Source organism: uncultured Paraglaciecola sp. (genome assembly GCF_913020055.1).
Taxonomy (GTDB): domain Bacteria; phylum Pseudomonadota; class Gammaproteobacteria; order Enterobacterales; family Alteromonadaceae; genus Paraglaciecola.
The window spans coordinates 1-52,563 of the sequence record NZ_CAJWCF010000018.1; the positions used below are offsets into that span (position 1 = coordinate 1).

Genomic DNA, 52,563 nt, shown 5'->3' on the forward strand with positions numbered 1-52,563 from the left:
CACACTAGCCCAATGCGGGGATGCTCAGGTGTTCACGTTCAGACCGGAATGGGTGTTCACAATCACCGGAATACGCAGCAACTATTACCAAGCTAATCCAATTTGAAAAAAGCCAAGCAGAACCTATTCAATTGGTCGTTGAGGAACAACTCTCTGCAGTCTAAGCATTAACAATTGGAAAAGATAAGTTAAAGGTGGTTCCAAATCCAATTTCAGAATCCACTGTTACCTGTGCATCGTGGGCTTCAAGAATGGCATAGGAAACTGACAATCCTAAACCGGTACCCACGCCTACAGGTTTAGTGGTAAAGAATGGAGTGAATAGTTTTTCTACGGTTTCTTTGTCCATGCCGGTGCCTGTGTCTTTAACATGAATAATCAGCCTATGATTGTCTTCAGTTTGAAATAGACTGAGCTTCCCTCCTCCTTCCATGGCATAGGCTGCATTGACAAATAAGTTAACGAAAACCTGCTGTAATTGCCCCAAACTTCCAAGGATTAAAGAGCTAGAGTTAGTCACCTGATTGTCGACTTGGTGCTCATATTTAAATACATTTCCAGCAATTTTAAGTGCCGTTTCAACACAATCGTTTATAGATATTTGAACCTGCTTAACATCTCCAGAATGAGAAAAACTTTTTAAATTTTCTACAATCTCTCTAACTCTATTTAGTCCTTCAATATTGGAATTTAGCAAATCTGTTGAATCCTCTTCGATATACGCAAGATGTACTTTTTCACATAATGAAGTAAAGGATTCCGTATCTAAACTTTTATTAACTGCTAATTCACTTCTAATTTCATCATGTAGTTTCTTATAGTCCTCTAAATATTCTTGGAGTACTTGCATGTTGGAACGGATAAAAGCGATAGGATTGTTAATTTCATGGGCAACACCAGCAGCCAATTGGCCCAGCGCCGCCATTTTACCTGACTGTATGAGTTGGCGTTTAGCACTTTCTAGTTTGTTCACTGAGTCTTGAAGCTGTACATTACGTTTTAATATACGCACGTCGGTCAATCGTCTTCGAATACCGCTAGTTAGATTATCTCTAGCAGTTGCTAAAATTGGAAATATTTCCTCTTCAACCAATTCCATGTCACTCAAAAAAGCCAACCAACCGATTTTACCTCTGGATAAGGAAAAGTTCATATACAGTACCCAGCCAAACTCTTTTTCGTGCTGATTTTTGTCATCAGTAACGGGAGAAATAAACCAAGACTCCAACACCTTAGTTTCAGTTAATGGCAAATTTTCAATAACCAATTACTGAAGCTCACTTTCACTTCGCCATCCGTGTTCATCACTCCAAGCATCGTTAAGCTTGCCGTCAATTGCCGCCCCACCCTTAGAAACAAAATAAAAACCATATTCTGCAGAACAATACTGACATGTGAGCTCAACCATATTTTTTATCATATCGTCTAACGGCAGCTCTGAAGAAACTCCCAAAGACGCTCTGCCAAGATATTCGAGTTCGGATTGTTTTTTTGTAGAAAAAGCCAGTGCACTTTTCAAAGATTGATTGGTTTGATAAATCTCTAACGAAAAGCGTTCCAATTGATTTTCAGCAAGGTTGCGTGCTTTTTTCTCTCTAATAGCTTTACGTTCAAAAACAGCAATGCGTTTCTCCAATTCATTAACTGATTGGTCAGCGCTATCATTAGACTCTGGCTCTGCAGATTGTGTCACACCTTTTCTACCTCTATCACACAACGTTGATCGCCTTCATGCTCACATTCGGATTGGGATACCTTAACTTCTTGTCCTGTGTGCTCTGCAAGCCCGTGTACAATACCTTCACAGAAATAACATAACTTACGCGGAGATTGGTAGTGAAAAGAGAGTTGATTAGGTGTTTCAGATAAAAACTCAAATTCGGGCAGTAATGCATCTGGATTCAGCTTTTTCACCTCAACGTGAATAAAGTATTGAACCGCACGCAAAAATTCAAACACATCTTTAAAATCGTGGGCGCCAGGTGGAGCCAAGTTATAGAGTTCTTTAAACACCCATTTACCAAAAGCAAACTGTGCGTCTTTTGCTGATATATTTTTTTTATCAACAACCAAGCCAATTAATGTAAATAATTCTTGGTCATCATAAGTGCCGACAGTGGTGTAGATACCTTCACTGGGTAACTCAGCTTCATCAAGTAACTCATCCCAGAATTCATCCCCCCAAAGCTCTTCAATAAAATCATTAAACTTTACAAAAACAATACCTTTCATAAAACACACCTAATGCAAATTTAGAATGTCAGTATTGGCTAATTGGTTTCAATTAGCCAGTTGTTAACACTATATAATAGAGATACTTATAAACCTAAAATAGAATACATTTTAAAAACTAGAGTCTATTTTTTGTAAAAAACAGCCGGTCGAATTCATTATTATTTTTTCAAATATTTGAGGGGAACCATACCTCCAAAAAATGTATCTCTCAGCCTGAGTTTAAAGCCATTAAGGTAAAGCTGATATGGGTGGACGCACTAAATGGAAAAGAAGGGTTCTAGGACAAAAACAACCAATGTTCCCCCGAATGAATACGCAAATTTTAAGATGTTATAGGGATATAACAGGCCAAAGAATGGCCTGTACTTATGATTTGTTAGGTGAACAATCTCCAAAACCAGCCTTTAGATAGCTCATCTTCACAGGTTTTTAATTGGGTCGCATATCTTAAGGAGCGAGCGTTAACAGTTTTAGCGACGTCTTTAAGCCACGATTTCTTATTATAACTGCCTCGGCGATATCCACCCCAGCCCTCGTGATAATTAAGATACTGCAACTCTGCATCCCATTTTGATACGCCGTTCATTTCATTACTTTTACTAATAAACCAGCCCATAAAGTCCATTGCATCATCAAAATCTGTACGGTCGGCCCAGGAATTGTCGGTTTCTCGCTTGTAGTCATCCCAAGTTGGTGTCTTGGCTTGAGAGTAACCATAGGCACTGCTAACGCGTCCCCAAGGGATCAGGCCGAAGAAGAAATAGTCTTTGGGTGGACGAGCTTTAGCTTTAAATGAGCTTTCTTGATACATCATGGCCATAGGCACATGAATAGGCACTCCCCACTTCTCTCGCATATCGATTGCAGTTTCAAACCAATCGCGCTTTTCAGTGAAAATATCGCAAATATTACTAATATTTTGCGGTGGCGTGGTGGTGCAAGCCGCTAAAAATAAGGTGCTAGATATGCTGATTAAAATAATTTTTAAAAAATAATATTTTTTTGTGAACTTTTGATCCATAACCTACTCTTAATTAACGTGTTCTAGTTATTGTGTGTTTTCCCTGGTAGTAGCTTTGAAGCCTGATATATATCAGGCTTTTTTTTTGCCTTAAATTAATTGGTTGTGGCAACCGAAAAATAACTACTTAAAAAATCATCGAAAGAAACATTATCCTGCTGCTCAATAACACGCTGTTTCTCAATGGATAAACTCGCGTGTTCAGCCAATTCTTCAGCATTCATAAAGGCATAATCAGAATCTAATAATTGCTGTTTGTAGTCTTCTGCTAATGCCAAGCCTAATGAACCATTATCACATTGTTGGCTAATCAATCGCTGTAAAATTTTTGCTGAGGGCGTCAAGCTAGGATCAAGTATTTTTTGTTTTTCCTGCTGCAATGCAGATGAATAATGCGTTGTATTATTCGCTTGGTCCAGCACCAATGCCACTTCTTGCATTTCAGCAAACAGCTGCAATGCCCATGTTGATAAACCAATTTTTTGCTGCGCATTTGAGAGTAAAAGTTCTGGGTCTCGTCCATGATCAACAACGGCACTTAAATTAATTTCAGTCTCTTGATACTGCTCGGCATCCATCACTGCACTTGTCTTCGTGACACAATACAACAAAAACACATCAAGAAAATAAAATTGATTTTCCTCAATGCCGATTGCACTAAATGGATTAACATCTAACGCTCGCACCTCTATATAACTAACGCCTCTTTTATCGAGTGCCTCAGACGGTTTTTCTAATGGCTTAGTGGGTTGTTTGGGTCTAATAGGTGAATACAGTTCATTTTCAATCTGCAATACGTTGGCATTTAACTGTTGATACGCCCCCTCTTTTTTACCCGCATACTTTTGGTAAGCAGAAGATGGCTGGTTAATAGCTGCTCGTAAAGAAGCAATATAGCTATCTACTTGGTTATAACAAATATTTAAACCAGATTGTGCACTATTGGTATAGCCCAAGTCACTCATTCTTAGTGATGTGGCAAAAGGTAGATAATAGGTACCACGCCCCAGTTTTTTAAAAGGTAAATTAGTTTCCTTACCTTTGATAAACGAACCACAAATAGCGGGAGACGCGCCATACAAATAAGGTATTAACCAACAAAAACGACGGTAGTTTCTAATCAATGCAAAATACGCTGCAGAAACCGCATCTTTGTCAGCAGTTTCTCCAGATGTTTTATCTAACCATTGTTGCCAGAACTCATCAGGCAGAGAAAAATTAAAATGCACGCCAGAGATTGCTTGCATCATACTTCCGTAACGGTTTTTTAAACCTACTCGATATAAGGTTTTCATCTTGCCAATGTTTGAAGAGCCATAATTGGCGATAGGGATAGCATCTTCATTTTCAATAAAACAAGGCATACTCATAGGCCAAAGACGTTCATCACCCATATTTGAGACAGCAAATTTATGTACATCATTTAACTGGGAGATTGTTTTTTGTACAGACACTTCTGGCGGAGTAATAAATTCTAATAATGACTCAGAAAAATCAGTGGTAATAAACTCATGGGTTAATGCCGAGCCTAATGCTGTTTGATGTGGGCTCTGAGCTAAACCACCATCAGGATTAATACGTAAAGTTTCACGCTCAATCCCATGGCGTATTCCATTTAAAGTTTGTACAACTGCATGATCTTGTAATACCTTTAAACGCTCTGCAAAAGGAGTCTGATTTGCTTGCAAAATACCATCCAATTAAAAATAAAAAGAACTAACATATGAGTTCTAGTCTACCTGCAGTTTATAAATAAAGTAACTAGGTATATCAGTAATTTACATCGAGTAACAAATACGCAGTATTGTTTGCTAGAATATGAAAAACAAAATCCAAATAACCTTTTAATACCTAATAACATTTGAGGAAACGCTATTTTGTCTGGCTCTGATCTAAATATTTTCGACGCACAATTTGCTACCAATCAATTTAGCGGTAACCAATTGTTATTGGTACAAATTTTAAAGAAATTCATCCGACAATATGCACACTTTGATACTTTACTCGAAGAGCACTTACTACAGCAAAATATTGATGCTGCGAAACAAGATGTGCACACCATAAAAGGTGTGAGTGGAAATCTAGGTATGAAAACCTTACATCAAGCATGCAAAGACCTTGAAGTAGATTTGGCTAATCCAATAACCGATTACACCTTAGAAGCGTTTTCGAAGATTTTTAAGCAAACTATTACCGTAGTAGAAAACTACTCTGTAGAAAATGAAGTTGAAGAAAGTCCTACAGAAGACATCCAACAAGATGAGAAGGCTGAGTTAATAGCGGCTTTGAAGCGTAATGAATTTATTTCTGATAGTAAAATGCAAGACTACTCTCAATCCTTAGGTTTTCCTTCGGAAAAACTAAATAAATTAAAAAAGGCTATTGATAATTTAGATTACGCCAGCGCTATTGAACTGTTGGAATAGCAAAACGTTTTGCAAGATTTAATCAAAGTGTTATTTGATCATCCTGATTTTATGGTGGTTCACAAACCTTGTAATGTCGCAGTGCAAAATGAGGCCAATCAATCAGGTATCTTACCTCTACTTTGCCAGCAACTTAATATTGAGAAATTATGGTTGGTGCACAGGTTAGACAAAGTCACTTCCGGTATTTTAATTCTGGCTAAACATGCAAAAGCAGCGGCAGTATTTGGTCAGCTATTTGAACATAAACAAATAGAAAAATACTATTTGGCTATATCATCGAAAAAACCCAAAAAGAAACAAGGTACAGTCAAAGGGGGAATGAAAAAAGTCAGAGATGGTAAATGGATGTTGGACAGCACTGACAGTAATGTTGCACATTCTCAATTTTTCAGCTTTTCAATATCTCCTAGTATTCGTTTATTCTTAATCAAACCATTAACCGGTAAAACCCATCAAATTAGGGTTGCATTAAAAAGTTTAGGTAGTCCAATTTTAGGAGACAGTCTTTATAAAGCAGACACGTCAGACAGAGTATATCTGCATGCCTACTGCATAAGATTTGAGTATAAAGGGCAAAATATTTCAGTGTGTTGTTCGCCTGATTTTGGAGCGCTTTTTAAAACTAAGGAGTTTGAGAACACCCTCAAAAATGTGACCTCACCTTGGTTGTTACAGTGGCCCAAATATAAACTCAGCCCAATCAACAACAATGCCAACTAAGCCTAAGATTGGCATTGTTGGAAAAGGTGCAATCGGTAGTTTATTGTCCTTTAAATGCGCCACGTTGAAACTCAATTACCAACTACTGCTACGTACGAAACAAGACTTTTGTTTTCAAGTACAAGATATAACTGGCCAACAACATAAGATAACGCCTGCTGTATCAGATATTCATCATCCTAAAAGTTTCGATGTTTTGATCTTACCTGTTAAGGCTTATCAAGTGATGCCTATTCTTTTACAGATGAAGCCTTTCATTCAATCACACCACGTCCTTGTGTTATTGCATAATGGTATGGGTACCATAGAACAAGTTCGCGCTATGTTCCCAAACAATTCGTTAGTTGCAGCTACAACGAGTTATGGTGCATTTAAACCCTCGGATCAAAGAATAACTGAAACTGGTTTAGGTGAAACTCATTTTGGCTGGATAAAAAAGCCAAACACTTCATTACAGAATTCAATAACACCAATACTCTCATCTCTTCTTCCACCCAGTACATGGCATAAAGATATAACCTTAGCACTTTGGAAAAAACTGGCAATTAATGGGGTAGTCAACCCTCTTACTGCTATCCATAATATTAAGAATGGCCAACTTTCAGATATTGGGTATCAAAAAGATATCGCCGAAATTTGCGCGGAAATAGCCCAGGTAATGAGTAAAGCAGGTTATCCAGTTACAACATTGGAATTAATCAATAATGTACTGAATGTGATAAATGCCACTGCCAATAACTATTCGTCTATGCATCAAGATATTGCTTTTATGCGCAAAACTGAAATTGAATATATAAATGGTTACGTGCTTAAAATGGCTACAAAACTAAAGATAAAAACACCTACAAACCATTTTCTGGTTGAACAAATTAGAAGATTAGAGACAAAAAAAGACGCCTAAGCGTCTTTTTTGAAAGATAAAAATTTTTCGTTATTCAGCTGGTACTTCTGGCTTCATATGCGGGAACAAAATGACGTCTTTAATCGTTGGGCTATCCGTAAATAACATCACTAAACGATCGATACCAATACCCTCACCTGCTGTTGGTGGTAACCCGTATTCCAAAGCACGAATGTAGTCTTCATCAAAGTGCATGGCTTCATCATCACCGGCGTCTTTTTCTTCGACTTGTTTACGGAAACGTGCAGCTTGGTCTTCGGCATCATTTAACTCTGAGAAACCATTAGCTAGTTCACGGCCACCAACAAAAAACTCAAAACGATCAGTGACAAAACTATTGTCATCATTTCTTCGGGCTAATGGTGAAACTTCCCAAGGGTACGCTGTGATGAAGGTAGGTTGATCGAGCTTTTCTTCAGCTGTTGCTTCGAAAATTTCACACAAGTACTTACCTGCTCCCCAAATCCCATCCACTTCAGGCTCTTTAATATGCAGCTGCTTAGCCATAACTTTAAGCTCTGGCAGGTGATTTTCAGGATCTTTGATTGCTTCAACATTGGCTTCAGGCCAATACTTGATGATTGCATCGTTCATGCTCAAACGTATAAAAGGTTGACCAAAATCGTAGTTCACTTCACTGACAACATTACCATCGACATCTTTGGTGGTGTTTTTAATGATGGTGGTACCAAGTACATCTTGAGCCACTTTACGTAACATTTCTTCAGTTAGGTTCATCAGATCGTGATAATCAGCATACGACTGATAAAACTCTAGCATGGTAAATTCGGGGTTATGTCTGGTGGACAAACCTTCGTTTCTGAAATTACGGTTAATTTCAAACACTCGCTCAAAACCACCCACAACTAAACGTTTAAGGTAAAGTTCAGGGGCAACACGTAAATACATATCGATATCAAGTGCATTATGATGAGTGGTAAAAGGTTTAGCTGTAGCGCCGCCCGGAATTACCTGCAACATAGGAGTTTCAACTTCCATAAAGTTGCGTTCGGTTAAAAAGTTACGAATACCGCTCACTACTTTGCTACGGATCATAAAAGTATCGCGGGTTTGCTGGTTAGTGATTAAATCCACATAACGCTGGCGATATTTAGTTTCTTGATCTGCCAAACCATGAAATTTTTCAGGTAGTGGACGTAATGACTTAGTCAACAATTGGTATTCGGTCATGTTCACATATAAATCACCTTTACCTGACTTATGTAATTCTCCCTTAACCCCGATAATATCGCCTATATCCAAACTACCAAAACGTTCTTTAATGTCTTTTTGTGTATCTTTAGAAGCATAAGATTGAATACGACCATTCATATCTTGCAACAACAAAAACGGACCACGTTTAGCTAGGATACGCCCAGCAATGCTGACCACTTTGCCAAGCTCTTCTAATGCTGGTTTTTCATGTTCGCCAAAGGCTTGTTGCAATTCATCACTATAGAATTCACGACGAAAATCATTGGGGAAACCGTTTGATGGGCAGTTCTCGCGAATCTGCGCAAGTTTAGCGCGGCGCTCTGCAATCAATTTGTTTTCATCTTGGGTGTGTTCAGTCATCGTCATTTCCAAATATTGGTTTACTGTTATTTACTTTACTTTTACAGGCCAGACTTTAAACTAGCTTGGATAAATTTATCTAAGTCACCGTCTAATACGGCTTGAGTATTGTGGCTTTCGACCCCAGTACGCAAATCTTTGATGCGCGAGTCATCTAACACATACGAACGTATCTGGCTGCCCCAACCAATATCTGACTTACCGTCTTCCATGGTTTGTTTTTCTTCATTTTGCTTTTGCATTTCATGTTCATAAAGCTTGGCCTTTAATTGTTTCATCGCCTGTGCTTTATTTTTATGTTGTGAACGATCGTTCTGACATTGCACAACAATATTAGTGGGCTCATGGGTAATACGCACCGCAGAGTCAGTACGGTTAACATGTTGTCCACCCGCACCTGATGCTCGGTAAGTATCAATACGTAAATCCGAAGGATCTATTTCAATCTCAATATCATCATCAACTTCTGGATAAGCAAACGCTGAGGCAAAAGAGGTATGCCTGCGGCTACCAGAATCAAAAGGCGATTTACGCACTAAACGATGCACACCAGTCTCGGTGCGTATCCAGCCAAATGCATATTCACCGCTAAAACGAATAGTGGCACTTTTGATACCAGCCACATCACCATCAGAACATTCAATTAATTCGGTTTTAAATCCGTGGGCTTCGCCCCAACGTAAATACATGCGCAGCAACATGTTGGCCCAATCTTGCGCTTCAGTACCACCTGAGCCCGACTGAATATCAATATAGCCATCATTAGCATCATTTGGCCCAGAAAACATACGCCTAAATTCTAAGGTTTCGAGTTTTTTAACCAATTCAGCTAATTCTGATTCAGCTTCATCAAAGGTTTCTTGATCTTCAGCTTCAACAGCCAGTTCAACCAAGCCTGCCACATCTTCTGAGCCTTGCTCAAGCTGCACTATGGTTTCGACAACTAGCTCTAGCGCCACTTTTTCTTTGCCTAAAGCTTGGGCCCGAGCGGGCTCGTTCCAAACTTCAGAACTTTCTAACTCGCGATTAACTTCTTCAAGGCGTTCTTTCTTCTGATCATAGTCAAAGATACCCCCGAAGCGAATCGGCACGTTGTTTTATATCCGCTAGCGCATTATGTACAGGATTGATTTCAAACATAAATAATAGGGTTGTACTCGAAATAAAAGGACGCGGATTTTAACGGATTTTGTAACGGAATGACAGTATAGGTAGCGTAACTATCCTATAAATAAATCGTTTAAGTCATTCTGAATATAGCTACAACTATTCGACAATAGCATTTCAGAACGACTGAGGGGGGTCAGTTCAATGCTCTCCAATAAATCAATGTCGAGCACTATTTGAATTAACACAACGCATTAGAGGCATGCTCAGTCGTTTACTTTCAAACTGTTTTTAAAAGGAAATCCTCTTGCATTTTCGACGTTTGATTTAGACTGTTAAACCGACAAAAAACAACCTTGCGTATAGCGCCTTAAAATTTGCGCTGAATTGCTATTTTTATGGTGCCATCGGCAAATAATTTGATTTTTTATTCTAAGCAAAATAACCCTTTACGTTACGCCACAGCTGCACGTAATATGCAAAACCTAGAAGAATTAGGTGCTGTACCTGTTGTTATCAAATTATTAAAATGTGCGCGTTATCTTTGTAACGACATCGCTGGAATTAAAAAGGTAAAACCGTTGCTGGCATGTTCATCCAGCATATCGAAACAAACCGACCTAATGACAATAAGAAGAGAGAAAAAGGCGAAATGAAAGATCTTGAAATTGGTGGAGTAACGATCAAGCGTGGTGAAACCAAACGTATTGAATTACCTATGCCACCTTTGTATACAGATACTAGGATGTCAATGCCGGTGCATGTGCAACGTGGCAAGCGAGATGGACCAACGATGTTTGTCAGTGGTGCCGTGCATGGTGACGAATTAAATGGCATTGAGATCGTCAACCGATTACTCAAAAGCAAATCATTGAAATCATTACGAGGCACATTAATCGCAGTGCCTATTGTGAATGGTTATGGAGTCTTAAATCAAAGTCGTTATTTACCAGATAGAAGAGATCTTAATCGGAGTTTCCCTGGCAGTTCAAAGGGTTCTATTGCCGGGAGGTTAGCTCACTTATTTTTAAATGAAATCGTCGCTAAGTGTGACGTTGGCATTGACTTACATACGGGCGCGATTCATCGCAGTAACCTCCCTCAAATCCGGGCAGACTTGGACGATGCGGACACATTAGCTATGGCAGAATCGTTTGGATTACCCGTTTTACTTAACGCTGACATCAGGCCAGGTACACTTAGACAGGCAGCTGGAGACGCTGGCGTGAAAGTTCTTCTATACGAAGCGGGAGAAGCACTTAGGTATGATGAGTTTTCTATCCGAGCTGGGGTAAAAGGTGTGATTAACGTGATGCGAGAAATAGGCATGTTAAATAAGCGCCAACGCAAAGGACACAAAATATCCAAATTTGTAGCACGTCAAAGTGGCTGGGTACGGGCCACAGAAAGCGGGTTTGTTAGCCATGTTGCGCAGTTAGGAGATCATGTAAGCAAAGGGGGAATATTGGCCATTATTGCAGACCCTTATGGGACTGAATTATGCAAAGTAACTTGTCCTGAAGAGGGGGTGGTTATTGGTAAACAAAACATTCCCTTAACCCAAGAAGGTGAAGCTATGTATCACATTGCTTATTTTAGGAAACCTGATTCAGTCGCCGAACACCTCGGATTATTACAAGATAACTTACAAGACGACTTGGTTGTAGATGACCCTTCGATTATTGATTAAAGAGTAACTTAGATGAATGAAAAACATTTAGTAGGCGCGCTTGAACTATGTGATTTACCAAAACTCAAGCTAACCGGATTGGAAGCAAGAGTTGACACGGGTGCCACTACATCCTCATTGCATGTAGATAATATTGTCATGTTTAAAAAAGAAAATGAAAAATGGGTACGATTTGATATTCACCCGGACTCACATGATGTGAACAAATTGATGCAAAGAGAGGCAAAAGTTAAAAGTGTACGTAAAGTTAAAAGCTCTAACGCTACGCAACAAAGACGTTATGTCATCGAAACAGACATTTTAATTGCCGGTATGCAGTGGAGCATAGAACTGACACTTACCGACCGTTCTGAAATGAAATATCTTATGTTGCTGGGAAGAGAAGCCATGTCTGGGCGCTTAATTGTTGACCCAGAACATGAATTTTTACTGACCGAATAAAACAAAGATGAAACCCTAGATAAGTTTACGCTTTCAACTTAGTTAGGGTTTCAACCAACTCTTTACCAAGAGCCTTTAACGCTTTTTCCGTTTTTTCATCAGTAATGTTGCCATCAGAATCGAACTTAGCAAATGCACCTCCTATGGCCTTTTGATTAGGTAACACCATAGTCCCCAAATTTTCCATCAACATACGCAATACAACTAAAACTCGCATACCACCTAACGCACCGGGCGAAGCGGCCATAATTGCGGCGACTTTGCCACGATAAGCGGCCATTGGCTTTTCGTCACCGGTTTTTCTCGATGCCCAATCAATCGCATTTTTAAATAAGCTACTATAAGAACTATTGTATTCTGGAGATGCAATTAAAAACCCGTCATGGCTTATGAGTAATTCCTTAAAGGATTGGGCTTCTACAGGCATACCCTGCTTTGCTTCTAGGTCTTCATTAAAAATAGGCATATCGAAATCTTCCAAATTGACAATAGTCACTTCAGCGCCAGCTTCTTGGGCACCTTTAGCGGCTATAGCCACTACTTTCTTATTAACTGAATCTTTTCTGCCACTGCCTGCAAATGCTAAAATTTTCACCATGTTAGTTGTCTCATTTATTATAAATATAGTTAGAAAACAGATATGAATATATCAGCATTTAGCTCAAATTGAGATTTTATGAGTTGAAAAAAAAAGAACCCACAAAATTGCGGGTTCTTTGATTAAAATAGTTTGTTTCGAGATGAAGTCTTTTACATTTTATCCATAGTCTCAATACCTAACAAGTCTAAACCTGATTGCAAAGTTTTCGCAGTCAATTGAGCTAACATTAGACGACTGTTTTTAGTCTGCTCATCAATACCTTCTTTTAATATTGGGCAAGCTTCGTAGAAGCCCATAAATAAACTAGCTAGCTCATATATATAAGTACAAAGTACATGAGGCGTGGCCTCGTTTGAAACTTGTTTAATAGCTTCAACATATTGCATTAACTTGATCGCAAGTAGCTGCTCTTGCATTTCGTCTAACTGGATATCAGCCTGTAAGTTCACGTCATCTACATGGGCTTTTCTGAAAATACTTTGTACACGGGCATAGGCATATTGTAAATAAGGTGCAGTATTGCCTTCAAAACTGAGCATGCTATCCCAGTTAAAGATGTAATCTGTTGTACGGTTTTTACTTAGGTCAGCGTATTTCACCGCGCCAATACCCACTTTGTCAGCGATAATTTTACGCTCTTGTGCTGACAAATCAGATTCACGCTGATTGATTAGCACTTCCGCTCGCTCAATCGCTTCGTCCAATAACTCAGCCAACTTAACTGTTCCACCGGTACGGGTTTTAAACGGTTTACCATCACTACCTAACATCATGCCAAATGGACAATGTTCGTAACTTTGCTGTGCATTGATAAATCCGGCTTTTCGGGCAACCAGTTCTGTTTGTTTAAAATGCAAAGCCTGCCTAACATCAGTAAAAATCAATGTCCGGTCAGCGCCTAATACACCGTTACGATAACGAATAGCCGCTTGGTCGGTAGTAGCATACAAATACCCGCCACCAGACTTTTGTACAATATAGGCTGCGGGGTTACCCTCTTTATCGGCCATTTCCTGCAAGAATGCTACTTGTGCGCCTTGGCTTTCGACTACTATGCCTGCAGATTGAAGCTCCGCTACTGTAGCGGCCAAATCATTGTTGTAAGCACTTTCACCCATTACATCACTGCGTTTAAGGGCGACATTCAACCTGTCGTATACTTCCTCACTATGAGCAATCGATACATCAATAAAATTTTGCCAAAGCTGCATACATTGGGCATCACCACTTTGCAACCTTACAACGTAATCACGGGCACGATCTGCAAAACCCTCTTCATTATCAAAGCGTACTTTAGCTGCTCGGTAAAAATCTTCTAAATCAGATAATGCAGTTTCAGCTACTTCATTAGCGGCTAATTTGTCATTGAGGTGCGCTAGCAACATGCCAAATTGTGTGCCCCAATCCCCCATATGGTTTTGGCGAATGACTTTATGCCCTAAAAACTCAAGGGTTTTAGCCACTGCATCACCAATAATGGTGCTACGCAAATGACCAACATGCATTTCTTTAGCAAGGTTAGGCGCTGAGTAATCTACAACTACAGTTTGTTGCTGTTCAGCTTCAATACCAAGACGAACATCAGCGTTAGCGGCTTGTAATTGTTGCGCTAACCACTCGGGGTTCAAATAAATGTTAATAAAACCAGGTCCTGCAACCTCAAGCTTTTCAACTTCAGTATCTAACTCAACCGCGTCCACAATTTTTTGCGCTATTTCTCGCGGGTTTTGTTTAAGCACTTTTGATAGCGCCATCGCGCCATTAAACTGATAATGCCCAAATCCAGCACGAGTAGTGCGACTAAGAGGAGCAGGCGTGCCTTCAGGTGCGCCTATTGCAATAAGTGCGGCTTTAAATTTGTCTAATAACAATGTGTGTAAGTTCATATCTGCTCTTGTTTCTAAAATGCTTCAGGCTACTAATGAAAATGCCTTAGTGTTCTCTGGTTGTGTGAAACTCAATATCAGGGTAACGCTCTTTGGCCAGAGACAAATTCACTCTAGTAGGTGCGATATATGCGAGGTTATCACCGCCATCTAAAGACAGATTGGCTTCTGATTTACGTCTGAATTCATCCAGTTTCCTAGGATCTTTAGATGTCACCCATTGGGCTGTATACACGTTGATATGTTCGTACATTGCATCTACGTTGTACTCGCCTTTTAAACGAGCCACCACCACATCAAATTGTAAAACACCTACCGCGCCGACAATTAAGTCATTGTTTTGTAGTGGTCTAAATACCTGCACAGCGCCTTCTTCAGCCAACTGAATCAAACCTTTTTGCAATTGTTTTTGTTTGAGCGGATCTTTTAATCGAATACGTTTAAATAATTCTGGCGCAAAGTTAGGAATACCTGCAAAGCGGAATTTTTCACCGGCGGTAAAGGTATCACCGATTTGAATCGAACCATGATTGTGCAAACCGATAATATCGCCTGCATACGCTTCTTCAAGTAATTCACGATCGCCGGCTAAAAACGTTAAGGCATCTGAAATACGCACATCTTTGCCAATTCGGCTGTGGTGCATTTTCATGCCTTTCTCGTATTTGCCCGATACGATACGACAAAACGCGATACGGTCACGGTGTTTGGGATCCATATTGGCTTGAATTTTAAAAACAAAACCACTGAATTTTGGTTCAGATGATTCAACTTTACGTTCACTGGTTTCCCGACCTTGAGGTAATGGTGCCCATTCAACCAAACCATCGAGCATATGATCAACACCAAAATTACCCATGGCAGTACCAAAAAATACTGGGGTTAATTCTCCTGCTAGGAACTCTTCACGATTAAACTCGTGTGATGCACCTTGCACCAGTTCCAACATATCTATCAATTCTTCGGCGTAAGAACCAATCGCTTCTTCTAATTCTGGATTGTGTAAACCTTTAACTATCCGCACATCTTGAATTGTATGGCCTAAGCCCGTCTGATAAAGGTACGTTTCATCTCTAAGTAAGTGGTACACACCTTTAAATTCTTTACCCATGCCAATTGGCCAGGTGATAGGCGCACATTTAATATTTAGTACTTTTTCAACTTCATCTAATAAGTCGATAGGATCCCGCGTGTCCCTGTCGAGCTTATTCATAAAGGTAATGATGGGTGTGTCACGCAATCGTGTTACATCCATCAGTTTTATCGTACGTGCTTCTACACCTTTGGCCGCGTCTATAACCATCAAGCAAGAATCAACCGCGGTTAATGTGCGATAAGTATCTTCAGAGAAGTCTTCATGTCCTGGTGTGTCTAACAAGTTCACAGTACATTCTCGATACGGAAATTGCATAACGGAGGTAGTAACAGATATACCCCGCTCTTTTTCCATTTCCATCCAGTCAGACTTAGCATGTTGGCCTGACTTTTTGCCTTTTACCGTACCGGCTTTTTGCAAGGCATTGCCAAACAACAATACTTTTTCTGTAATGGTGGTTTTACCCGCATCGGGGTGAGAGATAATCGCAAATGTGCGGCGTTTATCAACTTCTTGTTGGAAAGACATGGAATACTCTTAAGTGACTGGTTACTAAATAATTTGGCCGCGTATTGTATATGACTCCGATAAAAAAGTCGCTGATCTGAGAGAATTTTGTAGCTTAGTACCCAGTTTTATTAGGCTCCTTTCTTTTAACTATAAGAAATTTCGATATTGCCACTATTTATTATTACGTTTTCTATTTACTCAACCCCATGTTTAAATTATATTTGCTGTAGGTAAATTTTTTGCCGTGTAATAGTTTAACTAATAACATTTATAATTTGCCATGAGGAAACGACTTTACATGTCACGTAGAAAAATGTTTAGTGGCGCTCAGCTCAAATCATTGCGCAAAGAAGCCGGTTATACCCAAGAAGAACTCGCTCAGAGAGTAGGCATTAGCCGTGAAACCGTGTCTGCCATAGAAAATGACAAACCTGAAACCATGGACAATATCGGCGTAGGCGTTGTGAATAAATGGTGGTCTATCTGCCGCCAAACTGCATCAGAACAAACCCGCGAATCTTTTTTCTCTACCGTTATGGATTATTTCGGCTTTAACTTAAGCTAATCTTGTTTTAGTCTAGGCCTATGCTAATACGCGCCTATCTTCCCCATTTTCTAACAGCCCTCTTTGGAGGGCTTTTTGTAGCAGCTGGTATTTTCACTTTTGGGAATGCTTTAGTTTTTGACAGACTTTTTCTAGGTGTCATTATTTTCACTGCAATTCTTTGCCGCAGAGATATTAATATTGTGGCAGCTCTAGCCATAATTCTCCTGCAACATTTATTCGAAGAACTAGCATGGTTGTATATACCAGCCTATGACATTGTCAACATCCCAATTTATCTAGCCGGACTATTGGTTTCATATTACTTTTGGTATGACTGGGTATCTAAAATATTGCTGGCAAATTCGATTTTGGCAATAATCGCTGAACTCTTCTGGTATTTGACAGAATATTCAGCGCCAAGTATTGCATGGTATTTGGGGCTAATGATTGTTTGCATATTTGTAAGGCACTTTATATTCAATCGAGTAAGTTATGTTGACATGTACTTTCCAGAAAAAGGACGTTCAATCAATCTCGATTGGATACTTTATAAGATAAATGCATTTTTAGTTATAACCCAAACAATTATTTTTCTTGAATACTTTGTAAGGCACATCCTAGGCTATTCAAATGCGCTATTAGCTTACAACTATTCGGCCTATATAATTCACGGACTATCAACATTAATAATATGGGCCGCTTTTAGTGAAAGTTATAAACAGTTAATACCTAAACAATTGAAAGCTTAACGCTCTACATTCAAAACTAAAACCTTCATAATAGATTAATGGCAATTTTGCTATAACTTTTGAAGGATTTTGTAATGAAAGATTTAAATGTAAAAATATTAGGTATCACACTCGTTTTATTTATTATCACATTACCTAAATTTATAGAGTCGCCTAGACATTTAGTAGCTGGCACGGCTAAAAAAACACCCCCTATGATTGCTGGTACAGCTAAGAAAACACCTCCTATGATTGCTGGCACGGCTAAAAAAACACTCCCTATGATTGCTGGTACAGCTAAGAAAACACCTCCTATGATTGCTGGTACAGCTAAGAAAACACCTCCTATGATTGCTTATATTTAGAAACTTTCAATAAAGCACCTAGATCGCCTCGTTAAAGGGGCGCTTCCTTTTTATATTAAAATGAATTCAGTTAATTTAATTTCACTTAAGAAATCATAAACTTACCCAATTAAGTGAAATTAATTCACCCCGTGGAGTCAAATCCACATTTTTATTTGTACTCTTAACACTGAGAATGAAAGCAGAGATTAATAATAATACTAATCCACTACTCTGTTGTTGTTTCAATAATCATAAGAGGAAATAAATATGTATATTAATGGTGCAGATTTAAGAAAAATGCGTCTTGATGCAGGGTTAACCACAGTTAAAATGGCAAAACTTGCTAACGTTAAAACCCGTAAAACTTACGAAAACTGGGAAAAGAATATTGGTGCACCTAGCATGAATCAATTTATCGCTATGTGTGTAGGTTGTAATTACAATTCATCGAAATTTGTAAAGTTAGCCATTGATCGTCAAGACACGGCTGAAAACCTAAATGTAACGGCTGCACGTCGTTAAATTATATTTGTTGGGGGACTAGCGCCCCCTACTCTTCGATAAATAATGTTTTCTAGCGATTTTTTTTAGATGCCAAGCTCCTACCCTAAATAACAACACATGATCAACGCGTCTTCCTTTCCTTTTGCACTAGGGTAATAATTCACTCTCTGCTCGACCAAAATAAAACCCGCATTATCGTAAAGATTGATTGCAGCGGTGTTTGACTCACGTACTTCTAACCATATTTGTTGAATATTATGTTGATTACATTGTGCTATAAAATGGTGTAACAAGGTTTTACCTAGACCTTTGCCTTGATGAGCCTTGCTTACCACTATATCCATCAACGTCACTTCATCTAGCACTCTCATACCAATGTAATAGCCTAGCGGCTGATTATCTTGGTCGAGTGAATATGCAAAATAGGGTTTAGTTAAACAATCCTCAAATATCTTACGAGACCAAGGTGAGAATTGTCCTAGTTTATGCAGCTCAAAATAGGGGTCACTATTTTGTGTGGTTAAAGGTGAAAAGTCTGGCTTCATTAAACTTAGTGCGCCTGCTATTTAATTAATTTTTTGCGAGAGATAAGGCACTTTGTAATTGCAGCCAAAGTTGCTTCTTGGTATCTGAGCGATGTAACTCAGATATAGCTGGTGTGATAAGTTGTTTATCGTGCAAACTCACTTTTTCACCTAGAGTCCAACTAAGGGGAAAACCTGAATAATGGTTAAGTTGGTCCGTTGAAATATGCTTGTGTTGGTCAGCTTCTAGCCCCAACGCGATTAATACATCTGAAAATATTTGAAATTTAGCATCGCTTTGTGAAAAAGTGACTAATACAGCATCTGTCATTTCATTTGTTTGGGTTTGTACTTTAAGTTGTTTTAACTTCGCTAACGCATCTACTTTAGAAACAACTTCGGATGGTGCAGCTACAGCTTCAATGGTTTGATTATCGACCTTAGCTTGAGTTTGTTCTTCACTTGCTAACTGCCAAGAGGAAACGCCCATTTCATTTAAAATGGCTCGTTGATAATCAGTTAACACAAGATGCGAGGTATTTTCCATTTCAACAGACTAGCATGAATTTAAATTAGATAACTGACGTTTAAGAAAAGTTGGCAGGAGTGGAGGGATTATCTCAGTTACATCCATGTAACAGACCGCAAGCGGCGCTGTCGCGGTTCAAATCGTTCCAGACGATTTGTCGACCCCATGGGTGTTCTCACCCTCTACCATCACTATCATTTTTTACTTTACAACCGAGGATCAACTCAGGTCGATTCTAAATTATTTGGCAGGAGTGGAGGGATTCGAACCCCCAACCATCGGTTTTGGAGACCGCTGTTCTACCAATTGGAACTACACTCCTGCTGACCGGCTGAATTATACTGACGGAAAACAAAAGGTAAAGTGATTTTGCTTTTACTCATGATATCTTTTGAACAACAGCGCATTTAATAAACAAAACCATCAAACCAATGCAAAATGACAAAACTAAATGGAGCAATAAGTGGTTTAGGTCGCTAAATCGGTAGCAATTGTATTTGACCGGTTTGCAGCCTGAAACCAAAGCCTATTGGTTAATTCAACAAGGGGTTTCATTCTAGTCGATTTAGCAATGACATCTGATAATCGTTGTCCACTATATTGTGCATAAAATGCATATAAGCTGGCTTCATCTGCGATGCCAAAATCATTAACCGCTACACATGATGCCAAATCAAAATATGGGCAAGAAAGAGCGCAGTATTCCCAATCCAAAACTTTGCTTGGTTGAGCATTTGTAATATGAGATGAAGACAAGTCATTATGACAAAAGACGGCTTTGGTCGAACAAGCGTTTTGCCATATAGTTGTATAATTGTCGATCGTTTGCTGATCTGATGTTGAAATTGGTGAGTCAATTAAACTTATATAGTGTTGCCATTGAGCAGGTAAATCTAACTCTTGAGCACTTATTTCAGTGTTATGTATTAATGATAAAGAGGCCGCTAAACGATTAATGGTAACTAACTCCGATACATCGGCTTTGTCTAATGTGGGAGTATCAAGCCATTCGTCAATTTGAAAATCACGTGACTTTGATAAATAGATTGGATTTACAGCAAGGCCTTTATCCACCAGTTTTAATTGGAAGTCGAAAAGTCTTTTTCTATCCAATAGTACTACATTGGCAGACTCGAACGTTTTTACAAAATAATTTTTATCCGATGTTTCAAGTCGATAACTGTTATTAACTGCCCCGCCAGTTATAGATACGAGGCGAAAATCTGGCTGGATAAAATCCAAACTGGCTAGTTCAGCTTGCATAGAAACGTTTATATTATTCATACCGTATCAGACTCGGTTTCTAGGTTACCTGTCTCAGTACGCCATTGGGAATAGCCATAAATCGCGAAACCTATGTAGCATAAAAACAAAATTCCTGTGAGCGCTAGGTCTTTTGCAAAATATAAATATGCAGCAAAGATATTTATGACGATCCAATACAGCCAATTTTCTCGCACTTTGTGGGCGACCAAAACAGTGGTAAACACACTAAATACAGTAATGAAAGCGTCTAAATATAAGAAATTGGCATCCAATACAGTGCTAGCAAATTGGCTTAACATCCATGCGCTTATACTAAGACCTAAAATACAAATGACATGACGTTTCAAAGCCCAACTTTGCACTGTTACAATTTCAGCATCTTTATTCCGCCACTGCCTCCAGCCATAAACAGCCATAATTAAATAATAAAAATTAAGCCCAGTATGAAAAGGCAACGACACATGCCAAAACAACCAAGTGTAAATAGCGGTACTAACTAAAGCACAAGGCCAGCACCATATATTTTGCCTAGCAGCTAGCCACACATAGGCCAGAGCGAGAACAACCGCAATGCCTTCTAATCCTGATGTACTGGTTAGTTGTGCTAGGAAACTTTCCATTAAATATCAGTGCTCATTTTGTCGCCATTTAAAAACTTACAAACAAATATCGCCTGGCCCACTTTTTTATGACTGCGTTGCATTTCTTCGGCTAACAGTTGCATGGTAGGTAAGTAATCCCCACTCACTACAGTATTAGTAGCAGATGTAAGCACGCTTAGACGTTCATATGTATTTAAACGATCAATAAACTCTTGAATTGGTTCTATGTATTGCTCTTTAAGAGGATACATAGATATTTCGGCGACTAATTTCATATTGATTCCTAGAGGTAAAAACCGGAGTGACAAGTCAACTCCGGTTTGGAATATCCTTGTTAATATTGATAATTGAAGTTGATACCGACTCGACGTGCCTCACCAAATTGCTCGTACAAATGTGACTCATACTCATCTCGTGGATCATTACCAAAATAGAAACCACGATTAGCATATTGTTTATCGAATAAATTACGAGCATACAAACTAATCTGCCAATTCTCGATTCGGTAATCTAGGCTCGTATGTGCGATGAATACGTTATCTGCTTGTTGATCATGGCTAAAGGAATAAAAGAACTCATCTTTGGCATCAAATTCCATAAGCCAAATTAGGTTATCAGTCACTTGCCAATTTAGACCCGCATTCACATGATAGCTAGGGGCATGTGCTTGGTCACGTTTATCAATAGTGCTGCCGTCTTGACGCGTAATTCCATTAATTTCAGTTTTGAGATAACCGATATTAGCGAATGTATCGACACTTTCAGTCAACTTATAATTAAGGCTGACTTCAATACCGTAGTTTTTTCCATCTGCCGCATTATTGTAAAAATCGACAAATGATTGATCGTTTACAATAGAGTTTTTGAACTGCACATCACCTCGTTTTTGATAGAAGGTGCTGAAGTCCAATTCCAATCTACCATCTTGACTGGCACCTTTTACCCCAAACTCTATACCGACTAAAGATTCAGCATCAAATATCGCGTTGTCGAGTAAATCTTGTCTAAATTCAGCAATGTCCTCATCGTCAATCTTACCTAAGGCTTGACCATTTACTCCACCCATTTTATAACTGCGCAAGAGACTGAGATAAAGCAGGCTGCTATCACCTACTTTTTGATGATAGCTAATTTCAGCTCCCCAATCATTATGCTCAAGGTCTTCATTAATCAACTTAGAGTCATCATAATCAAGAGTCTGTGAGGCAAAACGCAAACTAGTGGTAATCCACTGGTCATCTGATAACACATGTTTATATTGCCCAAACAATGCGCTGTCTACACGATCAACCTGACTTTCAAACGGTGCGCTTAACCACGTATACTCGCGCGTTAACGTCTCGGTTTTATCAGCAAAATAAAATCCGATGACCCAGTTATTAGTTTCGCTACTTTTACTGGTTAGTTTGGCTTGAATGACGCTGTCTTTGCGTTCGCGGAAATAATGATCGGTAGAAGAGTATTCCCAGCCCGGCGCTATGCCCGTATACCCCCAATCCTCGTCATAACCATACGCTAGATCGGCCTGCATAAAACTGCTCTGAAGCTGCAAATTAGCCCAATCCAAACCTTGATAATCCACTGTAAAGCCAATAGCTTCACTCTCTTGCGTATCAAAACCTGGCTCATCAGATAAAGTGGTTCTATCTCGGTTAAGTGAAAAAGCATCATAACCATTGTCAACATCTATCAAATGAATAACAGTCTTAACCGATAGGTCTTCGCTAGCTTGCCAATTTAGTTTGGCCCGCGCAGTGAACTCATCTACACCGTTAGTATCATCACGCCCTAGCCAAATATTATCTACAAACCCGTTGCTGGTGTTTTGGTGAACCGATAAACGGTAGTCAACGGTGTCGCTTAATCCACCACCGACTGCAGCTCCAATTTGCCAACCACCGAAATTTGCCACTCCAAATTGAGCGTCAATACTGCTTTCGTCTGATGCTTCTTTGCTCAACACATTGATCATGCCAGCAAGACCATCTGCGCCAAACCGCGCACTGTTTGGACCTTTGAATATTTCAACTTGAGCAATATCAAAGGTACTTGCACCAGCCAGTAGGCCGGAATAATTGATACCGTCAACCAGATAACCAACAGATGGGTTAATTGGATCGGTAAACTGGCTGCGCTCTCCGATGCCACGAATTTGTACAAAACGTCCACGACTAGCACCGCTGGCAAAATTCACATTCGCAGCGCGATTTAGAATATCTTCAAGGTGTTGGGCTTGGCGTTCCTTTATTGCCTGCTCATCTAAAACAGAAATACTGGTGGCCATTTCAGACAAAGGTGTGGAAAACAATGCGCCTCTTACGATTATCCGATCTATTTCATTTTGTTCAGTTGATTGATTATCAGTATTTTGGGCAGATACATAAGTACTGATTAAACAAAGGCTTATAAGGCTAGCCAGTGGTTTTTTACTAAAGTTCATTTTTAAGGATCTCTTCACTAAAGGTTGAAAAGATCCGGCTGTACGGCAGGTAAATGGGGATGTGTATGACCATTCCTACGCCGGCATTATCCGGATCAGGTATAAGGGTTATGAGTATTTACTCAAATCTCAGCCAAAAGGCTCCCCTTGGTTTGCTAAATAGCAGGGTGTTTAGTTACCACGCAAAAAGCGAACGCAGTGTAACAGGCAAGTAAGCCATAGGAATAGTCGAATGGGAATTTATAAGAGTAAAATAGTATTTAACCTGAACTCGGGTTAGTTATTGTAAAATGTTTAGTGTGACTAACTTGTTATCGGAGAACAACGAACTTTCTTGGGTAAACCATAGTTCACCATTTGGAGTGACACAGATTCCCTCAACTTGTCCAAAACCATTAAGTTCGAAAGACTTTTGCAAGGTCAAATCTGCATTAAGAATAGCGATAAAAGGACTGAAATTTCCCACGGATTTAAGCTCATAACCGACTAAAATAAATCGATTGTTTTTTCTGTCAAAATCACCACCTGTAACGACACCTGGTAGCCCTTTGATCTCGCGAATATGTTCCACATATTGTTCTGGCTCTTTTTTATTGAGTTGATAGATAAATAAGGTGCCCGTTTTCCAACTCTTAGAAAATAGAAACAGGTTATCCTGCAAACTAATCAAGGTTTCAGCATCAAAGTCGTGTTTAACGTACTCATTCTTTTCAATTTCGTTTTTTGTATAAAATATCCTAGATGTGGTGACATCCGCTTCACCTATTTTACTTTTTATGGGTACTGCGTGTATTTGAACAAACTTTCGCTTACCATTATTGTTACCAACGTCACCAATAAAAAAATGTTGGCTATCACCAGTTAGTGCTTCCCAGTCAGTATTATTGGTCGAGACGAGTTGTTCACCAACGATATGCCCCTTATTGTCAATTTTATAAATAACAGGCTTATTGCCAGAATCATTGACAGTGTAAGCTGAACCAATTTTTGGGCAGTATAGTCCCGACGTTTCTTTTAGCTCATCTGGTAAATCATGCTGGGTTAACACGGCATAATGAGGAGAATTAGTGGCTAATGAACTGCAAGCGGTTAGTAGAATTAAGCCAACTAGAAAAATGACTCTAAATAGCAACTTTCTTTTCCTCTTGATAATACATAAATGATATTTCATTTGATGCGCAGTATTTCATATTAGATAAGGGAATTCTCACTTGATTTGTACACAGATGAATACTTAAGTATGCCAAAAGCACATTCGTATTCTTTAATAAGTTTGCTTACACTAGCAAGCAATATTCCACCCCATTAAATAAGATTTTTTGTGAACTTACCTAAACAGCTATTCCATTGGCTAAAACAACGTCAATCAAAATTATGTCATAGACAATTGTTAGTCTTAACTGGGCAAGAGCAGTGGACAATAAACACTGCGGATACTTTATTAGGTGATCACGACTTTCAAAATACGTTATGGGTTGGAGACACCCAATCTGAATATCAAAATATTAATATAAAAAATTACCGCTCTAAATTGGGACACGAGTATGATTTTGTCGTTTTAAACTGCTTCAGTGGATTTCGAGCTAATGCAGCTATGGCGTTAAGTGGCACAATAAAAGCAAAAGGGTTGATGATATTACTTTGCCCTGATATTGACCTATGGCCTACATATGACGACCCTGAAAAAATAAATCGAATCTCCTTTGGGTATAACCAACAGAAAATTAATAGTCAATTTTTTCGTTACTTGAGCTCGGCCTTTACTGAAGATCACTTTGTGGCGGTATGTACAAAAGACCAATTTTCTGGATCGGTAGCTATTGCCGAAAAGATGTCGGTCACTCACAACTTTGATCAACAAAATCAAGCAGTTGAAGGAATTATTAGAGTCGCTTTAGGTCATAGAAATAGACCGTTGGTGTTGACTGCGGACAGGGGCCGAGGAAAGTCTTCAGCCTTAGGCATAGCGGCGGCTGAGTTGATGAAGCAATACTCAAAAACTATTTGGGTAACTGCATTACATTTAGATAACACCGAACAGATATTTGGTCACGCACTAAGAATGTTACCAATGGCAAGTGCCACAAAAAGCAATATCACTTTTCAAGGTAGCAGCCTAAATTTTAAGCCCATAGATCAATTACTAAACAGTAAAGAAAGTACAAATTTACTGTTAGTAGATGAAGCCTCTTCATTGCCTATCCATATCTTAATTAAGCTTGCCAATAAGTATCCAAGAATTGTGTTCAGCTCGACAATTCATGGCTATGAAGGCAGTGGTCGTGGTTTTGAGATGCGTTTTATAAAGCAACTCTCACAACTAAGGCCTGACTTCAAAAGAATGCAAATGGCACAACCGATCCGCTGGTATCAACATGACACATTAGAGCAGTTTTGGTTCAAGACCATGTTTCAAAATGTGCAACAAGATAGTAAAAATATTGATTCGGATAGCCAGCCTATTAGTTATCGGCATATCTCTAAAACACAACTATTCAACAATAAAAAATTATTAGCAGATGTATTTAGATTATTAATTAACGCTCACTACCAAACCAGTCAAGATGACTTGCAGCGTTTATTAGATGCACCTGAAATCGAATGTTTTATTATGACCAGAGGTAACACTTTGCTTGGTGTCGTTCAAACGGTCGAAGAAGGGGGAAATTACTTTGACGAGCTCGCGGAAAATATTGCTGATTGTAGTAGACGCGTAAAGGGACATTTAGTGGCACAAAACATTGCGTCATCCTATAACACTGAGCCTTTCCTATTATCTAAACAGTGGCGTATTAGCAGAATTGCTATTGAACCTGAGCACCAACGAAAAGGACTGGGAAAACAATTAATTGACTACGTAGAGCAACAGGCTAAACAACAAGATATTAATTTCCTAAGTGCGTCTTTTGGCTGCAATGCAGACATACTTAGATTTTGGTACAGAAGTGAATTTATACTCGCTAAACTGAGCTCAAAACCAGAAGTTTCAAGTGGTGAACACAGCGGCATTTGTATTAAACCCTTAACAAACGAGGCATTACATTTATCTGACTCAATTCATTGTGAGTTTTATCAGGAGCTGTTGTTTCAAATGGACAAAAATTTTAGAACAATATCTGAACAGTTATTGATTCAAACTTTACAACTTGAACCAAACGCTAATTCAGAGGCGAGTGATAGTGTGCAGATTATTAAACAATTTGCTTTAGGGAAACGGGCTTATTCCACCTGTAAGCGATTATTAAAAGAGTACTTGATAGGTAACGCAACTTGCTTGTTAAAACTGGCAACACAAGAGAAACACATTCTGGTAGGTGCACTATTGCAAAACTTAATAGATAAAGAGCTTTGTGAAAAATTTGATTTGAGTGGCAAAAAACAAATAGAACAAATATTAAGAGTTAGCTTTAAAAAAATTCTAACTGGTTAATAATTAATTTAAGACCTTTAGAATAGATAACAAGCTTGAATAATCATCTGTCCAAATGACCTCTTTATATTGCTCCATAGGTATCACAGTTTGACTATAAATAAGCTTTGCTGAATCGGTCAATCGACTATTATTTGTCAGCACCACCCATTGTGCATCATGGTCATTTCCGTTTCCTGGAGTTTCAAACAACATAACCTGCATATTGAAGTTTTTACCGTGGTGCATGATGACTGGCAGTAGTGACAAATGCCTATTGGAAATGTGTAAGGCAATAACACCTTGGGATTTAATATGTTGCAGATACAATAAAAATGCTTCATTCGTTAATAAATGAGTCGGAATTAGATCTCCAGAAAAAGCATCGATAACAAGCAAATCAAACTCGTTACTTTTCCCTGAATCTAACTCATGTTGTAACGTTACCCTAGCATCGCCTAACTTAACATCTACATCAGCCTTTGAACTGCCCAAATAGTTAAAATATCTGTTAGCAAAATCTGATACCAATGGATTAAGTTCATAAAAAGTATAGTGATCACCCTTTTGACCATAAGCAGCTAAGGCCCCTACTCCTAAGCCAATAATACCAACATCTACTTGACCATCCCTAGACAGTTCTTTAATGACCAATTGTATACCTGTACCAGGACGATAATAGCTCCTAGGCACTGCAGAATTAGACAAGGGCAACGTTTGACTACCATGAGAGGTTGTACCATCAATTAACCTTCTCTCGTTAACCGAGCCCTCAGTAATATCTTTAACTGACAATATGCCGTAAAAATTTCGCGCTTTTGCAATGTCGTATTGTTGGTATTGGTTATTCAGCTTGATAAAAACAAATAACCAAACCAGACCAAAAACAGCACTTCCTATAGCTAATTTGGAAAATGAGCTATTTACGCTCCCAACCATGTCGGATTTAGTCTCCGCAAATTCTTCATTTTTGTTCCACCACAGTGAAGCAGTTGCCAGTACTAATACACTGAAAATCGCTAATGGAAATTCTAAAAAATCATCAAATATATTTTTAGCAACGAAAGCCACTAGAAAACTACCAAATACTCCACCGGCGGATAGAACCAAATAAAACAAGGTTGTATTGCCCTGTTGAGGTTTAAGAGAATTCAATTCACCATGACAAATCATACAACCACACAATAAAATCAAAAGATAAATCAATAACTGCGTAATAAAGTCAAATTGCCCACCGATGAAATAAATTAATAAGGCGACAAAGGACAGCAACATAAAAAGAGGCAACCAAAAATGCCTAATATAAAGCGCAAAATGACTAAAAGCCACGACATAAGTTAGTAGGTATATGGCTAATGGAGCTAGCCAGAGAAAGGGTACAGGAGGAACATTTTGGGTTAATGCATTGGTGGTCGAAACTAGCAAAACCACACCTAAAGCAGACAGTGTAAACCATAAGAAAAACCGATAAACAGAAACCTTCGGGTTAATTCCTTGCTTACGAAGTTCAAGTATTTCCTGTTTATTTTGCTTTACCACGACAAAACAAATCCAGCCAATCATAAACACAAACAACAAATAAATACTGGACCATAACTTAAGTTGCCAGTCCAGAGGCATAAAAGGTTCTATGGCTAGTGGGTAACTAATGAGCGCTAAAAATGACCCAACATTCGAAACCGCATACAACCTATAGGGTTGATCCCCATTAGCGTGGTTTGTGAACCAATGCTGCAACAAAGGCGTGTTGGCTGACAATATCAAATAAGGAACACCTAAGCCCAAAAACAACACTTTTAATACGGCCCAAGTAGGTGCCCCATTAATCGAGATACTTTGTAAATCAGAAATATTATCAGGCAACAAAAATAAGCAAAGTAAGAGGCAAGTCAAATGAACAACGACCTGAAACTTCACCTTGACTATTTTACTCAGCAAAAATGCATATAAATAACCAACCAATAAAAAGAACTGAAAAAACAGCATACAAGTGGTCCATACACTGGCGCCACCGCCAAACCAAGGCAATATAATTTTAGAAATAATAGGTTGAATTTGAAATACCAAAAAGGCACTAATAAATACAGAGATAAAATATTGCATTAATTATTCAGACATTGCTTTAAGGTTAATAATTTTGAGGAATATAAATACGTTAGATTTAATAAGGTAAATCCAAATTAAAACGTAAAAAAAGCTCCCTATGGGAGCTTTTTTCATTAAAGCCTAATACCGCGGTTTTTAGCTTTTTCTTTAATATAAGGTTCCCAACTTCTAGCATTCCGAGCTGTGGACCTATCCTTTTTTGCTTCCAATACATGTTTATAAGCCGACCTAAAGTCACCTTTATCAAAGTGAGCTTGCATCATAGCTAAATGGATAGAACCTTTCTTATCAGAGCCTCCATCCAATGCCTTTTGAAGAGCAACAACAGCTTCGCTATATTTCTCCATTGCATAATAAACAGTACCTTGTTTCTGGAATAAATCTGGGTCAGACGCCAACAAAGCAGATTGACCATAATAATCAGCAGCTTCTTTAAACTCTTTAGCTTGTGAATATGATGATGCCACGCTTGTCAGCATTCTTTCTTCTTTTTTAATTAAGCCAGATTTAAGATGCTTTTCCAAAATTTGAGCTGCTTTCACAGGTATATTATTCATCGAATATAACTGACTAAGCGCTTTAATCTCAGCTGCTTTAGTAACAAAACCTTGATTATAAGCAATCTCAAATGTAGACAATGCCTTCTTATTATCTTCAACTAACAAATAAAAGAATCCAAGCTGAGTCCATTGAGAGCCGTCCTCAGGAAATACTCTAACGCTTTCTTCCTGCACATCAATCGTTTCTTTATACATTTTACGGTTGTAATAAGAAGTCATTTTCAAGGCGTAAGCAGTTTTATTAGGCTTTTTAGCTAAGGCTATCGCCTTATTAATCGGCTCAATAATTTCAGCATACTTCTGAGTTTGATAATACGCATTAGCCATTCTAAAGTAGACATCAAAGTCTTCTTTACAAGTTACTTTAAGCCACTGTTTATAAGACTTAATTGCAATATCGTATTGCTCTTCCTGCAAACTTAAGTCAGCTATCAACTTAATAGTACCAACTTGCTCAACATCATTTAACTTACTAGGCGCTACAGCTTTTTGTAGGTACTCAATGGATTGTTTTGCTTTACCCGTTTGAGTAGCTAGAAGGTTACCAATAAACCTGTCGGTAAACGCTCTATCAAATGTATTAGAAGTGTCAATCTCATAAAGAATATTCAACGCTTCATCAATCAAGTCATTATTATAAGCTTCTAACGCTTTACCAACTTTCTTCCCTACTTTTTGACCAGGAATGTTAGTTGGTCCACGCTTATAATCGGGACAGGCAATCGGAGCAGATACCTGAGCAAAAACAGTCGTAGGTATAATTGCGGCAACAGACATCACTGAAACCACACATAAATGTTTTAGATGTTTATTCATTATGATTGATCCAACTTAAAGTCTAGTTGCACTGTTAACCCATATTGCTTCATCGGTTTACCATCTTCAATTTTAGGCTTGTATTTCCACTTACCTAAAGCTCGTCTCGCTTCACGATCAAATACTCGCTTTGGATCGGCCTCGATAACTTTGACGTCTTCAACGCCACCCACTTCATTGATAGTAAAAGACAGTTTAACCCATCCTTCTTTACCGTCACGGGCGGCCTGAACAGGATACTTAGGTTCGATTCGCACTATAGGTGTTGCATCACCATCACGCATCGCACCAACACTACCAATATTCACCGACGCCCCACCTACATCAACACTAGGCATACTGAAACTTAAGCCATCTGCATCAACTTCAGCCACATCCGGCTCAACCGGCTCAATTTTAGGAGGCTGTTTAGGCGGTGGTGGTGGTGGTGGTGGCACCCTTTGTCTCAGCTGTGTCGCATCGTCAGGCGTAGCCATAACAATATCAATTACAACTGTTTCACCGGCTTTTGGAGGTGGTCTTCCAGAATTAGAAATCAACTCTGCCATGACAATAAAAAGTATGAAGGCGATTACACCACCTAACAATATAGAAACTATTAACCGACCCATATTAACTACCTGCCGTTGCAATTGAGATGCGATCAATACCAGCCGCTTTTATTTGATCCATAACCTCAACAACCAGACCATGTTCGGCCTTTTTGTCAGCTTGAATGATGATTACGTCAGAAGGCTGTTCAGCCATTAAACGCTCTAAATTAGAACGAACAAGATCCGTTTCAACCGGACGTTTATCAATCCAAACTTTTCCATCTTCTGTTATTGCAATGAAAATATTTGCATTTTTGGGCATAACAGCCAGTGAACCATTAGGTTTATTGACTTCAATCCCCGCTTCTTTCACAAAAACAGTGGTAACAATGAAGAAGATCAACATGATGAACACTATGTCTAGCATAGGTGTCATATCAATTGTTGCATCTTCTTCTACTCGAACTTTACGACCCATAAGATCCTCTCTTTAATGATGGGGTAAGGCATCTACTAGCTTTTCTCTAGCCATCTTCACTTTAGCTTCTAAACGAGAACTAAAGAAAACACCAGATAAAGCAGCTACCATTCCTGCCATAGTAGGAATAGTCGCCATAGAAATGCCCGCAGCCATTAGACGAGGGTTACTTGTACCCTGAGTTGCCATGGTTTCGAACACACCGATCATGCCGGTAACTGTTCCCAACAGACCAATTAGAGGGCACATAGCAACAAGCGTTTTAATTAATAACATTCTTGTACCAAGGCCATCTGAAGCTTGTGAAATCCATGTATCACGGATTCTATGCGCATACCATGAGGTAGTGTCTTCACGTGAATCCCAATCAGAGATAATCTTATCTCTGAGTTTTGGGAAAACTGAAGCTAAATACCAAAAGCGCTCTATCATAAATGCCCACATAAGAAAGAGCGCAGCTGCGACAACATAAAGCACGTCACCGCCAGCAGCAATAAAATCCCTGACAGACTCCCATTGTTCTATCAGAAATAACATTTAGGCTTTCTCCGTCTCAGCATGCGTAGCTATGATGCCAGCAGTCTGCTCATCGAGAATATGTACAATTGACTTACTACGTCCGGCAACAATACTGTGCGTCAGCAATAATGGTAAAGCAGCAATAATACCCAATGCAGTAGTTACCAATGCCATTGAAATACTACCCGCCATCAATTTAGGGTCACCTGTACCGAACAAGGTAATTTGTTGGAAAGTTTCAATCATACCAATAACGGTTCCTAACAAACCTAATAGAGGAGCAATTGCAGCAAAAATCTTAATGATATTGATACCACTTTCAATTCTAGGTAACTCTTTCAGAATCGCTTCATCAAGCTTCAACTCTAAGCTTTCAGCATCAGCGGTTTTATTTTCACCGTAAACTTTCAATATACGTCCAAGAGGATTACTGCTTGATGGATTAGAGATATTTTTAAGTTGCGACTTCATTTTTCCACCAACTAAGGTAAGAGTAACAACTTTGTAGATACCTATTAGAAGTCCGATAAACAACATAACAGTAATGGTGTATCCCACTGGACCACCTGCATGATAACGTTCTTCCATTGTTGCTTTTTCTTTCAACAAACTAAGAATACCGCCGCTTGAAGGATCCGCATAAAAAGGAACAAGACCTGAGGTGGCATTTCTAAGCTCAAAAGCAGAACTCACTAAGTATCCATCAGGTTGACGACCTAAAGGTTGAACCATTTCATTTTCGTAATCGTAAGCTAAATAGCCTTGCTCACCAATTAGGTTGAATGTTCCAACTCGAATCACTTCTTGTTGTGTAGAACCACCATCCAAGCTGACGACTTCAGTAGTAAAACGCGAAACTCGTCCTTGTTCGGTCATTTCTGTTTGTAGTGCATACCAAAGATCTTCCAACTCTTTAATATTAGGAAGGCCTTTAGATTCTTCAGACATACGTTTCAAAAATGCACCACGCCCTGGGAATTCAGCACTAACAATAGAAGTAGAGATTTGGCCATAAGCTTCTTGTGACGCTTGACGAACTACACCAAACATTTCACCTAAATTGCCGGTAGCTGCGATTAATTCAACTTCTTTTTCGGCTAATCTAACTTCATTGTCGGCAAATGCTTTTTGCAATCTGTCACCGCGAGACTTCTCAGCTTTGAGGTCGGCTTTCGCCTTTCTAACTAAAGCTTGTTTGTCGGCACGAGCTGATTGGAACTCCGCTTCACGTTGTTTATTTATGCGTGCTTCGGATACACGATTATTTTTAACTTCTTGAAGAAGATCTTCTAACGAAGTCGCCGCTTGTGCTGAAGACGCCATTAGTGTGATCGACGCAGCAGCTAATATGGATTTAAATACAGTTTTCATCAATATTACTCCGCAGCTTTGATTGGTAGTTTAAGAAGATCAGGTGGTGTCAATTTGTTCGCCATTTTCACAGCTGTAACAACTGCGCTTATGTACTCAGCGCCCAATTCTTCCCAAGCTCTATTATCATTATCCCAAACCCAAGCATTTTTCCCATCTAGGGACAAAGCTAAGTGTGCTGTTCTACCAAGATTGAAGAAATCTACCGTAATTTCAGTACCTTGATAATCCAACTTACCTTGATAAGCGCGAATTGAACTTGCAGCACCCATTTGGTTTTCGATTTGATACGCTTCAACAACCTGACGGAAACGTTCTGATACTGTGACATTTGAATTCGCCATAATGTCACGTAAACGCTCTACGCGCTCTTTACGTTCTTCAAGATTGATTGGCACATCAAGAGCAATAAATTGCTCTAAACTATCAATCATTCTAAACATTAGCGGAACTATGCCACGCTCAATGCCACCAATACCATCAATCTGAGTTTGCAATGAATCAATGCTGCGTTGCTGATCAGCAACAAGTGTTGCAACATAGTCGTTGTACACTTTCAGATTTTCTGTTTCGTCAACGATCCCACGATACTCAACAAACAACTCCTGTGACTGTTCATACAGGTTGTTTATTTTCTCTTGGGATTTCGCTGCAGCCGCATGAATCTTAGCTTCTTCTTTATGAAGCTCATTTAACGGATCTGCAGAGACAACGGCGCTGCTACCCAGTGCTAAAGCACCAACGACGGCAGAAGCAATAAGGTTTCTCTTGCTCATTTTGGACATAATTCCCAACCAATTTTCTTGTTTTGAATCCTCGTCGAGCCATGTATTTCGTCGACAAGGGGCTTTAAAGTTCTGTTTGTTAAAGGGGCTTAGACTCTATAGATCTAGAGACTAAGACCTAGGAATATTCACACGTATGTAACTAAATTGTCAAGAAACTACAGTCCATAAACATATTATTTATTAAATTTGATGGCTGGACGTTCATAAAATAGTCACCTAAGCATCTAGAACAACAGTAAATAGCTCGAATAAAGTCCTTTGACTCTGCCAAATAAAATTACAGGCGCGAATTTTTCCACCAGCACAAAGATGTTGCCAATATGTAAATTCTTCTGAATATAGTCACTATGAAGCAACTTCAGTCTGTTATTAATTTTAGCTAACCGTCAACTGTTGGTGGTATGCACTATTTTAGCTGATACGAGCAAAATTTCGTTCAGTTATAGAGGCTAAAATCATCTCATTGTCTGTTAGCTAGATCTCAATGAGATTGCCATCTGTTGGAGCCTAATAAAAAAGCTTGGCAATTTAATTGTTTAAGATATCACAACATTATTACGCATATTATTAAGTTGATATCTTGGTGTAGAAACTTAAATAGTTACTTTATTTTAATACCAGCTTGGGTAAGAAATGTTTTTAACGGCTCTAGTTCATCAACGAAATTTTTCCATTTATTGATCGAACGGGTATGAATTTTTTCACGAACTTGTAACGTACTGGCTGTAGCGCTAGACGCAGTGTTTTTTTCAAATTCTAAACAAGCAGGTTCAAATTCCACCCCTACTTGATTTAGCATTTCTTTTGTTTTGAATTCTTGATTCGCTACAAGCGAATCGTAATCAACTTCAATTATTCGGTCACCAAGCATTGACTGCCAATGCTTTCGTAATTTGTCCTGAGCAACATAATATCTGCCTAAATCTTCAAGAGAATAAGCAAATTTAAAAAACGATTGTTTAAACATTGCAAAACAAGCGTCCATTGGATTTCGTTTAAGGTAAATAATTTTGGCTTGAGGAAAAGCTTTTGCAATGAAACCAAGGTAGAGATAATTATAAGGATACTTATCGATAAACATTGGTCGATCAGATAAGCGATACTCAACTGAATTCATATAATGTCGAGCGATGAGCTGAATATCTTTACCCGCTGCCTTTTCAATCACTTTTTCGCCAGGCTCATTGATGCCAACGGCTCCGCTGACATGTCGAATAGCCATTTGCATAAAGAATGTTTCATCTGCGCTTTCAACTTGTGAATGAGATGACAAAATACGCTCAACTAATGTAGTACCTGTTCGAGGTAAACCAACAACAAAAACAGGAGTTTTGACCGATTTCAGTGTTGGACTAGGAGTTTTACCTGTCGATAACCAATCTAGATTGCACGTATTTATAATACTTTCAATCACTCTAATTTCATCAGCCACATCATAATTAGCGACACTTAAAACTGCCTCCCCTGCCTTTTGATAATATTCAAACGACTCTTTCCAACGCCCAAGATCTTCTAATTCTTTACCTAAGGCATAATACATAAAAATATTTTTCTCTGGAGGAGACTTAGTATCTTTGAGAATCTTCTGCATTTGTTCAATATGCATGTCATTTTTTGCAGGTTCTAATTTTGAAAGTTCATAGTGATTTTTCTGATGTTGAGGGTATTTGTTAGCAAGATCCCTATAAATAGCTTTCGATTCTTTGACTTTTCCCAATAAAACGCCACAAGCTGCAAGGTTGGCTCTGAACGGATCTATATTGGGCTGAAGCATATTAGCTTGTTCATACAAAGGCCAGGCTCTGGTGTGTAATCCAAGGCCTGAGAAAATATTCGCCGCCATATTTAGATAAAATGGGCTGTTGCTTAGCTGTTGTTCATAATTATTAAGTAAATCATAGGCTTCACTATGCCTTAGTAACAATAAAAAGACTTGGGATAGTTCTATTGCTGCATCATATCTTTGCGGCCCAAGATTAAGTGTCCGAGTAAAAGCTTCGATAGCTGATTCATATCTTCCCGCAGCCTTTTCAGCTAAGCCCCCAAGAAAATATCCCTCTGGGTCATTCTTATCTAAAGCGATAATTTTTTGAGCAAACGCGTATACATTTGGCCAATTTTTTTGTTGTACTGAGAATCTAGCTTGCTGGCTTAGCTGTGACAATTCTTGGTGCACTCTTTGTTTATCCATTTGAAACCAAGGTAGCCTGAACGTTTGTATTTTTATTATTTAACATTAATACCTGCACTTTCTAAATACTCTTTTAATGGATTAAGTTCATCACTAAAACGCTGCCATTTATTAATTGAGCGATCATGTGTTTTTTCTCGAATTTGCACTGAACTTGCGGTAGCGCTAGGCGCTTTATTCTGATCAAAATCAAGACAAGACCGCTCAAAATCTAAACCTAATTTATCAAGCAATAATCGTGTTTGATTTTCTGTATCTGAAACTAAAAATTCATATTCAACTTCTATCAAGCGTTCTTGCAATACGTCACGCCAATGGTTGCGCAACCGATCATAAGCCACATAATACTGCCCTAATCCTTCGAGCGAATATGAAAACTTATATGCCCAAGTAAATATTTGTTTGTACATTGAGAAGCAGGCATCCATGGGATTACGACCAAGGTGAACTATTCGCGCGTCAGGCCAAGCCTTGGCAATAAAACCCAGAAACAAGAAATTAAAAGGCAGTTTATCTATAAAGAACGGTTCTTTTGCGAGTCTATAATTAACACTGTCAATGTAACATTTGGCGATAGTTTCCGGATCTGAATCGACTAATGCTTCAATCATCTCAGCAGTCATATTTTCAATGCTCTGCACCCCGCTTTCACGACGTAATACCATTTGCAAAAACTGTGTTTCACCAACACTCTCAACAAGTGAGTGGCTTGAAATTATTCGTTCAGTTAATGTTGTTCCGGTACGAGGCAAACCAACAATAAATATGGGCGTTTTTTTAGATGGAGATTTACTCTGCTTTACAGCCCCTTGAACCAACCAATCCTTGTTGCAAACATCTATAATTTTATCAATTAAGGCAATGTCATTATTTATCTCATATTTGGCAACATTGCATACGGCATCCCCGCCTTTTTTGTAATAGCTGTATGATTCTTGCCAACGTTCAAGATCTTCAAGCTCCTTGCCAAGCGCATAATACATAAAGATATTTTTGTCTTCTGTAGCACCTGTGCTTTTGAGTATTTCCTGCATCTGCTGTATGTGCGATGTGTCCTTAGCTTTACTAAGACGCGCCAATTGATAGTGATTTCGTTGATGATTCGGGAAACGTTTTAGTAGAGATTGGTATATTTTTTTAGATTCATCTATTTTACCTAAAAATACACCGCAAGCCGCCAAATTTGCTTGAAAAAGATCAACTCCCGGCTGCAATTCATTCGCCTTTTGGTACAAAGGCCAAGCTTTTTCTGGCATTCCGATGTCAGTATAAACCGTCCCAGCTAAATCCAGATACATTGAACTGTTTGCCAACTTATCTTCATATTTAGCCAGAAGATTTGCAACATCGCCGTTGCGTCTCGCTATCGAGTATTGGTTAGCCAATTCAATGGCGGCATCATAACGTCTTTCATCCAATTCGAGGGCCCGTTCAAAAGCCTTTGCCGCTTTTGCAGGGCGGTTTGAGACTCTTTCAATTAAACCAGATAAAAAGTAGCCTTCTGGATTGTTGATGTCTTGCTGAATAATTGAATTAGCGCAAGCTGAAACTGTTCCCCAGTCTTGAATTCGCACTGCATGTCTAGCTTTTTCACTCAATTGTGTGGAATTTATAGTCATTATTTAAAGTCATTTTTACGTCTCATTATGAAATATTATTACAGCAATTATCATTAAAAGCTTTAACTTTGTAGGCAAAACCCTCATTCAGAAAATTAATCTATTCGATGCAGAATGCTAGTGTTATTAAAGAAATGTGGTTGTTATACTAACGCATTATTAATGCAGTTTGGACACTATGAATAATATGATATCTAACACTTCTCAGACCAGTAAAAGCTGGGATAAATACTGGCGAGGAACGAACGACACTGGTGCTTTCACTAGTGGTGGTGTTAGTCACCCTGCCATTCGAGCATTCTGGATCGAGTTTTTTAACAGTGCAAAACAGAATTATAATAATCCTAATATTTTAGATATTGCCAGCGGTAATGGAGCTGTTATCGAATGTGCATTGGAGGCGTTCGAGCAAATTCCAAACGAACTCTATTCTTTGGATGTTTCTGAAGCTGCAATTAAAAATATTCACAGCCGATACCCAAAAGTTAAAGGCATTGTTTCCAATGCCAACTCAGTACCTAAAGAAACAGGCAGTTTTGATATAGTAACCAGTCAATATGGTATTGAATATGCCGGTCATGATGCCATCCTTGAAGCTGCAAGATTGTTAGCAGATAGTGGCTCCATGGTGTTACTGATGCATTGTGATGCAAGTAGTATTCATCTAGAGTGCCAACAAAGTTTCATTGCTATTGAACGAACCCAAACGTCAGGCTTCATTCAATTAGCCATAGAAATGTTTGATGCTGGATTCAAGTCGATCAAGGGTGCAGATCGTAAACCCTATGAGCAATCCTCCAAACAACTCGCTCCTGCTATTATGGAACTCGAGTCAATTATGCGGGAATATGGCTCACACGTCGCTGGGGACTCAATTTCTCGACTATATAACGATGTGGGGCAAATTCACCAACGCATTCAACATTATGAATCAGCAGACGTTTTAGCCTGGCTTAATAGAATGGAAGAAGAATTAAGTGCTTATGCAAAACGGATGTCATCTATGAGCGAATCAGCAATCAACAACTCAAAATTCGAACAGATTAAAGATGATTTAACGGAACGAGGCTTTGTTATTGAGACTGCGGACAAACTCTATATTCCCGGTGAAGAGTTACCAATGGCTTGGGTTCTTATAGCCAAAAAACACGCCCAGTCATTATAAGAAATGTAATATTCTGGTTAAATTAAACGTTAATCAGCAAAGATAAATAATATGATCGCCGAATGGAGAAAGAATGATAAATCCTGCTCTAGATATTAAAACGTTAGCTAAGGAGTTTAAAACCGACAAGCGGCTTATGGTTCCTAATTTTATGCAGCAAAGCATTGCCGAACGAATGCATAATGCCTGTTTGAAAAACGTGCCATTCTCCATGCACTATGTTATTGACGGTAAATATCAAAGTAAAACGCCGGAAGAAATAGCCAAACTCAGTCCGCAAGATGCGAGGGATATCAATAATAAAGTTTCATCAGCTGCAAGCCAGGGAATAGGTTTTCTATACGAAGGTTATCTCAAAAGAAGAATTAATACCGGTCCGAACAAACAATCTAACGTTGAATTGTCATTTCTACATCAGATTTTTGATTATATCAGTAGTGAAGAGGTTTTAAGCAAAATAAGGCAAATTACTGGATGCCAAGAAATTACTGGTGCTGAAACACAATACACCCGCTTCACGCCTGGACATTTTTTAACACGTCATCTAGATGTTATTGCCGGTAGTGGCAGACGTTTTGCCTTCGTACTTGGATTGACCAAAGACTGGCATCCTGATTGGGGCGGATTACTGCAGTTCTATGAAAAAGATGGAACACCACGCGATGCATGGGCCCCTCAGTTTAACGTTCTATCAATCTTTGATGTAAGTCACATTCATTCTGTTACTTATGTTACACCTTATGCTGCTGCACCACGTCTATCACTGACAGGATGGTTTGTTGCAAAAGATTGATTTTTTTATTCAGTAGTATCAATTAGTCCAATATTGCACAAACAACTCTTCTTCAAACCTTAGTCAGTTTTCAAATATATTTTCACCATATAAAAAAAGGGCCGCTAAATAGCGGCCCTTTTCATATTTCTGTTATATCTAACGACTTATTCGAAAGTCCACTTAAGACGCAAGTAATAACCTTGACCAAACATACGGTAAGTAGATGGATCAGTTTTACCGTTAAAGCCAGTATCCATGAAAGGAGGAGCTTCATCAGTAATGTTAGTAATACCAGCAGATACAACTATGTTTTCATAAGTATAGCTACCTACGATATCAGAGTAGTACTGTGATGGAATTTGTTGAGTGTAATCTAGACCAAATCCAGTTCCACCTTCCAATCCACTGATGTATTCACCTAAATAACTAACAGACCAATCACCCTTAGTCCATTGAAGAGTAAAGTTAGCTTTATCTTCAGCAAATGCTGCACCAGCATAGCGACCAACAAAATCATCTACTGGATTACCAGCAAACTGAACTTGTTCACGCTCTAACATATGAGTCCACAATACAGTTGCTCTCAAATCACCGATTTCACTTGGATAATTCCAACGGAACTCAGTATCAATACCAGCAGCCGACTCTGTAGACACGTTCAATTGAGCATCAATAATGTTGTTAATTGAATAATCAGAATTACGCGTAATCAAAGCACATGCTGCAGCATTTTGCTCAACGTAACAATCTTCAAGGGTAAATTGAACACCTAAAGAACTAATACCTTGATCTAGGCTAAGTTCCCAGTAATCAGCAATAAATGTGAAGTTGTGATCACCAAACTCAGGATTCCATACAACACCTACAGTTAATGAATCGCCTGTTTCAGGTTTAAGGTTAGGGTTACCACCAACACGTGCTAACACTTGGCTATCTGTTTGAACACCTACTTGAGCACAACCAGCTGGTAATGACTCGCCAGCAAGTGGTACACATGGATCATTATATGTTGGGAAGCTATCTACTTGGCCACCAAATAAATCACCAATAGTTGGCGCTCTAAATACCGTACCGTAAGTACTTCTCAATTTAAGTGAAGCAGATGCCGAGAATTCTAAACCAATTTGGTAAGTTGTATCTTCGCCAAATTGATCCCAGTCATCATAACGAAGACCGCCTTTTATGGCTAAACTCTGCTCGCCGTTATCAAATACTGGCGCATAAAACTCACCAAAAAATGCATTATTAACTAGAGAACCATTGGTACTTGCACCAACATTCCCTGTTACTGCACCGATTGTTTTAGCTGAATCAAGTATTACAGCAAGATCCTGTTTCCAGTAACTGTAACCTACAGACCAACCCAAATCGCCACCTGGCAACTCCATTGCTATACCAGTGATGTTAGCACCTGCAGTGCGCTGGTCTTGGTTGATTGTATCTACAGTATCCAATGATACATAATCTAACATTTCTTGCGTCAATGTTGTTACGGTTGGGTTACCACCCGCATCAACAACACCACCACCAAACAAATTAAGTGGTACACAACCAACAATTAAAGTACCAGGGTTATTGATATCTTGATAACACTCAGGTGCGCCATCGCCATTCAAATCAGCTGATGGACCTAATGCGTTAAACAAACGCGAGCCAGCAAATTGACCAAAGTCTTGGCTAGCGTTATTACGATGACCTTCATTTACGAACACTTCCCAGCTTGTATCATCATTGATGTCACCTTCAAGACTAGCAGTCCATTGGTACTGAGTAATGGTCTGTTCGAAACGTCTGTTAGTTTCAATCATACGGCGACGAGGGTTAACTACTGGTTCGTACACTAACGACGTACCGTTTGCAGTATTATAAGAATCAACCGCACGGCGAAGGTAGTAGTTATCCTGTGAAATACCAGTAAAACCTACTGTATTGCCTGTTTCTGGGTCGTCATAGAAACCGTTATACATTGGGTCGCCACCAGTGAATGGTAGAGGAGCCAACTGCTGTGCTGAAGTACGCTGATTACCACGGAATTCTGCTTTGAAACGAACACTATCAGACAATTCAAAATTCGCTTCTGCGAAAATGTTTGTTCTTTCATACGGAGTTTGCAAATAGTTTACTGGCGCATAGTTATATGTACGACCGTCGTGAGGAGTCATTAATCCCACTTCGTTTGGAGTCGTAGCTGGCGTACCAATTAAGAATAAACCTTGGCTGTAAAAAGGTAAGCGACTTTCAGGAATACGTGATGAGCCAATTGGGTAACAACCACCTTGTGGTGTGCCGTCATATGGAGCAGCTACTTGTGCTTCACAACCACCTGGATAGATGTAGAAAGAATTCTGCATGAAATCCCAAGGAGTATCACGTTGGAACGCTTCGTCTTGCTCTACTCGCTCCATACCAAATACAAAGTTACCTTCATCAAATTCTCTACCTGCTATAAGAGATAATGAATTCTGTCCAGCTCCGGAAGTATTGTTCCAATCAGCTGTTTGAGCTGTAATTTCAATACCGTTGAAGTCACGACGAGTTACAATGTTAACAACACCCGCAACCGCATCTGCACCATAAACTGCTGATGCACCATCTTTCAAGATTTCAACTTGTTCGATCATAGTTGAAGGGATTGCTTGGAAATCACCACCATCTACAACACGTTTACCGTTGACTAGCGTAAGTGTACGAGCTGTACCCATACCACGTAAATCAACTTGTACAGAACCATTACCACCATTATTGGTAGTTGTACCAATAGGTGATCCTGACATTGAAGGGATGCTCTGAAGAAAATCACCGATATCAGTTAAACCAGTTACTTCAAGTTCAGCACGACCGATGATAGTAACAGGGCTTGCGCTCTCTACGTCGATACGCTTAATACGAGAACCTGTAACTGAAATTTTCTCAAAAGACTCTTTTTCTTCTGCGCTAGGTGTTTCTTGAGCAACAACTGCACTTGATGCAATCATAGCTGTTGATGCTGCACCAAAAGCCATAGCTAGACGAATTGACTTCGCCAATTTTGAATTTGTAAACATGTATGTCTCCCTGGACCACAAATTTTTAGTGTGTTTTGTCGTTATAACGACTTTTAATATAGAAAAGGTAGTGAACCTCACAGGTGATGATATACGTAAGTGGGGATTAGGGTCAACTATTGAACGAGTTAGATTATAAGATATAAATAAAAGCTCACTATTTATATCATTTAAGTAAAAATTAGTTTACACCTGTTATTAAAGCACTTGTTTTGAAAAAAGATTTCTTCTGCATACTAATTTTGTATTAATACCATAATGACAATTTGTAAAATGACTATACGAAACCATTAGTTCATGTTTATAGTTAGCTAACGGATAAAAACGATAGAGGCCAAAAATCATGAAGTTAGATGATGATATCCATAACTATTATGAGCACCTAGTATTAGAAAGAATTGAATTATTAGGTTTAAACAAGACTAAAGGCGAAGATTACTTAGCCGATTTGTGTTGCCTAGCGTTAAATCAGATACCGCCCCGCTATATCAGATTTGAAGTGGATATGTCGTTTTACATGCCCCAAAGTGAACGTCAACAAATGGAAATGAACGTGGTCAATGCAGTCAAACAAGCGATGAGTTTTTTAGAGCAGAATAGTTTAGAAAAAAGTTGGAAAAAGATAGTTAGATAAAGGAATTGGTGGTGCCCTTCCAGCCACACCTCGGCACATGAGTCGTTTGCTGCGGCTGCTCCCTTCCAGGTCTGACCGGGTTCACAAAGTATCATTGCGAGGGGACCGAAAGGTCACCATTGAAGAACCTTAACTAAAACTAATTAGACTAGTTAAGGCGAGCGCATTATGAACAAAGCTCATGTCAGATGCAACCCACTTTTTAAGACAATTTAATTATTAACTAAATCGTTCCTCAGCAATTTGGTTAGCAACAATATTGGTAGCGATACCTTGCGTCTGAGCACGTTGGTATATTTCTAATAAAGTATCACCAATTTTATTTATATGATTTATCAATGCTTGATCGGAGCTAGATATTGATTGATGGTATATATCTATTATTCCCCCAGCATTAATTACATAGTCCGGTGCGTACAAAATACCTTTACCCACTAATAATTGACCAAACTCCTCTTTGGCTAATTGATTGTTCGCCGCTCCAGCAATTACTTTTGCTTTTAGTTTGAAAATATTTTCAGCATCAAGTATTGCTCCCATTGCGCAGGGGGCAAAGACATCAACATCTAGATCATAGATATCTTCTGGTTTGACCGCCGTAGCGGCAAATTCACTCACTGCCTTTTCAATGTTTTCTGGATGGATATCGGTAACGTATAACTGGGCCCCTTCTTTGTGTAAATGCTTAGCTAAGCGTATGCCAACATGCCCCAATCCCTGAATGGCTACTTTCACACCTTTTAGCTCAGAGTTCATAGCATGTTTAACACTTGTCTTTAGACCTACAAAAACACCATAAGCGGTTGATGGAGCTGGATTCCCATCCGCAGGTTCAGAATTAATATGATATTTGGCTTGAATACCTGAAACATATTCAGTTTTCTTCCCCATCATCTTTAGGTCATCAACGGTTAAACCAGAGTCTTCTGCACTGATATATTGCCCAGATAAACTGTCAATAAACTTACCCATTGCCAACATTTTTTCAACCGTTTTTTCAGTCCTAGGGTCACCGATTATGACCGCTTTACCCCCACCTTGTTTAAGGCCCGCCATTGCTGCTTTATAAGTCATTCCCTTAGACAATCTCAGTACATCACGCAAGGCTTCTTCGTCGCTACCATAAGGCCACATCCGGCAACCACCAAGAGCGTTGCCAAGGTTTGAATTATGCACAGCAATTATTGCTTTTAGTCCCGTAGCTTTATCCTGACAAAAAGCCACATGTTCGTGTCCATCATATTCACTATGCTCAAAAACCGACATTCTTTTCTCCAGATGAGTGTTCACATGGTCTAATCATATCTCATTAGATATAGGACATCTTTTGCGACTTTATTGAGCAGAAAATTTAGTTGCATAGATAAAACACAGATGAATTGTGTCACTAGGATAAATATCCTATTTTTTGTCTTGAAAAAGAATTAAACTTTCATCATGCTAGAAATTAAGTTAACACTTTCAATTAATCAAAGTATTTTATGAAACTAGATAAATTCGATCGAGAAATTTTGCGCGTCATGCAAAAGGATGCGACGGTATCAATGGCTGACTTAAGCCAAAAAGTAGGCTTATCACATACTCCTTGCTGGAGAAGAGTAAAACGCCTTGAAGCAGATAAAATCATTCTGCAAAAAGTGACGCTACTAGACAGCAAAAAGTTAAATTTAGGCGTATCAGTCTTTATATATGTCACCTTAAAAAATCATGATGGTGAGTCTTTAAATGATTTTGAAAAAGCGGTACAGAGTATAGATGCGATAGTTGAATGTCATACCACAAGTGGAGACAAAGACTATTTGTTAAAAGTCATAGTTGAAAGTATCGAAGAATATGAGCATTTACTAAAAACCAAGCTCACTAACCTGCCTTTAGTCGATCATCTAAGTTCTACTTTTGCCCTTAAGCAAGTTAAAAACACCACTGAGTTGCCCATTAAGAACTTGTAGAAAACCTATTTACTGATGTGTATATGCATAAATAGGTTTACTGCCAACTTTGATAGATAAGCAAATAGCTCACACAATCTTTACCGTCTTTTTATTAATGCCGTAATCACGCAATTTATTAGCGATTGCGGTATGACTTAAGCCTAGTTTTTTAGCCAACTGCCTAGTGCTTGGGTAACTAGGATATAAACGCATCAAAATATCTTTTTCAAAACGCTTCACCTCATCGTCTAAACTTCCAGCAAATTCCTCTGAAACAAAACTGACTGTTGCTGAGCACGACGGCAGTTGAATACTTTCTTTTTCAAGTTCTTTGCCTTCTAACAACGACACTGCTCGATAAAGCGCATTTTCAAGTTGTCTAACATTGCCCGGCCAAGGATAAGTTTGTAAATAATCAACACATGCTTTCGTCATCTTAGGCGCCTTTCTCCCTAATTTAACACTGTGTTGTTTTATGAAACGTTCTGCTAACGCAATAATATCTGATTTGCGCTCTCGCAAAGGAGGCAACACTAAACTCAACACATTTAACCGGTAAAACAAATCTTCTCTAAAATGCCCTTCCTGTATAAATTTACCTAAATCTTTTTGCGTAGTACAAATAATCCGAACATCGAACTGCAACTCATGGTCGTCGCCAATTCTTCGATAACTCCCCTCTTGCAATACCCGTAAAAGCTTTACTTGTAATTGTGCAGACATATCGCCTACTTCATCCAAAAATAACGTGCCACCTTTCGCTCTTTCTAACAACCCCACTTTACTATCAGCTTGTCCGCTAACCTCTGAGGCACTGCCAAATAATTCTGCTTCAGCAACATTATCCGGTAAAGACGCACAATTTAATGCTAAAAAAGCCTCTTCATTACGTCTACTGGCTTCATGGCATGCCTTAGCAAGCATTTCTTTACCTGTGCCCGTTTCACCAAAAATAATAATGGGCCCATCCAACTCAGCCATTCTTTTGGCTTCTTTCACCACATTTTTCATTGCTTTACTATCCGCTTGGATAGAAATAAAGCTGTCTACACTTGCCTTATGAAATACGGTGAGTTGTTGACCTAATCTGAGCTCAGACTTGAGCATGAACACGGCTCCCGCCAATATATCTGCACCTTCTGTGTCGGGCACCATAACAGGCAACATATCAATCAAATAATCTTGTTCTAAAAATCTAATCCTTTGTGCTTGAGCTTGGGGATTTTTACTTTCCAACCAGCGAATAACATTAAACCCTTTAAGAAGTTCGGCAATGTCGCTACCCACAATGTCACTTTTAGGCAGTTCTAGACTTGACACAACCGCGTCATTAATCAAGATGATTTTACCTTTAGTATCCACTGAAAATACCGGGTCGGGTAAGGTCTGTAATAACGCTTTAAGCTGGTATTGCTCTCGCTCGATTGGCATGAAAGGCGTAGTTTTGACGTCTTCTATACCTTCAATTTTGCGAATTTTAGGCATTAAATGTTGAAAATCTGCAAACTCTATATTCGGAAAGTTAAGAAATATTTTCCCAAGCTCGTTAATTTCAATACCACGCAAATCGATTTCATGTTCTACCAATATATCTAACACATCTTGGGCAATGCCCAAACGATCCTGGCAGTTTACTTCTAAGCGCATTTACAACCCCGATTGAATACTAGACTAGACTAGACTAGCCCAACTTAGACTAGCGTAAAGATTTTATTACAATTAACGGAGCTAAGACAGCTTTATTACTTGGCGTTTTTCACTACCAAGCAAATCTATTTTGGGCAGGGTTATATCCAGACAATCTCAAAGTGATTGATTTTGCGGGAGTGTAAATCGGTTCAGGCAACAACCATTTGTAGACTTAACAATCTAAGTCTACATGGCCAACTACGCTTGGGCGCTCCAATCGTTCTGAAACGCAAATATGAAAATGGTGTGGGTGTATGTAAAAACATTCACTTTAAACAAAAATTAACTAACTTTTTTTTCCTTAGGTAAAAACCTAGGTGTAAATAGCCCCTGCTTTTTAGCTTGGCTGACTAACTCCATAATATCCATTTCTGCAATATCGAACAGAGAGTCAAATGATTCCAAGGCATAATATACTGGTTGCATAATGTCGATTCGATACGGGGTTCTTAATGCATCTAAAGGATTCATTGGAAGATGCACACAATCATCTGATTCAATGGCATAGAGTGTCTCACCAGGTGATGACAAAATCCCACCTCCATAAACACGAGTTCCTTGCGCTGTATTCACTAAACCAAACTCTACAGTAAACCAATACAGTCTGGCTAAAAAGGCTCTGTCTTCTTTACTAGCCGCATAACCAAGTTTTCCATAGGTATGGGTGAAATGTGCGAAAGCAGGATTGGTTAATAGCGGACAATGACCAAATATTTCATGAAAAATATCTGGCTCTTGTAAATAATCAAACTCTTCATTTGAACGAATAAAGGTCGCTACTGGGAATTGTTTATTGGCTAATAAACTAAAAAACTCATCAAAATTTATTAACGATGGCACTTGTTTTACCTGCCATCCCGTAGCTTTAGTTAATACCGAGTTGATTTCAGCTAACTGTGGAATACGATCCGAGGGTAAGTCCAATAATTCAAGCCCATGTAAATATTCCTCACAAGCCCTTCCTTTAAGTAAGTTCGATTGTTTTTGTAACAATGCCGCCCATATTTTATTTTCTTCAGCAGACCAATTTACAAGACCACTCTCATCTGGTTGATGAGATTTATAACGAGTATTCTTTGACATGCAATTACAATAATTTTTTAGCTAACGATTGCAAAATTGTACTCGTCCCACGCAAAATCAAAAGACTAGTGGGTGTTTTCACTTTGTTAGTTAATTGTAAATATAAGCTTACAAACACACTCTTTCACAAGGAATAACACTGGGACATCGAAGCAAAATGTTTATCTTAACTGGTTGTGTAAATCAGCCAGCAACTGCTTGCTGATGCCCGACAAACCGGGCTTTTCTTGGGATAACCAAGGCAATGGACGGCTTTCATTAATCGCCTTTAAACCTATTCTGGCTGTCAAAACTCCAGCTCCCATTCCTTGAGCGACTCGGGTCGATAATTTGCCAGTTACACCTGCACCTAAGGCATAATTACCCGCATCAGATAGGATTTCGGCAGCTCCTGCATATACCATAGTGTGGAATATTTTTCGGATAAGCTTAACTCTTCCCCAATACCCCAGTTGTAAACCATATACTTCACTAATTTGGTTCATCATCCGCAGATTTCGCCAAAGCACAATCAACATATCCAACAAAGCAAAAGGGCTAACAGCGATCATGACACTTGCTGCCGAAGCATTTTTACTGACCTGTTTTAAAGCCAATTTATCAATAGGCGCTAACACTTGGTGTTCAAACAAACTTAACACTTCACTGTCACTGTGATGCGCTTCTAGATTATCCTGCCAATTTCCTACCAAAATCTGATAATCAGTTGGCAGGGTTTGGGCTATTTTCAAACAATGTTGTTCAGCTAAACCAATAACACTAGAACTGGCCATTTGTGCAGATTCACTTCGAATATCGTTCTGACGTTTGAGTTGCTTCAATCCTCTGTATTCAACAAAGACTTGGCGTAATACTAATATCCCAAGAGCAGAAAAAATAACTAACCAAACACCGGCTAACCAATCCATTTGCTCAATCAGTGCCATAATAAACAAAACTAACTCAGCACTACTCGCCAACAGCACAAAGACAAACAAAAATGCTAGCCATTTTTTGCCCGTTTTTTTGGCGCTAAGTTTTTCTGAATACTGCAATGACAATCCGTCTTCAATTGGATCTTCGCTTACTTCAACTGAGTCAATATCGGTCACAATAAATGCTGGTTTTACAATAGGTTGTGATTGAATATCGGTCTCTTGGGTGTTAAACACATATGCACCTTTTAGTCTGTTAGGTGATTTATTTTGCAACTGATTTTGTTCCTCGGATTGAGAAGACTGTTTCATGTTAATTTATCCGCCAATAGAAAATCGAGCACTTGATCCATTCTAATATGCGGCAATGCATGCTCTGAGTTTAAAAGAGGGGGTGATAATTTAGGGAACTCAAATTGTTGCTGTTTCCAGAATTCAGGATCAGGGCAACTTTGTGGAACTTCTCCCGGAAACAATGTAATCGCAGAACCCTGCTCATTTCTTCCTTGCAGCAGTGGGATGCTCTCCCCGTTTAGTTGACCAAGAGCTGACTTTGAAGCCCGGATAGCTGACACAGCTGTCGATTCAGTTACCACGCCTTCAAACTGTATTTGTTTTCTTGCACTATGCAGCATACTTTCTAGCAGTTTAACCAAATTCGTTTGCTGATCAGGTGTGATGTGATCGGCTTTACTTGCCGCAAATACAAGCTTATCGATTTTAGGCTTGAACAAACGTTGCAAAACATTAGATGAGCCATATTTAAAACTGCCCATCAGCCAATCTAACGCTTTTTGTAGGTCTTGATAACTATGAAAACCACGGTTTAATGCTGACAAACAATCAACTAACACTACTTGTCGGTCAAAACGTTTAAAGTGCTCCTTGTAGAAAGGTTGAACCACCTGGGTTTTATAATGTTTAAAACGTTTACTCAATAATTCCGCATTACTATTTTGTACTGGTTTACTAAGATCAACTCCTTGTTGTTCAAGTTGCTTGTCAGTAATAGGAAAAAAATGTAAAACCGGAGCACCAGTCAATTCACCCGGTAAAATAAATCGACCGGGTTGTAACAATTGATAACCACGACTTTGACAATCAACTAAGTACTGGCTATACACCTCAGCGATTTTTTGTAAGGCTAATTCGTCGCCTACTGCATTTAAATCCAAATGCTCTACAGCATCAAAGAATGGTTTGGCTAAGTCATGCCTTATTGGGTCACTAAGTTCGCCTTGGCAATGCGTAGACCACTGAGCATAATCCATGTCCAAAAGCGGCAAATCTAGCAGCCACTCACCTGGGTAGTCGGTAATATCTAAGGTTAGCGTTGCATCCTCAGTAAGATATTTACTCAACCCCCTACTCTTTTTATACTTTATTTGCAGCCTTACCTGGGAGATACCTTTTGTTGAAGAGGGCCATTCAGGTGAAGATTGAGTCAAATTAGCCATAGCATCTTCATAGGCAAAACGACTAAACGTTAGGTTGGGTTGAACATCGCGTTTTACCCCTACGAGTCGTGACTCTCTTACTACAGAGAAAAAGGGGAGTTGCGCCGCTTCATTTGCTTCAATAAGTTGATTAACTAAAGAGGTAATAAACGCAGTTTTTCCACTACCACTCAAGCCTGTCACTGCCAAGTTAACATGGTGATTAACCAATCTAGCAGTCGTTAGCTTTAGTTTTTGTTTAGTACTTTGAATGTTTGGGTGTTGGAAAAAGGACGTTTGCATGAAAACTGTATTAGCCTTATGTTATTAGAAAAGCGCAACACTTAGGGCTAGTAATTAACTAGCCCCATTAACAATTTTTTATAGTTTGTTTAACTCTCTGTTGAGATGAAACTGCGGTGAAGTCACATAAGTTTCCATTTTTCTGAGTCTCGTTTCATTCTTAGCAAAGCGTTGCTTTATATCCATAAAAGCCTGTTTAGGTGGTTCACCTGCTTGCCAAACTTTAGACTTTACCACTACTTTTTCAGGCTCTTGCTCAGACACATTATGCCAGCCCTTACCTTGTGCTCTATTGTGCGAGCTTCTGGATGCAGATTCTTCGTTTCGAGACTTAGTTGAAAAGCCATGTGGCTTTTTTTCTAAAATAAACCAAGCTGCTATATAACCTACGAAGAAAAATGGCGGTGCTAACAAGAAAAACCCAGTTAAGGTCAGAATTCGTACTAACCAAATTTCCATGCCAAAGTATTCCGCTATCCCAGCACATACTCCGGCTATTTTTCCTTTACTTGGGTCTCGATGTAAACTGCCAAAAGTTTTCATACTTTATTCCTCCACTCTGGTGCCTCAGCATCCAAAATTGACTCTAATGTATGGATGCGATCTGCCATCTTTTCGGCTCTGTCAGCTAATTCCTGTAATGTGCCATACTCGGCTTCAGTCAATCCCTGATTCATTTGCTTTTTACTCCGATAATGCATTATCAGCCAAATCGGAGCGACAAAGATCATAAAAATAATGATAGGTGCTATTATGATTCCAACCACGTCTTCCACAATTTATCTCCTTTTACTCGTATATGTCTTACTTTTTACTAGCCGTTGATTTGCTTTGCATTTTTTTCTTCATCGCCGCTAGTTCATCATCAATCTCATCATCTGACTCAAGATTTGCAAATTCATCAGCAAGGGTCTTTTTACCTAAATCGTAAGCATCTACTTGTGACTCTAAGTCATCAATTTTACGCTCATATTGTTCGAAACGTCCCATTGCCGCATCAACTTTGCCACTATCTAGGGTTTTCTTCACTTCAAGTCTAGAGCTAACCGTTTTCTGGCGCAATATAATGGCTTTCTGACGTGTTTTAGCATCCGCTAGCTTATCTTGTAGCTGACCGACTTCACTTTGTAATTTAGTGATTTGTTCATCGACCACCTTTAGTTCAGATGATAATGTGCTGGCATGCTCATCACATTTTTTCTTTTCCTGTAATGCAGCTCGAGCTAAATCTTCTCTATCTTTACTGATCGCTAACTCAGCTTTCGCTTTCCAATCCTTAGCTTCATTTTGCGCTTTGCTAATTTGTGAAGAAATATCTTTCTTACTAGCTAAAGTTTTTGCTGAAGCGGAACGTACTTCCACCAAAGTGTCTTCCATTTCCTGAATGATTAGACGCACCATTTTTTCTGGATCTTCAGCCTTGTCTAAAATGGAATTAATATTTGAGTTCACTATGTCTGTGAAACGCGAGAAGATACCCATAGTCTTTACCTCTTTTAT

Annotated in this window: 50 protein-coding genes, 1 tRNA gene, 1 other RNA gene and 1 riboswitch; of the genes, 15 read left to right on the top strand and 37 right to left on the bottom strand. The window is 39.0% G+C overall.

All coding sequences use genetic code 11. The features are described from left to right. Positions 1-160: 160 nt before the first annotated feature. The 5 genes from QZ488_RS05675 to gshA all read right to left on the bottom strand — a co-directional run bounded on the left by QZ488_RS05675 (position 161) and on the right by gshA (position 4,944). On the bottom strand, positions 161-1,267 hold the full coding sequence (locus QZ488_RS05675) for an ATP-binding protein (RefSeq protein ID WP_293746837.1): 1,107 nt from the start codon (positions 1,265-1,267) through the stop codon (positions 161-163). Then, a complete protein-coding gene (locus QZ488_RS05680; protein WP_293746838.1) occupies positions 1,268-1,693 on the bottom strand; it encodes a hypothetical protein in 426 nt (141 codons plus the stop codon). Next, positions 1,690-2,232 carry a heme NO-binding domain-containing protein gene (locus tag QZ488_RS05685; protein WP_293746839.1) on the bottom strand — a complete coding sequence of 181 codons (543 nt, stop codon included), beginning with the start codon at positions 2,230-2,232 and terminating at the stop codon, positions 1,690-1,692. Before QZ488_RS05685 ends, QZ488_RS05680 begins: the two co-directional genes overlap by 4 nt. A gap of 379 nt (positions 2,233-2,611) precedes the next feature. Next, on the bottom strand, positions 2,612-3,256 hold the full coding sequence (locus QZ488_RS05690; protein WP_293746840.1) for a hypothetical protein: 645 nt from the start codon (positions 3,254-3,256) through the stop codon (positions 2,612-2,614). A gap of 95 nt (positions 3,257-3,351) precedes the next feature. Further along, positions 3,352-4,944, bottom strand: coding sequence for a glutamate--cysteine ligase (gene gshA / locus QZ488_RS05695; RefSeq protein ID WP_293746841.1), 1,593 nt, complete (start codon positions 4,942-4,944; stop codon positions 3,352-3,354). 189 nt (positions 4,945-5,133) lie between these two features. Between gshA and QZ488_RS05700 the strand changes: the two genes are divergently transcribed. From QZ488_RS05700 to QZ488_RS05710, 3 genes are read left to right on the top strand one after another with little or no spacing between them, the layout of a single operon-like run. Further along, a complete protein-coding gene (locus QZ488_RS05700) occupies positions 5,134-5,682 on the top strand; it encodes an Hpt domain-containing protein (protein WP_293746842.1) in 549 nt (182 codons plus the stop codon). Between the two features lie 9 nt (positions 5,683-5,691). Next, positions 5,692-6,405 (top strand): TIGR01621 family pseudouridine synthase, encoded by a 714-nt coding sequence (locus QZ488_RS05705; RefSeq protein WP_293746843.1) that lies wholly within the window; start codon positions 5,692-5,694, stop codon positions 6,403-6,405. Next, positions 6,395-7,306 (top strand): 2-dehydropantoate 2-reductase, encoded by a 912-nt coding sequence (locus tag QZ488_RS05710; protein ID WP_293746844.1) that lies wholly within the window; start codon positions 6,395-6,397, stop codon positions 7,304-7,306. Before QZ488_RS05705 ends, QZ488_RS05710 begins: the two co-directional genes overlap by 11 nt. Before the next feature lie 30 nt (positions 7,307-7,336). Here QZ488_RS05710 and lysS read toward each other — a convergent pair whose 3' ends face one another. Both lysS and prfB read right to left on the bottom strand, forming a co-directional pair. Beyond that, positions 7,337-8,881 carry a lysine--tRNA ligase gene (gene lysS / locus QZ488_RS05715; RefSeq protein WP_293746846.1) on the bottom strand — a complete coding sequence of 515 codons (1,545 nt, stop codon included), beginning with the start codon at positions 8,879-8,881 and terminating at the stop codon, positions 7,337-7,339. 41 nt (positions 8,882-8,922) lie between these two features. Further along, positions 8,923-10,021 (bottom strand): peptide chain release factor 2 gene (gene prfB / locus QZ488_RS05720; RefSeq protein WP_293746848.1). Its coding sequence is split into 2 segments (ribosomal slippage): positions 8,923-9,945 and positions 9,947-10,021, totalling 1,098 coding nucleotides; the frame shifts between segments, so codons are not numbered across the junction. A gap of 386 nt (positions 10,022-10,407) precedes the next feature. Between prfB and QZ488_RS05725 the strand changes: the two genes are divergently transcribed. The 3 genes from QZ488_RS05725 to QZ488_RS05735 are packed head-to-tail and all read left to right on the top strand — an operon-like array spanning position 10,408 to position 12,119. Further along, complete coding sequence (locus tag QZ488_RS05725; RefSeq protein ID WP_293746849.1) at positions 10,408-10,644, top strand: hypothetical protein; 237 nt, start codon at positions 10,408-10,410, stop codon at positions 10,642-10,644. Further along, complete coding sequence (locus QZ488_RS05730) at positions 10,641-11,678, top strand: succinylglutamate desuccinylase/aspartoacylase family protein (RefSeq protein ID WP_293746851.1); 1,038 nt, start codon at positions 10,641-10,643, stop codon at positions 11,676-11,678. Before QZ488_RS05725 ends, QZ488_RS05730 begins: the two co-directional genes overlap by 4 nt. Before the next feature lie 12 nt (positions 11,679-11,690). Beyond that, positions 11,691-12,119, top strand: coding sequence for a RimK/LysX family protein (locus QZ488_RS05735; protein WP_293746852.1), 429 nt, complete (start codon positions 11,691-11,693; stop codon positions 12,117-12,119). 25 nt (positions 12,120-12,144) lie between these two features. Here the strand turns inward: QZ488_RS05735 and QZ488_RS05740 are convergent, their stop codons facing one another. The 3 genes from QZ488_RS05740 to prfC form a co-directional block, all read right to left on the bottom strand. Then, entirely contained in the window at positions 12,145-12,717 is a 573-nt protein-coding gene (locus QZ488_RS05740) for an NAD(P)H-dependent oxidoreductase (protein WP_293746853.1), read from the bottom strand. A 152-nt stretch (positions 12,718-12,869) separates the two neighbouring features. After that, on the bottom strand, positions 12,870-14,606 hold the full coding sequence (gene argS / locus QZ488_RS05745) for an arginine--tRNA ligase (RefSeq protein ID WP_293746854.1): 1,737 nt from the start codon (positions 14,604-14,606) through the stop codon (positions 12,870-12,872). Positions 14,607-14,652: 46 nt separating this feature from the next. Further along, a complete protein-coding gene (prfC, locus tag QZ488_RS05750; protein WP_293746855.1) occupies positions 14,653-16,230 on the bottom strand; it encodes a peptide chain release factor 3 in 1,578 nt (525 codons plus the stop codon). Positions 16,231-16,510: 280 nt separating this feature from the next. Between prfC and QZ488_RS05755 the strand changes: the two genes are divergently transcribed. The 4 genes from QZ488_RS05755 (at position 16,511) to QZ488_RS05770 (ending at position 18,356) form a co-directional block, all read left to right on the top strand. Beyond that, on the top strand, positions 16,511-16,777 hold the full coding sequence (locus QZ488_RS05755) for a helix-turn-helix transcriptional regulator (RefSeq protein ID WP_293746856.1): 267 nt from the start codon (positions 16,511-16,513) through the stop codon (positions 16,775-16,777). Between the two features lie 20 nt (positions 16,778-16,797). Beyond that, positions 16,798-17,508, top strand: a complete 711-nt coding sequence (locus QZ488_RS05760; RefSeq protein ID WP_293746857.1) for a hypothetical protein — start codon at positions 16,798-16,800, stop codon at positions 17,506-17,508. A gap of 74 nt (positions 17,509-17,582) precedes the next feature. Beyond that, entirely contained in the window at positions 17,583-17,852 is a 270-nt protein-coding gene (locus QZ488_RS05765; RefSeq protein ID WP_293746859.1) for a hypothetical protein, read from the top strand. Between the two features lie 249 nt (positions 17,853-18,101). Beyond that, positions 18,102-18,356: a helix-turn-helix transcriptional regulator gene (locus QZ488_RS05770; protein WP_293746860.1), complete on the top strand. Its 255-nt coding sequence runs from the start codon at positions 18,102-18,104 to the stop codon at positions 18,354-18,356. An 80-nt stretch (positions 18,357-18,436) separates the two neighbouring features. Here QZ488_RS05770 and rimI read toward each other — a convergent pair whose 3' ends face one another. The 8 genes from rimI to QZ488_RS05810 form a co-directional block, all read right to left on the bottom strand. Then, on the bottom strand, positions 18,437-18,883 hold the full coding sequence (gene rimI, locus QZ488_RS05775) for a ribosomal protein S18-alanine N-acetyltransferase (protein ID WP_293746861.1): 447 nt from the start codon (positions 18,881-18,883) through the stop codon (positions 18,437-18,439). A 25-nt stretch (positions 18,884-18,908) separates the two neighbouring features. Next, positions 18,909-19,409 (bottom strand): DNA polymerase III subunit psi, encoded by a 501-nt coding sequence (locus tag QZ488_RS05780; protein WP_293746862.1) that lies wholly within the window; start codon positions 19,407-19,409, stop codon positions 18,909-18,911. 227 nt (positions 19,410-19,636) lie between these two features. Beyond that, a tRNA-Trp gene (locus tag QZ488_RS05785) sits at positions 19,637-19,713 on the bottom strand. 146 nt (positions 19,714-19,859) lie between these two features. Further along, positions 19,860-20,675, bottom strand: coding sequence for a phosphotransferase (locus QZ488_RS05790; RefSeq protein ID WP_293746863.1), 816 nt, complete (start codon positions 20,673-20,675; stop codon positions 19,860-19,862). Next, the gene (gene pnuC / locus QZ488_RS05795; protein WP_293746865.1) at positions 20,672-21,277 is read right to left on the bottom strand and encodes a nicotinamide riboside transporter PnuC; all 606 of its coding nucleotides are present in this window, start codon (positions 21,275-21,277) and stop codon (positions 20,672-20,674) included. Before pnuC ends, QZ488_RS05790 begins: the two co-directional genes overlap by 4 nt. Continuing rightward, entirely contained in the window at positions 21,277-21,534 is a 258-nt protein-coding gene (locus QZ488_RS05800) for a hypothetical protein (RefSeq protein WP_293746867.1), read from the bottom strand. Before QZ488_RS05800 ends, pnuC begins: the two co-directional genes overlap by 1 nt. 59 nt (positions 21,535-21,593) lie before the next feature. Further along, entirely contained in the window at positions 21,594-23,699 is a 2,106-nt protein-coding gene (locus tag QZ488_RS05805; RefSeq protein ID WP_293746868.1) for a TonB-dependent receptor plug domain-containing protein, read from the bottom strand. Positions 23,700-23,754: 55 nt separating this feature from the next. Continuing rightward, positions 23,755-23,857: riboswitch (TPP riboswitch) on the bottom strand. Between the two features lie 122 nt (positions 23,858-23,979). Next, positions 23,980-24,831: a hypothetical protein gene (locus QZ488_RS05810; protein ID WP_293746869.1), complete on the bottom strand. Its 852-nt coding sequence runs from the start codon at positions 24,829-24,831 to the stop codon at positions 23,980-23,982. Positions 24,832-25,020: 189 nt separating this feature from the next. Between QZ488_RS05810 and QZ488_RS05815 the strand changes: the two genes are divergently transcribed. Further along, positions 25,021-27,129: a GNAT family N-acetyltransferase gene (locus tag QZ488_RS05815; protein ID WP_293746870.1), complete on the top strand. Its 2,109-nt coding sequence runs from the start codon at positions 25,021-25,023 to the stop codon at positions 27,127-27,129. A 3-nt stretch (positions 27,130-27,132) separates the two neighbouring features. Here the strand turns inward: QZ488_RS05815 and QZ488_RS05820 are convergent, their stop codons facing one another. From QZ488_RS05820 to QZ488_RS05860, 9 genes are all read right to left on the bottom strand, one after another. Next, a complete protein-coding gene (locus QZ488_RS05820; protein ID WP_293746871.1) occupies positions 27,133-29,211 on the bottom strand; it encodes a hypothetical protein in 2,079 nt (692 codons plus the stop codon). Positions 29,212-29,327: 116 nt separating this feature from the next. Next, entirely contained in the window at positions 29,328-30,590 is a 1,263-nt protein-coding gene (locus QZ488_RS05825; RefSeq protein ID WP_293746872.1) for a hypothetical protein, read from the bottom strand. Next, on the bottom strand, positions 30,590-31,201 hold the full coding sequence (locus QZ488_RS05830; protein WP_293746873.1) for an energy transducer TonB: 612 nt from the start codon (positions 31,199-31,201) through the stop codon (positions 30,590-30,592). The genes QZ488_RS05825 and QZ488_RS05830 overlap by 1 nt, the downstream gene beginning before the upstream one ends. Before the next feature lies 1 nt (position 31,202). Further along, a complete protein-coding gene (locus QZ488_RS05835; protein WP_293746874.1) occupies positions 31,203-31,601 on the bottom strand; it encodes a biopolymer transporter ExbD in 399 nt (132 codons plus the stop codon). Between the two features lie 12 nt (positions 31,602-31,613). Then, complete coding sequence (locus QZ488_RS05840) at positions 31,614-32,138, bottom strand: MotA/TolQ/ExbB proton channel family protein (RefSeq protein WP_293746876.1); 525 nt, start codon at positions 32,136-32,138, stop codon at positions 31,614-31,616. Continuing rightward, positions 32,139-33,491, bottom strand: coding sequence for a MotA/TolQ/ExbB proton channel family protein (locus tag QZ488_RS05845; RefSeq protein WP_293746877.1), 1,353 nt, complete (start codon positions 33,489-33,491; stop codon positions 32,139-32,141). 5 nt (positions 33,492-33,496) lie between these two features. Then, positions 33,497-34,267 (bottom strand): DUF3450 domain-containing protein, encoded by a 771-nt coding sequence (locus QZ488_RS05850; RefSeq protein WP_293746878.1) that lies wholly within the window; start codon positions 34,265-34,267, stop codon positions 33,497-33,499. Between the two features lie 613 nt (positions 34,268-34,880). Further along, positions 34,881-36,470 carry a tetratricopeptide repeat-containing sulfotransferase family protein gene (locus tag QZ488_RS05855; RefSeq protein ID WP_293746879.1) on the bottom strand — a complete coding sequence of 530 codons (1,590 nt, stop codon included), beginning with the start codon at positions 36,468-36,470 and terminating at the stop codon, positions 34,881-34,883. 35 nt (positions 36,471-36,505) lie between these two features. Then, entirely contained in the window at positions 36,506-38,089 is a 1,584-nt protein-coding gene (locus tag QZ488_RS05860; RefSeq protein WP_293746880.1) for a tetratricopeptide repeat-containing sulfotransferase family protein, read from the bottom strand. Positions 38,090-38,267: 178 nt separating this feature from the next. Here QZ488_RS05860 and QZ488_RS05865 point away from each other — a divergent pair, with 178 nt between their 5' ends. Continuing rightward, positions 38,268-39,254 carry a class I SAM-dependent methyltransferase gene (locus QZ488_RS05865; protein WP_293746881.1) on the top strand — a complete coding sequence of 329 codons (987 nt, stop codon included), beginning with the start codon at positions 38,268-38,270 and terminating at the stop codon, positions 39,252-39,254. Between the two features lie 73 nt (positions 39,255-39,327). After that, entirely contained in the window at positions 39,328-40,047 is a 720-nt protein-coding gene (locus QZ488_RS05870; RefSeq protein ID WP_293746882.1) for a 2OG-Fe(II) oxygenase family protein, read from the top strand. A 146-nt stretch (positions 40,048-40,193) separates the two neighbouring features. Here QZ488_RS05870 and QZ488_RS05875 read toward each other — a convergent pair whose 3' ends face one another. Beyond that, positions 40,194-43,073, bottom strand: coding sequence for a TonB-dependent receptor (locus QZ488_RS05875; protein WP_293746883.1), 2,880 nt, complete (start codon positions 43,071-43,073; stop codon positions 40,194-40,196). A 343-nt stretch (positions 43,074-43,416) separates the two neighbouring features. On the opposite strand from QZ488_RS05875, the gene QZ488_RS05880 reads away from it, so the two are divergent. Next, complete coding sequence (locus QZ488_RS05880) at positions 43,417-43,707, top strand: late competence development ComFB family protein (protein WP_293746884.1); 291 nt, start codon at positions 43,417-43,419, stop codon at positions 43,705-43,707. Between the two features lie 14 nt (positions 43,708-43,721). Here the strand turns inward: QZ488_RS05880 and ffs are convergent. After that, an RNA gene (ffs, locus tag QZ488_RS05885) (signal recognition particle sRNA small type) lies at positions 43,722-43,818 on the bottom strand. Positions 43,819-43,926: 108 nt separating this feature from the next. Further along, positions 43,927-44,973: a Glu/Leu/Phe/Val dehydrogenase dimerization domain-containing protein gene (locus QZ488_RS05890; protein ID WP_293746885.1), complete on the bottom strand. Its 1,047-nt coding sequence runs from the start codon at positions 44,971-44,973 to the stop codon at positions 43,927-43,929. Between the two features lie 215 nt (positions 44,974-45,188). Between QZ488_RS05890 and QZ488_RS05895 the strand changes: the two genes are divergently transcribed. Further along, complete coding sequence (locus QZ488_RS05895) at positions 45,189-45,656, top strand: Lrp/AsnC family transcriptional regulator (RefSeq protein ID WP_293746886.1); 468 nt, start codon at positions 45,189-45,191, stop codon at positions 45,654-45,656. A 69-nt stretch (positions 45,657-45,725) separates the two neighbouring features. On the opposite strand, the gene tyrR is transcribed toward QZ488_RS05895, so the two are convergent. The 7 genes from tyrR to pspA all read right to left on the bottom strand — a co-directional run bounded on the left by tyrR (position 45,726) and on the right by pspA (position 52,545). After that, positions 45,726-47,285: a transcriptional regulator TyrR gene (tyrR, locus tag QZ488_RS05900; protein WP_293746887.1), complete on the bottom strand. Its 1,560-nt coding sequence runs from the start codon at positions 47,283-47,285 to the stop codon at positions 45,726-45,728. A gap of 324 nt (positions 47,286-47,609) precedes the next feature. Then, complete coding sequence (gene phhA, locus QZ488_RS05905) at positions 47,610-48,410, bottom strand: phenylalanine 4-monooxygenase (RefSeq protein WP_293746889.1); 801 nt, start codon at positions 48,408-48,410, stop codon at positions 47,610-47,612. Between the two features lie 161 nt (positions 48,411-48,571). Beyond that, on the bottom strand, positions 48,572-49,636 hold the full coding sequence (locus QZ488_RS05910; RefSeq protein ID WP_293746891.1) for a TIGR01620 family protein: 1,065 nt from the start codon (positions 49,634-49,636) through the stop codon (positions 48,572-48,574). Further along, positions 49,633-51,063 (bottom strand): YcjX family protein, encoded by a 1,431-nt coding sequence (locus QZ488_RS05915; protein ID WP_293746892.1) that lies wholly within the window; start codon positions 51,061-51,063, stop codon positions 49,633-49,635. Before QZ488_RS05915 ends, QZ488_RS05910 begins: the two co-directional genes overlap by 4 nt. A gap of 78 nt (positions 51,064-51,141) precedes the next feature. Further along, the gene (pspC, locus tag QZ488_RS05920) at positions 51,142-51,606 is read right to left on the bottom strand and encodes an envelope stress response membrane protein PspC (protein ID WP_293746894.1); all 465 of its coding nucleotides are present in this window, start codon (positions 51,604-51,606) and stop codon (positions 51,142-51,144) included. Further along, a complete protein-coding gene (pspB, locus tag QZ488_RS05925) occupies positions 51,603-51,839 on the bottom strand; it encodes an envelope stress response membrane protein PspB (protein ID WP_293746895.1) in 237 nt (78 codons plus the stop codon). The genes pspC and pspB overlap by 4 nt, the downstream gene beginning before the upstream one ends. 28 nt (positions 51,840-51,867) lie before the next feature. Beyond that, positions 51,868-52,545 carry a phage shock protein PspA gene (gene pspA, locus QZ488_RS05930; RefSeq protein WP_293746896.1) on the bottom strand — a complete coding sequence of 226 codons (678 nt, stop codon included), beginning with the start codon at positions 52,543-52,545 and terminating at the stop codon, positions 51,868-51,870. Positions 52,546-52,563 lie beyond the last annotated feature (18 nt).

Bases quoted from the DNA above. Each gene is read 5' to 3' on its own strand.
- tyrR (WP_293746887.1), bottom strand. From the start codon at position 47,285: ATGCGCTTAGAAGTAAACTGCCAGGATCGTTTGGGCATTGCCCAAGAT.
- lysS (WP_293746846.1), bottom strand. From the start codon at position 8,881: ATGACTGAACACACCCAAGATGAAAACAAATTGATTGCAGAGCGCCGC.
- QZ488_RS05910 (WP_293746891.1), bottom strand. From the start codon at position 49,636: ATGAAACAGTCTTCTCAATCCGAGGAACAAAATCAGTTGCAAAATAAA.
- QZ488_RS05690 (WP_293746840.1), bottom strand. From the start codon at position 3,256: ATGGATCAAAAGTTCACAAAAAAATATTATTTTTTAAAAATTATTTTA.
- pspA (WP_293746896.1), bottom strand. From the start codon at position 52,545: ATGGGTATCTTCTCGCGTTTCACAGACATAGTGAACTCAAATATTAAT.
- QZ488_RS05880 (WP_293746884.1), top strand. From the start codon at position 43,417: ATGAAGTTAGATGATGATATCCATAACTATTATGAGCACCTAGTATTA.
- QZ488_RS05765 (WP_293746859.1), top strand. From the start codon at position 17,583: ATGAAAGATTTAAATGTAAAAATATTAGGTATCACACTCGTTTTATTT.
- pspC (WP_293746894.1), bottom strand. From the start codon at position 51,606: ATGAAAACTTTTGGCAGTTTACATCGAGACCCAAGTAAAGGAAAAATA.
- QZ488_RS05860 (WP_293746880.1), bottom strand. From the start codon at position 38,089: ATGACTATAAATTCCACACAATTGAGTGAAAAAGCTAGACATGCAGTG.
- QZ488_RS05835 (WP_293746874.1), bottom strand. From the start codon at position 31,601: ATGGGTCGTAAAGTTCGAGTAGAAGAAGATGCAACAATTGATATGACA.
- QZ488_RS05840 (WP_293746876.1), bottom strand. From the start codon at position 32,138: ATGTTATTTCTGATAGAACAATGGGAGTCTGTCAGGGATTTTATTGCT.
- QZ488_RS05895 (WP_293746886.1), top strand. From the start codon at position 45,189: ATGAAACTAGATAAATTCGATCGAGAAATTTTGCGCGTCATGCAAAAG.
- QZ488_RS05870 (WP_293746882.1), top strand. From the start codon at position 39,328: ATGATAAATCCTGCTCTAGATATTAAAACGTTAGCTAAGGAGTTTAAA.
- QZ488_RS05760 (WP_293746857.1), top strand. From the start codon at position 16,798: ATGCTAATACGCGCCTATCTTCCCCATTTTCTAACAGCCCTCTTTGGA.
- QZ488_RS05830 (WP_293746873.1), bottom strand. From the start codon at position 31,201: ATGGGTCGGTTAATAGTTTCTATATTGTTAGGTGGTGTAATCGCCTTC.
- prfC (WP_293746855.1), bottom strand. From the start codon at position 16,230: ATGTCTTTCCAACAAGAAGTTGATAAACGCCGCACATTTGCGATTATC.
- QZ488_RS05735 (WP_293746852.1), top strand. From the start codon at position 11,691: ATGAATGAAAAACATTTAGTAGGCGCGCTTGAACTATGTGATTTACCA.
- rimI (WP_293746861.1), bottom strand. From the start codon at position 18,883: ATGAAGCCAGACTTTTCACCTTTAACCACACAAAATAGTGACCCCTAT.
- QZ488_RS05770 (WP_293746860.1), top strand. From the start codon at position 18,102: ATGTATATTAATGGTGCAGATTTAAGAAAAATGCGTCTTGATGCAGGG.
- QZ488_RS05790 (WP_293746863.1), bottom strand. From the start codon at position 20,675: ATGAATAATATAAACGTTTCTATGCAAGCTGAACTAGCCAGTTTGGAT.
- QZ488_RS05730 (WP_293746851.1), top strand. From the start codon at position 10,641: ATGAAAGATCTTGAAATTGGTGGAGTAACGATCAAGCGTGGTGAAACC.
- pnuC (WP_293746865.1), bottom strand. From the start codon at position 21,277: ATGGAAAGTTTCCTAGCACAACTAACCAGTACATCAGGATTAGAAGGC.
- QZ488_RS05850 (WP_293746878.1), bottom strand. From the start codon at position 34,267: ATGAGCAAGAGAAACCTTATTGCTTCTGCCGTCGTTGGTGCTTTAGCA.
- QZ488_RS05855 (WP_293746879.1), bottom strand. From the start codon at position 36,470: ATGGATAAACAAAGAGTGCACCAAGAATTGTCACAGCTAAGCCAGCAA.
- argS (WP_293746854.1), bottom strand. From the start codon at position 14,606: ATGAACTTACACACATTGTTATTAGACAAATTTAAAGCCGCACTTATT.
- QZ488_RS05685 (WP_293746839.1), bottom strand. From the start codon at position 2,232: ATGAAAGGTATTGTTTTTGTAAAGTTTAATGATTTTATTGAAGAGCTT.
- QZ488_RS05915 (WP_293746892.1), bottom strand. From the start codon at position 51,063: ATGCAAACGTCCTTTTTCCAACACCCAAACATTCAAAGTACTAAACAA.
- QZ488_RS05890 (WP_293746885.1), bottom strand. From the start codon at position 44,973: ATGTCGGTTTTTGAGCATAGTGAATATGATGGACACGAACATGTGGCT.
- QZ488_RS05780 (WP_293746862.1), bottom strand. From the start codon at position 19,409: ATGGAAAATACCTCGCATCTTGTGTTAACTGATTATCAACGAGCCATT.
- QZ488_RS05865 (WP_293746881.1), top strand. From the start codon at position 38,268: ATGAATAATATGATATCTAACACTTCTCAGACCAGTAAAAGCTGGGAT.
- QZ488_RS05845 (WP_293746877.1), bottom strand. From the start codon at position 33,491: ATGAAAACTGTATTTAAATCCATATTAGCTGCTGCGTCGATCACACTA.
- QZ488_RS05805 (WP_293746868.1), bottom strand. From the start codon at position 23,699: ATGAACTTTAGTAAAAAACCACTGGCTAGCCTTATAAGCCTTTGTTTA.
- QZ488_RS05875 (WP_293746883.1), bottom strand. From the start codon at position 43,073: ATGTTTACAAATTCAAAATTGGCGAAGTCAATTCGTCTAGCTATGGCT.
- QZ488_RS05710 (WP_293746844.1), top strand. From the start codon at position 6,395: ATGCCAACTAAGCCTAAGATTGGCATTGTTGGAAAAGGTGCAATCGGT.
- QZ488_RS05740 (WP_293746853.1), bottom strand. From the start codon at position 12,717: ATGGTGAAAATTTTAGCATTTGCAGGCAGTGGCAGAAAAGATTCAGTT.
- QZ488_RS05820 (WP_293746871.1), bottom strand. From the start codon at position 29,211: ATGCAATATTTTATCTCTGTATTTATTAGTGCCTTTTTGGTATTTCAA.
- QZ488_RS05755 (WP_293746856.1), top strand. From the start codon at position 16,511: ATGTCACGTAGAAAAATGTTTAGTGGCGCTCAGCTCAAATCATTGCGC.
- phhA (WP_293746889.1), bottom strand. From the start codon at position 48,410: ATGTCAAAGAATACTCGTTATAAATCTCATCAACCAGATGAGAGTGGT.
- QZ488_RS05825 (WP_293746872.1), bottom strand. From the start codon at position 30,590: ATGAATAAACATCTAAAACATTTATGTGTGGTTTCAGTGATGTCTGTT.
- QZ488_RS05800 (WP_293746867.1), bottom strand. From the start codon at position 21,534: ATGAAATTAGTCGCCGAAATATCTATGTATCCTCTTAAAGAGCAATAC.